At 38.1% G+C, this 42,198-nt stretch carries 36 protein-coding genes and 2 pseudogenes; 16 read left to right on the top strand and 22 right to left on the bottom strand.

Annotated elements, in window-relative coordinates:
• Positions 1 to 59 precede the first annotated feature (59 nt).
• Entirely contained in the window at positions 60 to 836 is a 777-nt protein-coding gene (locus tag I6F42_RS18495; RefSeq protein ID WP_231616400.1) for a hypothetical protein, read from the bottom strand.
• A gap of 574 nt (positions 837 to 1,410) precedes the next feature.
• On the opposite strand from I6F42_RS18495, the gene I6F42_RS18490 reads away from it, so the two are divergent.
• On the top strand, positions 1,411 to 1,842 hold the full coding sequence (locus I6F42_RS18490) for a universal stress protein (protein WP_008165663.1): 432 nt from the start codon (positions 1,411 to 1,413) through the stop codon (positions 1,840 to 1,842).
• A 435-nt stretch (positions 1,843 to 2,277) separates the two neighbouring features.
• On the opposite strand, the gene I6F42_RS18485 is transcribed toward I6F42_RS18490, so the two are convergent.
• Together I6F42_RS18485 and I6F42_RS18480 are read right to left on the bottom strand one after the other, a co-directional pair.
• Positions 2,278 to 3,861, bottom strand: coding sequence for a sulfotransferase (locus tag I6F42_RS18485; protein ID WP_197153015.1), 1,584 nt, complete (start codon positions 3,859 to 3,861; stop codon positions 2,278 to 2,280).
• Positions 3,862 to 3,965: 104 nt separating this feature from the next.
• Positions 3,966 to 6,380, bottom strand: coding sequence for a TonB-dependent receptor (locus I6F42_RS18480; RefSeq protein WP_197153014.1), 2,415 nt, complete (start codon positions 6,378 to 6,380; stop codon positions 3,966 to 3,968).
• A gap of 476 nt (positions 6,381 to 6,856) precedes the next feature.
• On the opposite strand from I6F42_RS18480, the gene I6F42_RS18475 reads away from it, so the two are divergent.
• Both I6F42_RS18475 and I6F42_RS18470 read left to right on the top strand, forming a co-directional pair.
• On the top strand, positions 6,857 to 7,951 hold the full coding sequence (locus tag I6F42_RS18475) for an NADH:flavin oxidoreductase/NADH oxidase (RefSeq protein WP_197153013.1): 1,095 nt from the start codon (positions 6,857 to 6,859) through the stop codon (positions 7,949 to 7,951).
• Positions 7,952 to 8,025: 74 nt separating this feature from the next.
• Positions 8,026 to 9,222: an MFS transporter gene (locus I6F42_RS18470; RefSeq protein WP_197153011.1), complete on the top strand. Its 1,197-nt coding sequence runs from the start codon at positions 8,026 to 8,028 to the stop codon at positions 9,220 to 9,222.
• An 82-nt stretch (positions 9,223 to 9,304) separates the two neighbouring features.
• Here I6F42_RS18470 and I6F42_RS18465 read toward each other — a convergent pair whose 3' ends face one another.
• The 4 genes from I6F42_RS18465 to I6F42_RS18450 form a co-directional block, all read right to left on the bottom strand.
• Complete coding sequence (locus I6F42_RS18465) at positions 9,305 to 10,168, bottom strand: DMT family transporter (protein WP_101216422.1); 864 nt, start codon at positions 10,166 to 10,168, stop codon at positions 9,305 to 9,307.
• 232 nt (positions 10,169 to 10,400) lie between these two features.
• Positions 10,401 to 11,144: a FadR/GntR family transcriptional regulator gene (locus I6F42_RS18460; RefSeq protein WP_002960591.1), complete on the bottom strand. Its 744-nt coding sequence runs from the start codon at positions 11,142 to 11,144 to the stop codon at positions 10,401 to 10,403.
• Between the two features lie 443 nt (positions 11,145 to 11,587).
• Positions 11,588 to 12,574 carry a Gfo/Idh/MocA family protein gene (locus tag I6F42_RS18455; protein ID WP_165725025.1) on the bottom strand — a complete coding sequence of 329 codons (987 nt, stop codon included), beginning with the start codon at positions 12,572 to 12,574 and terminating at the stop codon, positions 11,588 to 11,590.
• A gap of 37 nt (positions 12,575 to 12,611) precedes the next feature.
• Complete coding sequence (locus I6F42_RS18450; protein WP_197153008.1) at positions 12,612 to 13,622, bottom strand: AraC family transcriptional regulator; 1,011 nt, start codon at positions 13,620 to 13,622, stop codon at positions 12,612 to 12,614.
• Between the two features lie 102 nt (positions 13,623 to 13,724).
• On the opposite strand from I6F42_RS18450, the gene I6F42_RS18445 reads away from it, so the two are divergent.
• Positions 13,725 to 15,329, top strand: a complete 1,605-nt coding sequence (locus I6F42_RS18445) for a GMC family oxidoreductase (RefSeq protein ID WP_197153006.1) — start codon at positions 13,725 to 13,727, stop codon at positions 15,327 to 15,329.
• 27 nt (positions 15,330 to 15,356) lie between these two features.
• Here I6F42_RS18445 and I6F42_RS18440 read toward each other — a convergent pair whose 3' ends face one another.
• The 3 genes from I6F42_RS18440 to I6F42_RS18430 form a co-directional block, all read right to left on the bottom strand.
• Positions 15,357 to 16,172 carry a class I SAM-dependent methyltransferase gene (locus I6F42_RS18440; protein WP_197153005.1) on the bottom strand — a complete coding sequence of 272 codons (816 nt, stop codon included), beginning with the start codon at positions 16,170 to 16,172 and terminating at the stop codon, positions 15,357 to 15,359.
• Positions 16,173 to 16,175: 3 nt separating this feature from the next.
• Positions 16,176 to 16,577: a hypothetical protein gene (locus tag I6F42_RS18435; RefSeq protein ID WP_002960599.1), complete on the bottom strand. Its 402-nt coding sequence runs from the start codon at positions 16,575 to 16,577 to the stop codon at positions 16,176 to 16,178.
• A 67-nt stretch (positions 16,578 to 16,644) separates the two neighbouring features.
• The gene (locus I6F42_RS18430) at positions 16,645 to 17,064 is read right to left on the bottom strand and encodes a DUF3429 domain-containing protein (RefSeq protein ID WP_197153003.1); all 420 of its coding nucleotides are present in this window, start codon (positions 17,062 to 17,064) and stop codon (positions 16,645 to 16,647) included.
• A 282-nt stretch (positions 17,065 to 17,346) separates the two neighbouring features.
• Between I6F42_RS18430 and ahpC the strand changes: the two genes are divergently transcribed.
• Both ahpC and ahpF read left to right on the top strand, forming a co-directional pair.
• Positions 17,347 to 17,916 (top strand): alkyl hydroperoxide reductase subunit C, encoded by a 570-nt coding sequence (gene ahpC, locus I6F42_RS18425; RefSeq protein ID WP_197153001.1) that lies wholly within the window; start codon positions 17,347 to 17,349, stop codon positions 17,914 to 17,916.
• A 154-nt stretch (positions 17,917 to 18,070) separates the two neighbouring features.
• A complete protein-coding gene (gene ahpF, locus I6F42_RS18420) occupies positions 18,071 to 19,645 on the top strand; it encodes an alkyl hydroperoxide reductase subunit F (RefSeq protein ID WP_197113709.1) in 1,575 nt (524 codons plus the stop codon).
• Positions 19,646 to 19,762: 117 nt separating this feature from the next.
• Here the strand turns inward: ahpF and I6F42_RS18415 are convergent, their stop codons facing one another.
• The 4 genes from I6F42_RS18415 to I6F42_RS18400 form a co-directional block, all read right to left on the bottom strand.
• The gene (locus I6F42_RS18415) at positions 19,763 to 20,023 is read right to left on the bottom strand and encodes a hypothetical protein (protein ID WP_010555288.1); all 261 of its coding nucleotides are present in this window, start codon (positions 20,021 to 20,023) and stop codon (positions 19,763 to 19,765) included.
• A 40-nt stretch (positions 20,024 to 20,063) separates the two neighbouring features.
• Entirely contained in the window at positions 20,064 to 22,085 is a 2,022-nt protein-coding gene (locus tag I6F42_RS18410) for a GAF domain-containing hybrid sensor histidine kinase/response regulator (protein WP_197153000.1), read from the bottom strand.
• A 410-nt stretch (positions 22,086 to 22,495) separates the two neighbouring features.
• A complete protein-coding gene (locus I6F42_RS18405) occupies positions 22,496 to 22,717 on the bottom strand; it encodes a hypothetical protein (protein WP_007581825.1) in 222 nt (73 codons plus the stop codon).
• A 9-nt stretch (positions 22,718 to 22,726) separates the two neighbouring features.
• Entirely contained in the window at positions 22,727 to 23,497 is a 771-nt protein-coding gene (locus tag I6F42_RS18400; RefSeq protein WP_197152998.1) for an undecaprenyl-diphosphate phosphatase, read from the bottom strand.
• 236 nt (positions 23,498 to 23,733) lie between these two features.
• Between I6F42_RS18400 and I6F42_RS18395 the strand changes: the two genes are divergently transcribed.
• From I6F42_RS18395 to I6F42_RS18385, 3 genes are read left to right on the top strand one after another with little or no spacing between them, the layout of a single operon-like run.
• The gene (locus tag I6F42_RS18395; protein WP_033026460.1) at positions 23,734 to 24,021 is read left to right on the top strand and encodes a hypothetical protein; all 288 of its coding nucleotides are present in this window, start codon (positions 23,734 to 23,736) and stop codon (positions 24,019 to 24,021) included.
• Positions 24,018 to 25,613, top strand: coding sequence for a PepSY domain-containing protein (locus I6F42_RS18390; protein ID WP_197152996.1), 1,596 nt, complete (start codon positions 24,018 to 24,020; stop codon positions 25,611 to 25,613). The genes I6F42_RS18395 and I6F42_RS18390 overlap by 4 nt, the downstream gene beginning before the upstream one ends.
• Positions 25,610 to 25,855, top strand: a complete 246-nt coding sequence (locus I6F42_RS18385) for a hypothetical protein (protein WP_197152994.1) — start codon at positions 25,610 to 25,612, stop codon at positions 25,853 to 25,855. Before I6F42_RS18390 ends, I6F42_RS18385 begins: the two co-directional genes overlap by 4 nt.
• 9 nt (positions 25,856 to 25,864) lie before the next feature.
• On the opposite strand, the gene I6F42_RS20260 is transcribed toward I6F42_RS18385, so the two are convergent.
• Together I6F42_RS20260 and I6F42_RS18380 are read right to left on the bottom strand one after the other, a co-directional pair.
• Positions 25,865 to 26,053: a DUF6363 domain-containing protein gene (locus tag I6F42_RS20260; RefSeq protein WP_374939252.1), complete on the bottom strand. Its 189-nt coding sequence runs from the start codon at positions 26,051 to 26,053 to the stop codon at positions 25,865 to 25,867.
• Positions 26,054 to 26,253: 200 nt separating this feature from the next.
• Positions 26,254 to 26,967: pseudogene (locus I6F42_RS18380) on the bottom strand (patatin family protein); the annotation flags it as partial.
• 166 nt (positions 26,968 to 27,133) lie between these two features.
• On the opposite strand from I6F42_RS18380, the gene I6F42_RS18375 reads away from it, so the two are divergent.
• Positions 27,134 to 28,006, top strand: coding sequence for an SMP-30/gluconolactonase/LRE family protein (locus I6F42_RS18375; protein ID WP_197152993.1), 873 nt, complete (start codon positions 27,134 to 27,136; stop codon positions 28,004 to 28,006).
• A gap of 34 nt (positions 28,007 to 28,040) precedes the next feature.
• Here the strand turns inward: I6F42_RS18375 and I6F42_RS18370 are convergent, their stop codons facing one another.
• The 3 genes from I6F42_RS18370 to I6F42_RS18360 all read right to left on the bottom strand — a co-directional run bounded on the left by I6F42_RS18370 (position 28,041) and on the right by I6F42_RS18360 (position 31,041).
• On the bottom strand, positions 28,041 to 28,496 hold the full coding sequence (locus I6F42_RS18370; protein ID WP_024605673.1) for an NfeD family protein: 456 nt from the start codon (positions 28,494 to 28,496) through the stop codon (positions 28,041 to 28,043).
• A 21-nt stretch (positions 28,497 to 28,517) separates the two neighbouring features.
• Complete coding sequence (locus I6F42_RS18365; RefSeq protein WP_166377104.1) at positions 28,518 to 29,471, bottom strand: slipin family protein; 954 nt, start codon at positions 29,469 to 29,471, stop codon at positions 28,518 to 28,520.
• A 130-nt stretch (positions 29,472 to 29,601) separates the two neighbouring features.
• On the bottom strand, positions 29,602 to 31,041 hold the full coding sequence (locus I6F42_RS18360; protein ID WP_197152991.1) for a diguanylate cyclase domain-containing protein: 1,440 nt from the start codon (positions 31,039 to 31,041) through the stop codon (positions 29,602 to 29,604).
• 383 nt (positions 31,042 to 31,424) lie between these two features.
• Here I6F42_RS18360 and I6F42_RS18355 point away from each other — a divergent pair, with 383 nt between their 5' ends.
• Complete coding sequence (locus I6F42_RS18355) at positions 31,425 to 32,318, top strand: cation diffusion facilitator family transporter (RefSeq protein WP_007581834.1); 894 nt, start codon at positions 31,425 to 31,427, stop codon at positions 32,316 to 32,318.
• Between the two features lie 69 nt (positions 32,319 to 32,387).
• Here the strand turns inward: I6F42_RS18355 and I6F42_RS18350 are convergent, their stop codons facing one another.
• Positions 32,388 to 36,887, bottom strand: a complete 4,500-nt coding sequence (locus tag I6F42_RS18350; RefSeq protein ID WP_197152989.1) for an EAL domain-containing protein — start codon at positions 36,885 to 36,887, stop codon at positions 32,388 to 32,390.
• Positions 36,888 to 37,053: 166 nt separating this feature from the next.
• On the opposite strand from I6F42_RS18350, the gene I6F42_RS18345 reads away from it, so the two are divergent.
• The 3 genes from I6F42_RS18345 to I6F42_RS18335 all read left to right on the top strand — a co-directional run bounded on the left by I6F42_RS18345 (position 37,054) and on the right by I6F42_RS18335 (position 39,687).
• Complete coding sequence (locus I6F42_RS18345) at positions 37,054 to 37,605, top strand: hydrolase (RefSeq protein WP_165741307.1); 552 nt, start codon at positions 37,054 to 37,056, stop codon at positions 37,603 to 37,605.
• 107 nt (positions 37,606 to 37,712) lie between these two features.
• Positions 37,713 to 39,179, top strand: a complete 1,467-nt coding sequence (locus tag I6F42_RS18340; RefSeq protein WP_010555299.1) for a methyl-accepting chemotaxis protein — start codon at positions 37,713 to 37,715, stop codon at positions 39,177 to 39,179.
• Positions 39,163 to 39,687 (top strand): DUF6436 domain-containing protein, encoded by a 525-nt coding sequence (locus tag I6F42_RS18335; RefSeq protein WP_007581838.1) that lies wholly within the window; start codon positions 39,163 to 39,165, stop codon positions 39,685 to 39,687. Before I6F42_RS18340 ends, I6F42_RS18335 begins: the two co-directional genes overlap by 17 nt.
• A 60-nt stretch (positions 39,688 to 39,747) precedes the next feature.
• Here the strand turns inward: I6F42_RS18335 and I6F42_RS18330 are convergent, their stop codons facing one another.
• Positions 39,748 to 40,305, bottom strand: coding sequence for a TMEM165/GDT1 family protein (locus tag I6F42_RS18330; protein WP_024597356.1), 558 nt, complete (start codon positions 40,303 to 40,305; stop codon positions 39,748 to 39,750).
• A gap of 468 nt (positions 40,306 to 40,773) precedes the next feature.
• Here I6F42_RS18330 and I6F42_RS18325 point away from each other — a divergent pair, with 468 nt between their 5' ends.
• Both I6F42_RS18325 and I6F42_RS18320 read left to right on the top strand, forming a co-directional pair.
• Positions 40,774 to 41,496 carry a hypothetical protein gene (locus I6F42_RS18325; RefSeq protein WP_010552960.1) on the top strand — a complete coding sequence of 241 codons (723 nt, stop codon included), beginning with the start codon at positions 40,774 to 40,776 and terminating at the stop codon, positions 41,494 to 41,496.
• Positions 41,496 to 41,978 carry a hypothetical protein gene (locus I6F42_RS18320; protein WP_010552961.1) on the top strand — a complete coding sequence of 161 codons (483 nt, stop codon included), beginning with the start codon at positions 41,496 to 41,498 and terminating at the stop codon, positions 41,976 to 41,978. Before I6F42_RS18325 ends, I6F42_RS18320 begins: the two co-directional genes overlap by 1 nt.
• Positions 41,979 to 42,063: 85 nt before the next feature.
• Here the strand turns inward: I6F42_RS18320 and I6F42_RS18315 are convergent.
• Positions 42,064 to 42,198 (bottom strand): annotated as a pseudogene (locus tag I6F42_RS18315) (integrase); the annotation flags it as partial.

Below are 42,198 nucleotides of genomic sequence, written 5' to 3'. Positions count from 1 at the left end.
TTAAATCCAGAGAAAAAAGAAGCAATGCGGGCGGCATAAAATTTAATTTGATGCGACAACTAACTTGAAAAACTCCGAAACTCTTTGGAGAGGTCATCAACAACTGAAAGTACTCGTTCATCTTCGGGTATTCCTCTGGCAACAAACCCAGCCTTTTTCAGATCATTTAATAGTTGATTCGCTGTAATCTTGTTACGTAATTTATTGTATTCAACAGGATAATATTTAAGGAACTGAACTAACTTGGTACTGCTGCCACTGAACATAGAGGAAGCTCTGTCTTCTAACTCACTTTGGTTATGTTTATTCAAATCATAACGAACAATCTTAAAACGCTGTAAAAACAGCATTGCTTTGCGGATATCTTCTTCTAACTCAACAGACATACCAAGATATTCACATAATGAATTGAAGCACTTTTCTCTCTCTTGACTTTGTTTTACTTGATATTTAAGGAAGTCAAACGGCATTGCATTACTATTCAATGCACTTTCACATAAATCGCTGATTATTCTACTCGAAAGTGGTGAGACCAAATGAAACTCTGTAGCACCTCTACCGATTTGAAAACTTGCGTTTTTTAGAATGTTGGAACTATGGAGCTTAGATAAATGCCAATATTCGCTATTGCCAGAGCTTGCTTTACACTGATGGTGTTCGTATGAGTCATCATTATTGCCTATTACCAAGTCAACTCCGACCTCATCATCCCCAATAGGCTCTACAATCACATAACTTATTTTTTCTTGTAACAGCCGCAATAACTGATATGCAACCCAATTAGATTCATACCTGTTGCCAAGCTTTTCTGCATATCCACCTGCTTCTAACGCCATACTGTCTTTTCTCAACATAACCATACACATCAGTAAGATATGGCATATATCCTATTTTTACAATTATTCTTCTAGTATCTGTGACAATTTAGGGACAGGTGACGACTTAAGTATTCAGTTCATAAAGTTAGTAAGGCCTGAAGCATGTCGATATTTTGGTATTAGAAAAAGTAACTTAAATTACGAGCTTTTAATTTAGCGTTCAATCTTATTCTGGCACGTTTTGGGGCAGAAACGAGTTATACCCGAATGGCTGCTTTTGGCACTTTTGTGAAGTTCAACTGTGAGCGAAAAACTGACTGTCAGCCCCAATTATTCCAAATATTGATTATCTTATAAAAGAAACAACAACGACAACCAGAGTAATAAACCCCGCAATCACAGCCTAATCAATAAGCATAAATTGATGAGGTATTGTTACTTTTAGTGCCTTATTGTTATTTATTGATCGTAATCAATAGATAACCCTTTAATACTCACTACACTTAACTTGCTGAGATGGAGCCGAGTCTATTCTTATGGAGTTGGTAATATCATTGAAAAATATGATTTTTAAATTGTGAAGGAGAATAATATGCGAACAGGTAATATTTTATGGCCTACGGATTTTTCTGATACTGCATCACATGCTTTGCAATATGCCATTGAAATGGCGAATTTATATCAAGTAGGCATTCGTATTTTACATATTGTTGATCAGCCTTCAGATAATGAGAATTATATGATCCTTGCGATAACTCCCCAAGAGTTAGCTAAAAATATGGAAGACGCTGCGGCGAGTAAAATGCATGAGTTATTAGGTCAGTTGAATACTGATTTAAAGATTGAAACGGTTATTCGACATGGTGATGCCATTAATGAGATTTTAGATGAGACTAATAGCGGTGATATAGGCATGGTGGTAATTGCCAGTCATGGAAGAACCGGACTTTCTCATTTTTTGAATGTTAACGTTGCAGAAACGATCGCCAATAAAGCTGATTGCCCAGTGTTAATAGTCAAATAAAATTGGCGCGTATCTCTTGTCCCGCTGCGGTTTTAGACGGGACAAAGTGGCCAGCAGGTTTGGTAAAAATGTGAGTTGTGTAAACATCAATACACGGTTAAATTGCCCGAAAGTGAACTTTTCATACTGGGGCAGGGTCAACGTAAAACTTTTACAGCAGTGAGTGTTAATTTTTTTCACTCATTGCGTAGGCATTCATTGCAGACGTCTTTTAACTAAGACCTTCATTCTACCAGTATGTATAACCTGGTCTTTTCCTCTTGAATTGACTGAATAATGAAGGTCCGCTCATGGCCACTCTCCAACCACTCGACAACGTAAAATATTGATAATAATTGGCAAGGTATTTTACTGTGTCGGATGGCGCTTCGCTTATCCGACCTACACTTACACAAAACCGCTTATTTGGCGTCTCCCACTGGGAAAATAAAGCGTTTATTCAACCCTAATACCTTGTTTTAAAAGGTATTCCACTGCTTTATCAGTATGGGGCTTAAATGCCTTCCAACGGCCTATTGCTTTATTATTAAGTGGTTGGCGTACTTGCACTTTGCTAGCCGTAGAAACTGGTGCGGTGTTTAAGTGAAAATCTATACATTGCTCCTGCCACTCTAGGTTACAAAAGCTGACTAACTCTTTTATTTGCTGCTCGGGCTGTGCGACTAACTCTTCGTATTTTACTAATTTTATATTGCTGTGTTGCATGCAAAAGTGCTGCATTAGTTTGTAAAAACGGCTGTAAAATTTTGCAGTGTCGAGTAAATCGAGCGAGTAAGCATAGTAGGGGTTATTAATGGTAAATAATTGGCGATAGTTGCCAATACAGGTATCCATTGGATCGCGCAGCATACAAATAATTTTAGCGTTTGGCAGTGCTTTGGTTATTAAGTCGATATAAAAAAAGTTAAACGGGAGCTTATCAATAAAGTGTTTATGGCTGCCTGTTATTACGCGTGTTGCGTTTAAATAGGTTGACCCAAGCTGATTAAAATCAAGCTCGTAGGCTTTACTGAGCGTTTGAGTGTCGAGCATGTGAGGTGTTTGTGTTTGGCTTAGCTTTTTAACACTTAGGCCAAAGTCTTGTAATTCACCGGCTGTTTGCACGTCGCTGTGGCTCGATAAAATACGCTCAACTAATGTGGTGCCAGAGCGGGGCATGCCTAATACAAAAATAGGTTCGGCCGTTGGGTTACCTTGTGTTAGCGCTTGTGTGTGCTGCTCACTTAAGCGTTTAATATGTTCAAATAACTCAGTTGAGCTTTTATGATCAAACGGCTGCACAGCACGTTTTGCTACTTTACCTTGCTCTAACGCGTTAAAAGCCTCTGAATATTCACCAATATCTTGATACTCTTTTGCTAAAGCATGGCCAATATGCAGTTTTGCATCGGGGTGTGTTACTTGCTCAAACACGTTTTTTAAGCGCTCAATATGGTTGTTTTGCTTACTTACTTTAGTTAAATCACTTAATGCAAAATGACTTTGATGATGCTGCGGGTTAAGCGCTATGGCATTTTCAAAAGCGTGTTGGGCTTTATCAAATAGACCTAAAAACTTAGCGCTTACACCGTAGTTATAATAAAACGGTGGTTGAGCTTTGTTAGCTGCTGTAGCTAGTTTAATAGCGCGCTCAAAGTAGTTAAGTGCTTGCTCGTGAATGCCTGCTTGAGTAAGTGCAACGCCAAGTGTGTCGGCATCAAGGGCTTTAGTTATTTGTTTTAATGGCACCGATAGTGCGGTGTTTTTTGCTTTTTGTAATTCGCCAGTAAGTGCGTAACATTTAGCAAGTTGCGCGGTGTATTCAATACTTTGGCCAAGGGTGAGGGCTTTTTCGATGAGCTTTATTGCTTTGTGTATTTGCCCAACAGTTAAATTAACCATTGCCAGCAAAAAATACCCATCAGCAAAGTCTGGTTTGAGTGTAACTAACTCCACTAGGGCTTTGTGTGCTTGCTCTATTTTACCTTGGTTTAGGGAGTGTATTGCGCTTTGATGAAGTTGCTTTAAATTTGGCTGCATGGTTTTTGGTAATTATTATTTTGTAAAAGAAAATAAAAAGGCTCAAATAAATTTGAGCCTTAAAACAGTGTTTAAAAAGTGAGACTGTTTAAAAGTCGCTTAAATTATATTTCAAATTTGTAGTTAAATTTTACACCTACCGTAAGCGGGCGATTAATGTAATGGCCGTAGTTACGTTGTATGTCGGCGCCATTAGCGGATGTTATATCGGCATCTGAACGACGAACTGAGGTAACCGCGTATTTGTTGAATAGGTTATCAACATATAGCGTAGTTGACCATGCATCAGCCGTTAATTTAGCTGATATATTACTTAAGCTGTAACCTGGTAGTGTTTCGCCGTTGTCACGAAGCCCTACTCTTGAAAGCACGTCGCTTTGCGCAGTTAAACCGTAGTTAATATCAAGCGTTTTGTCGTTAAACACGTCTGTTTGATAGTTTACACCCATCGAAAATTGATTTTCAGGTGAGCCTGGTAAACGGTCGCCGTCTTCTGCGCCATCGGTACCATCGGCGTTAAACAAAAATGGTGCGTTTGATGTTAACTCTGCTTTTGTATAAGCGTAGGTTGCGTACAGTGAAAATGAGTCAGATAAGATCGCGCGAGTTGATACTTCAACCCCTTTTGCATTAGCGCTGCCGGCGTTTGAAAGGTACGGCAATTGTCCTACTTCGGTAGCACCTGAAATTTGTGCATCATCCCAATCTACGTTAAATAACGCAGCGTTAAAGTGTAGTTGGCTTCTAAACCATGTACTTTTGAATCCTAGCTCGTAGTTGGTTGTTGTATCTGCGTCATACAGCATTTCATCAGGGTTACCACAACCGGCTTGATTAGCTGGTAATGGATCAGGGCACGGAGCTAAACCATTTGAACCACCGATTCTAAAGCCTTCACTTACCGTTACATAACCCATAACTGAATCAGTAAATTGGTATTTAGCATTAAACTTAAATAAGTTGCCGTTATCGCTTGCTTCATTTTTTTCAAAATTTAGTGATATATCATTTGGTCCTGCACCATCAAATAATGTATTAAATAATGGAAAGTCCACTGCAGATTCTGATTCTACATCGTATTTATATAAGCGTAGCCCAAGAGTAACATCAAGCTTATCAGTTACTTTATAGCCAACTTCACCAAATAGTGCAGACTCAGTGACGGTACTTTTTGTAAGCTCTAAGTATTCTAATGAGTCAGGTCTTAGCTGCTCGCCACCAAAGTTATCGATAGCGAATTGGTCAAACCCAGGGGTAAACTCTCGGCTTGATGCTTCGGTTTCTGTTTTGTTGTAAAAGCCACCCACAATCCAGTTAAAGTCGCTGTCGCCTTGCGACACTAAGCGAATTTCTTGAGTAAAGGTATCTTCTTCGTCAATTTCACGGGTAAACGTTGAAAACGAAGGAAACTCTTCATAACCGTAATCAAGACGAATAAGTAAGTCTGTTTGATCGCGTTGACCGTCGGCATCAAAGCTCGAAAGACCGGTTGCCGATACTAGCTCTGCAAAACCTAGGTCGGCTTTTAGTTCGAGGCTTAGTAATTGATCTTTTTTCTCGCGAGGCTCTTCAAAGCGATAAGCTGATTCGTATTTACCTATTACGTCGCTTAAACCGTTGTTTGCATTAAGGCTGTTGTAATGAACAATCGAGCGGCCTTCGCTGTCTTGGTTTTGGTAAAAGTAGTTAAGTGTACCTTCAAACGATTCATTTGGTTTAAAGCGTACAGAAATACGACCTGTAGTGGTGGTTTCGCCGTTGGCGTCTTTTACATTTTTAAGGTTGTTATTAATTGCTGAGCTATCGCTCCAATCTGGATCTGGCAACGATACGCCAGGCTCGCGTACTACGTAGCCGTAATCGATAAAACCTGGGTCTTCATATACGTTTATGCTGGCGCGAACTGCAAGCTTGTCTTCAATAAGTGGAAGGTTAAATATAAAGCCGCCTTCGCCACCTAAAGAGTCACTTTCTTTTGTTTGAAATAGGTCGCCGTATACTTCAAGCGATGTAAAATCAAGCTCAGGCTGTTTAAGCATGTAACGAATTGCACCGCCCAATGTGCCTGCTCCATAAAGCGTGCCTTGTGGCCCAATTAATACTTCAACACGCTCAATATCTACTAGGCGCATATCTACCGAAACTGGAATTTCGTTAATGTAAGTAGATACCGTGCCACCATCTGACGATGGACCAGAAGAGTTTGTATTTAAACCACGAACAATAATAGGCGAGCCTGAGCGGCCACCTTGATCGGTAATTGTTAAACCAGGTACCCAGCGTGCTACATCCGCAAGCTCATTGATATTTTGATCTTTCATAATATCTGCATCAAGGGCTGTAATATTTAGCGGTGCATTTTGCACAGAGCCGCTGCGCCTTGTTGCTGTAACTTCGATTACTTCGAGTGATTTGTTTTTAGCTGCAACTTCTTCTTGAGCAAGTGCAGCATTAGGCAATAAAAATACGCTAGAAACAGCGCTCGAAATAGCCAAGGTTAACAAGCTTGGTTTAAACATAAAAAGTGATCCCCAGTTCAAATGTTTTACATTAGTAAATTAAGTTAAGCAGTTTATCAGGGAGTGAAGTAGCTGGGAATATTTAAATTGAATTTTAATTCACTTTTGTAGAATAAATATTGTTAGTGTGTAGGGTTTTTATTTAGTTAATAGGCAATACAAGCAATAGCTTAGTGCTATTAGGTACAGTTAGGTTAAAAATCACACCCTTGTTTAAAGGTAAATAGTCATTCATATTTTAAAGATGGTGTTATGACGTGCTCGTTAAACAAATTATTACATTAAAATTGATAGTTTATAATGTCATTAGTTATGCTTTTATCAGCACTATTAAAGTATGTTTTTATCCCCATTAAGAGTGGTAGTCGTATTTATAAGTAACTGTGTAAGTTATTGAGTGAGCGTGTTTGATTGCCACTTCGTATTATATTTTTTATTTGTCCGCACTTTTTTGTGCGTGTTTTTAAGGATTAACAATGAGCCAACTATTTTCGCCTTTATCACTTGGGCAAGTAACGTTAGATAACCGTATTATTATTGCACCCATGTGCCAGTACTCAGCAAACAATGGCGCTGCTAGCGATTGGCACACTATTCATTTGGGCCAATTGAGTTTAAGTGGTGCAGGATTGCTAATTTTAGAAGCAACAGCAGTAAACCCAGAAGGGCGTATTAGCTACGGCGATTTAGGGCTTTGGAATAACGAAACCCAGCAAGCCTTGGGCAAAAGCCTAAAAGCAGTAAGACAATATAGCCCTATGCCTATTGGTATTCAGTTGGCACATGCTGGGCGCAAAGCATCAACTGAAAAACCATGGGACGGTGGCGATGCTATTGCACCTGATGACGTTAATGGCTGGCAAACGCTCGCACCTTCGGCAGTTGCGTACGACGATAGCAGCCCAGTGCCAAAAGCAATGAGCCAAGACGACATTGACTCATTAATTAAAGACTTTGTCAGTGCAGCTAAACGCGCTGATGAACTCGGCCTTGATTTAATCGAGCTACATGGTGCGCACGGTTACCTGTTACACCAGTTTTTGTCGCCACTTTCAAACAAGCGCGATGACAACTACGGTGGTAGCCTAGAAAACAGAATGCGTTTATTGCTTGATGTGTTTAAAGCGGTAAGAGCGGTATTTCCTAGTGAAAAAGCGGTAGGTGTGCGTATTTCGGCAACCGATTGGGTTGAAGGCGGCTGGGATTTAGAGCAATCGATAGTGCTTAGTAAAGCGCTTGATGAACTCGGCTGTGACTTTATTCATGTAAGTACTGCGGGTTTAAGTCCTGAGCAACAAATACCAGTAAAACCTAATTTTCAGGTACCGTTTGCAACAGCCATAAAAGAAGCGGTTAAAATGCCTGTTATAGCGGTGGGTTTAATTACACAGCCGCAACAAGCCGAAGATATTATTAGTGAGCAGCAAGCCGATGGTGTAGCGCTGGCGCGTGGCATTTTATATAACCCGCATTGGCCGTGGCATGCAGCTGCAGAGCTTGGCGCTACAGTAACTGCACCTAAACAGTATTTACGCTCAAGCCCACATGGGCAGCCATCACCAATTAAGTAAAACGAAGTTTTTTGTAAAAACCCAACCCGCGTTTGCTGGTTGGGTTTTATTATTTTTATAAAGTAGAGACACACATGACCCAACCAGGCGTTTCAGCGCAACCACTTAGCAATACACTCGTTACTATTATTGCTTTGTGTTGCGGTCTTATTGTTGCCAATATTTACTACGCTCAACCTATTATTGAGTTACTTGCCCCAGAAGTTGGATTAAGTGCGCACAGTGCTAGCCTTATCGTATCGCTTACACAAATAGGCTACGCTTTGGGGTTGTTTTTTTTAGTGCCATTAGCTGACTTAATTGAAAATAAGCGTTTAATGCTTATTACTTTAGCTGTGTCGTTTTTGAGTTTAGTGGGTACTGCACTTGCTGATTCACCTAATGTAATGCTTATTTTATGTTTAATGATAGGCATGAGCTCGGTTTCTGTTCAGGTGCTTATTCCGCTTGCTGCGCATTTATCGTCTGACGAGAAGCGCGGGCAGGTTCTTGGCAATATTATGGCGGGTCTCTTGCTAGGTATTTTGCTGGCAAGACCTATATCGAGCTTAATAGCCGATCACTTTGGTTGGCGCGCTGTATTTTACTTTGCAGCAGGGTGTATGGTGTTTATTGCAGGCGTAATTTATTTTGCTATTCCAAGCAGGCAACCTACCCATAAAACAACGTATTTTAAGTTATTAAAATCGCTTAAACAGTTAATGATAAGCCAACCAGTGCTGCGCCAACGTTCACTTTTTCAAGCATTAATGTTTGCATCGTTCAGTTTATTTTGGACGAGCGTACCGGTTGTGCTTGCCCGTGAGTATGGTTTATCGCAATCAGAAATAGCATTGTTTGCATTAGTGGGTGCGGCAGGTGCTGTAGCTGCCCCCATTGTTGGTCGCTTAGCCGATAAAGGTTATACACATCAGTTATCGTTACTGGCCAAAGTAATTGCAGCAGTGTGCTTTTTACCAAGCTTATTTGAGCTACCTTACGGCATTATAGTATTGGCATTAACCGGAGTGTTTATTGATTTTGCTGTGCAGGCCAATATGGTATTGGGTCAACGTGCAGTGTACGCACTAGAGCCACAAAGCCGTGCGCGTTTAAACGCTATTTACATGACGAGTATATTTGTAGGTGGCGCAGTAGGCTCGCTTATTGCCAGCCCGTTATATGAAGCGGGCGGTTGGACTGGTATTGCACTGGTCGCTACCGGCATGCCGCTTATTTCGTTGATTGGTTATTTGCTTACAACTAAAAAGCAAAGTAAGGCTGTGAGTTAAAAAATTACCGGATACAACACAATAAAGTCACCATGTTGCGTGGTGACTTTATTTAGGTTGTTAAGGTTAGTTTGGTAGTTAATTAAGTAGCCTGTTTTTTTGCGTTTGAAAAAGAGCTACCAACAGATGCAATAATAACAAGTAAAATAGCGAGCCACTGCCATAAAGTAAGTAACTCACCCAGTATAATAAACCCTGCGAGCGAAGCTATTGCAGGCTCTAAACTCATCATTACGCTAAACCCTTGTGAAGGCATGTTACGCAGTGCAACCATTTCAAGTGTGTAAGGCAGTGCGCTTGATAAAATAGCAATACCAATACCCAGTGGGATAATTTCCCACGTAAACGCGGCGCTTTGCAGAATGCCGCCGTAAGGTACTAGCACTATAGCGGCAACGGTCATACCCAACGCAACAGTTGCTCCACCAGAGCTTTGTGTGCCCGTTTTTTTACCAAATAATATATAACCTGCCCAACATGCACCAGCACCAAGCGCAAGCGCTACACCCAATGGATCAAGGCTGTCTTGGCCGCTCATATCTGGAAGCAGAAGCAAAATACCGGCAATAGCACAGGCAACCCAAAATAAGTCACGTTTGCGGCGTGATGAAAATAAGGCAACAGCAAGCGGACCTGTAAATTCAAGCGCTACACCTATGCCTAGTGGAATGCGTTCAATGGCATAATAAAACAAAATGTTCATGCCGCCTAAACTTAAACCATACACAATTATAGGAATACGATTACCAGAAGTAGGTAAGTGTTTCCAAGGTTTAAACACTAAGCAAAGTATAAAGGCAGAAAACCCAAGCCTAAGGGCAGTTGTACCTTCAGGACCAACAATAGGAAAAAGCTGTTTTGCAAATGACGCGCCCGTTTGAATGGTCATCATTGCAAGCAGAACACACACGATAGCCAGTAAATAACTTTTTGAAGATGCTTGCATTTTTATCCTTGAGTTGAGTAACTCTATCAATTAGTTATGTAATGCAGGGAGTATAAAAGCTAAACCCGCCCGATATTAATGGCGGCATAGTATCTTTTTTTAAATTTATAGGTAAGTGTTTGCGACCAAAAATAGCGCAATTAAAAGTATATTTAATAGGGCAGGTAAATAAAGTAAGAGGTAAAGTTAGCAAACAGGCGTTTGCTAACTTTAATCAGTTGGTTAAAAGGCCTTAGTGGGCACTTTTATTAACTAAGCCATCAAGCGAGTAGAGGCCTCGTTTTTCATCATTTTTGCGTTTAATTTCTTCAAGTGCGCGCGATTCTACAGCGTCAAATAAAGCATTAATTAAGCGGTTAAAATGTTTGTGCATTGCACTGCGCGCTGCATTTGCATCATGCGACTTTAGAGCTGTATAAATAGCGGTGTGTTCGTCCATAACGCACTCGTTATTGTTTTTACACACACTGCCATAGTCAGCAACAATTTGTGGGTTTGTTAAACGTAAATCCCACAAGTTAGACACTGCAAATTCAAGTGCTTTATTGCGTGTTGCTCTAGCTATAATTTCGTGGAACTCACGGTCGGCTTGCTCAACATAAAGGCCTTTTTCCATGGCAATTAATGTTTTATTTAGTTGCTCTAGTTCTTCTTCTGTAATGCTTTGAGCAGCTAAAGCGGCAATTTCGCCTTCAATTAATGCGCGAGCTTGAGTAAGTTCAAATGCACTGATCTCTTTTGATTTTATAGATGCATTTTTTTGTTCTACTACGTAAACACCAGAGCCGGTTTTAACTTCAACTCGGCCACGTACTTCTAATGCGATAATAGCTTCTCTAATGGTAGGGCGACTTACATCAAACATTTCTGCAAGTTCACGTTCAGGTGGTAAACGACTCCCAGCAGAAAATTCGCCTTGATTTATTAAAGACTCAATTTTATCAACTATGCGCCAAAATAAGCGACGATTACCCATACTTTACCTTCATTACCTTAAGGAATAATGGCCTCTGGGGCCTAAAAGTCAAAACCAACTGTTAATACCAGAGGTTACCTCAAAATTCACTATTATGTCAAAATTCTAACGCGATGTTATGGTTAAAAACCACTATACACCAATGGTTGTATTCTTGTATTACCAATTTAGTTTAAAATAATGCAATTGGCTAGCTTGATTGGTAATGTTTTTATGTGTTAGGTTAGTTTTAAGGTTATTGAATAATAAATATTGGTAATAAACCGAATTTGGGTTGTTAGTGTTAAGTTTGCTGTAGAAGTATTTGATTGCCCATGGATGGGGATCGCTATTTTTAAATGTGTTTGTAAAGTGTGTTTTGTAAAATGTGTAGTTGTACGAGAGCTATTTAAGCTTTCTTCTGGGCGTTAACTGTCGTTGGTTAACGCCCATATTTTATTTAATTAGTCGTTAGGGTACACAACGCCAAGCTGTTTGCGCGCTTCATCAAGTACGCTCATTACGTTACTGGCTAAAATATGTGTATTAACGGGTGACTCAAGAATATTTTGCTTCACTAACGCCATAAAATGTTCAACTTCGTATTTCATAAAGTGCTCATCAAACGGCTGGGATATAACCTCTACCTCACCATTATTAGCAATAAACTCCACCTTTTTGAGTTGCGATACGGCTTCTATACGTATGCGTCCAAGCTCGCCTTGTATTTCGGTTATGTTGTCGCCTTGCGATATTTTAGAGTAGCTAATAACGGCTTGTTTATCTGCGTAGTTTAGTAATACATCGCCCGCACCATCTACACCTGTATCAAGTAATACGCCACTGGCACTTACGCTTTGCGGCGCTCCCCAAAGTGCAATTAATAAATACAGTGGGTAAATCCCTAAATCAACTAAAGCACCATTAGCAAACTCGGGTAAAAACGTATTTGGACGCTCGCCATTTTTATATTTATCGTAACGCGATGAATATTGACTGTATTGCCCAATATATTTACGTGGTGTGCCAATTTTTACCATTGCCTGTTGCAGCCGTGCAAAGTTAGGCAAGTGAGTGGTCATCATGGCTTCCATGTAAAGGCGCTGATGCTTTTTTGCTGTAGCTATAATGCTTGCAAGCTCTTTAGAATTGGCTGCTGATGGTTTTTCGCCAAGGACATGTTTACCCGCTTCTAGGCACATAACGGCATATTGTTTGTGTAAGCTGTTAGGGGCGGCTATGTAGACAGCATCAACATTTTGATCTTGGCATACTTGCTCGATTGAGGTGAAAATTTTTGCTTGTGCATTTTGTGGGTGTTTGGCTAAAAATGCTTCGCCGCTTGATACTGCGCGCGAGCACACACCATATAAATTAAAATCGTTTAACGTATTTGCAGCGGCTAACAGTGTGTCGCTAATAAAATTGGTGCCAACAATAACAAAGTTCATGCTCACTCCTTAGCTTAAATAAAAATAATAAGAGTGTTTAGTTTAACATTTTTTTAGTCCTATATGCTCGAGGAGAACATCCAAACCAGCGTTTAACATTAACACTTAGCGTTGCTTGCTCTTGATACCCTAAAAGCTCAGATATGGTTGATATTGTAAATTGGCTTTGTGCTAAGTAGTGTGCAGCTAAAGCGCGACGAGTGGCATCTTTAAGTTTTACAAAGCTCGTATTATGCTTGGTAAGTTCTCGATGCAGAGTACGCGGGTGCATACCCAGCGCAGCTGAAATAGTTTGGTTACTACATTGATAAATAGGAAGCATAGGCCTAATTAGTGCACTAACTTGGTTGGGTAATGGTTGTGTGTGTTCTTTGTTTTTTGCCAAGAAGCTTAGCGCTGCTTGTACTTTATTTAGTTCAGGGTGATCAAGCTCAAGAGTTAAATCACTTTTTGAGATTACAATACCAGCGCTGTTGCGATGCTCTATAACGTTACAACCAAAGTAAGTGTTATAGGCACGAGTATTAGTACTTAATTTTTTTGGCAAAAATATATTAATTGGTTTGCAGCGGTTATTACTCAGCTTTTTAATAACAGCCAATGCTAAACCAATAGTTAGCTCAATCACTTGGTTGATGTTCGGTAATGGTTTTAAATTAATTTCGAATGATAAAAACAAGCTTTTATCATTCTCTAAAGGGTGCGAGTTTAAGCTAAGTGCAGGGCTGTGCAAGTGAAGGTATTTAATAACCCAATTAAGTGCATCACCTAAATTAGTACTACTTTTAGCTGCTATTGCAATATGCCCTAAAATATCAAAATTCTGTCTACTTGCGAGCTTAAGGCCAAAACTAGAACAATTGAACTTACAAGCACAGTACTCTAATAGCTCAGCGTAATCTCGATAAGGTAAATATTGGTTATCGAGATTTTTAAAGTCAACGTTATTAACATTACAGTTTTGCATTATTTCATGCGGATCGCCGCCAAATTCGCTAATTAGGGTATCTATACCTTGTAATGACGTGGCTCTGATTAGGCTGCTCATGGTTAACCTCAAATAAATGATGTCTAAAAATATCAAGTTTTGTTGAGTTTTTCTATGCACTATTACTGTTAAAGCCGTTTAAAACTTTTATTAAGGTACACCATGAACAATACAACATTTGATTACATTGTGATTGGCGCAGGTAGTGGCGGCTGCGTTATGGCATCGCGATTGTCTGAGGGTAAAAATGTAAGTGTGTGCTTAATTGAAGCTGGCGGCAGTGATAACAGTGTATTTGTGCAAATGCCAGCAGGCATAGCAGCGAGTGTCCCTTATGGCATAAATAGCTGGCATTACAATACCGTGCCACAAAAAGAGTTTAATAACCGGTGTGGTTTTGTGCCGCGAGGCAAAGTATTGGGTGGGTCAAGCTCGACAAATGCAATGGTTTACATAAGAGGTAATAAGTACGATTACGATAATTGGGCACAGCTTGGTAATGAAGGTTGGGATTTTGATAGTTTACTCCCGTACTTTATTAAAGCTGAGAACAATAAAGCGTTTATAAATAATGAGCTGCACGGGACAAAAGGCCCGCTACATGTACAAGAGCTAAATAACCCCAGCGATATAAATCAATATTTTTTAAATGCCTGTGCTGAGCAGGGCGTTAATTTAAGCGACGATATAAATGGCAAAGAGCAAAGCGGCGCACGTCTATCGCAGGTAACCCAGCACAATGGCGAGCGTTGTAGTGCAGCAAAAGCGTATTTAACACCGTATTTAAACCGCCCAAATTTAACGGTATTAACCTATAGCCACGTTAATAAAATAAATATAACCAATAAGATAGCGCAAGGCGTGCAAATAGAGCGTAATAAAGAGGTTATTAATTTACGTGCTAAAAAAGAGGTAATACTTAGTGCTGGCGCTATTAATTCGCCGCAAATATTAATGCTTTCAGGTATTGGCCCAAAAGAGCAGTTAAGTGCACATAACATTAAGGTTCAGCACGTACTTGAAGGTGTTGGCGCTAATTTACAAGATCATTTAACGGTAGTACCACTTTATAAATCAAAAACAAGTAAGGGTACATTTGGTATAAGTCCGTTAGGCATTGCCAGCATTATAAAAGGCTGTGCTAACTGGTTTAGTAAACGACAAGGGCGATTAACCAGTAACTTTGCAGAGTCGCACGCGTTTATTAAATTATTTGAAGGCTCGCCAGCGCCCGATGTGCAACTAGAGTTTGTAATTGGGCTGGTGGACGATCATAGTCGTAAATTACACACTGGGCATGGTTACAGTATACACAGCAGTATTATGCGCCCCAAAAGCCGAGGTACTATTACATTAGCTGATAACAACCCGCGTAGTGCACCGCTTATAGACCCTAATTACTTAAGCCATCCAGATGATTTAACTGTAATGCTTGCAGGCCTTAGAAAAACACTCGCTATTATGCAAAGCAAAGCTTTTGATAACATACGCGGTAAAATGCTCTATCCGCTTGATATAAATAATGATGATCAGCTAATTGAGTTTATACGCCAAACTGCAGATACCGAATATCACCCAGTAGGGACATGTAAAATGGGGCAGGATCCAATGGCAGTGGTGGATACTAATTTGCGAGTGCACGGGGTAAGTAACTTACGCGTAGTCGATGCGTCGATTATGCCTACCATTATTACCGGCAACACAAATGCACCGGTAATTGCGATTGCTGAAAAAGCGGCTGATTTAATTAAACACGAAAAGGTGTAATTAAATAAACTGTAGTAGGGCTATTAATTAGCTATAAAACTCATTTAGCCATTGTTGCCAATCGCTTTCAAGGTGCAGCATTTGCTGATGCTTTTTAGCGTTTAGATGCTTGATTTCGTCCTCGCTTGCCATATAAGGTCCAACGCGACAAAGCGGGCAATGGTTTGGTGTTAAATATGCAGGTTTGGTAAGACGTAAGCTTAATTCGCTAGTATGTGTATCAATACTTTTTGGGCTGAAAACGTAAGTTATGCCGCTGGTGTCTTTTACGTGTTTATCGCGGTCAACATTACGAATTTTGTAACCTTCAAAATGGCTAATATTAAATGGGATTTGGCCTAAATAATCAGCGTTTAAACCGTTATTTAAACTCCCTTCTATATTCCATTCTCGATAAGGTTTTACATCTTTTGAAGTGATATAACACAGCATTGGACCATTTTTATCAAGCGCGTATTCGTTAGCGTATTTAATAAATTGATGCAGTAAAGCGCGGTTTAATACGTTCATACTGGTTTGGCGCGTGTTGTTTTCAAATGCTTCACGACCAACAAACGCAGGTATAAGCGGAAACTGAAAAATAACCACGTCAAAGCTGTGCTGGTTTTCACTTAGAGTTTGCCAACACGCGGGATTTGTTACATCAAAACTATTAAGTACCTCAACGTTATGCGCTTTTAGGTTACCAAGTGCATTGTGCTGATACTTTTGCTCAATAGTAGTTTGGTCATCGTAAGTGGATGCAACCAAAGCTTTTGGCGATAGATGAGTGTAAATAGCGTTCGAAAACGATAAATCGCCATCGCCTACGGTGAGTATTCGCCATTGAGGATTTAAATACATATTTTATTTAGCGTTTATGTTTGTAGCAGTATTATTTATATCGCTATTTGTTTGTGAGTCTTTTGCTAGTAAACGATGAAACGCAAGTCTGGTTTTTAACCCTTCAATTGCGATTTGTTTAATAATAAGATTAAAGGTAATTAAAATGGCAAAGGCAATATGAATAGGGCCGTGAGTAAATCCTGCATCTGTATCGTATAGTGTTAAACCAAATAGCAAAAATAAGACGACTAAGAAAATTTCGAGTAATTGACTTGAATAAAAGCTTAAACGACCTTCGCTTTTATGATCTTTTTTAATGCGAATAGCACAAAAAAATGGGATCACTTTGATTTTAAATGCAGCGTTTTTTTCTACGTAGTTTTCGCCAAGTTCGTCGAGTTGTTGGCGTAGTTGGTCAATCATGGTGTGTCCTCAAATAGCAGTGCGCGGATATTACCTTATTACCACGCAATATTTAAGTTTACAGCTGCTATTTAGGGTAAATACTCATACCAATAATCAGAATGTGACAAACAAACACAACAGAGGTAAGTACTACACGCATTTTTTGATAATCTTTATGATAGGTTTTCCATTGCGGCGTGGCTTTTTCAAATATAAGTACTAACCAAAAACTAGCACCTAGCCAAGCCAGTGCCCACTCTACAGGTAAAAATGATAAAAATGGAACTGGGATAACAGGTAATACCGCTTTAATTGCATTGCTATAGCTTTGCTCTCCGGCGCGCCACAAGCTACCTGCCATAAATGCTAAAATGGCGATACTGTAAAAAGTAAAAAACTCTAAGTTAAGGCTATTACTGCCAAACATAAGCGGCCAACCCACACACCCTAAAAACGGGATTAAGCCTAAGTAACCTAGTTGTATGTGGTTAAAAAATTTTTCCATTACGGCGTGCCTTATATTTAATGACTTATTTGAAGCGCGGCTATTGTAGCAGTATTGCGATTAGCGATCTTAATAATTCGCCAGCGTTTACAATCCAAATAATGCTTACGATAACAGGGATTATATAGTTCAACCCAAAAAACCGATTGTTTTAATCTAAACAATCAATTTTATTTAATTGTCCATTAGCCTTATTGTATTAACCAAGCCAACGCAGAAGGTCGTTTTAAACGAGAGCGTTGATTACTTTTTAAATACATTAAATATAGATGAGGAAATACCATGAGCACTTCATTAATCAATACTAAATTACAACCATTCAATGCAACCGCTTACCACAACGGTGACTTTGTAGAATTGTCTGAAAAAGATGTTCTAGGTAAATGGTCAATCTTCTTCTTTTACCCAGCAGACTTTACATTTGTATGTCCTACTGAACTTGGTGATGTTGCAGATTATTACGCACAACTTCAAGATATGGGCGTAGAAGTTTACTCAGTATCTACTGACACTCACTTCACTCACAAAGCATGGCACGATACGTCAGACACAATTGGTAAAATTACTTACCCAATGATTGGCGACCCAACAGGACGTATTACTCGTAGCTTTGGCGTAATGATTGAAGAAGAAGGCTTAGCACTTCGCGGTACATTTGTAATGAACCCAGAAGGCGAAATTAAAATTATCGAAACTCACGATTTAGGTATTGGCCGTAGCGCTAAAGAACTTGTTCGTAAAGTACAAGCTGCACAATACATTGCAACTCACGACGGTGAAGTTTGTCCTGCATCTTGGCAGCCAGGTGAAGACACACTTGCACCTTCACTAGACCTAGTTGGTAAAATCTAAGTATAGATTTATTCCTACTATAAGGGCAGGTAACTGCCCTTAAATCAACGAACATCCGTTTGTTGGTGCCTCCTATATCAATATACTTGTTTAAGCACATGCATTATTTGGCATGGGAGGCTTGCTGTTTAAATTTTCCTAAAAGGGTTAAGCCATGTTAGATAACAACATAAAAAATCAATTAAAAAGCCATTTTGAATCGCTTACTCAACCTGTTGAGCTGCTTATTGCCTTGGATGACAGCAAAAAATCAGCAGAAGTAGAAAGCTTAGCGAACGATTTAGCTTCACTGAGCGATAAATTTACGGTAATAAACAATCCTGATACAAGCGCGCGTCGCCCGTCAATGGTTGTACATTCACCTATTAAAAACACTCATATTACGTTTGCAGGCGTACCTATGGGCCACGAATTCACAAGTTTAGTGTTAGCTCTTTTACATACTGGCGGACACGCAAGTAAAGCTAAAAGCGAAGACATTGAACAAATACAATCGCTTACTCAAGAACTTAACTTTGAAGTATATATAAGTTTAAGTTGCCAAACGTGCCCGCAAGTAGTCCAAGCACTTAATACTATGGCAGCGACAAACAGCAATATTAAAGCGACCATGATTGATGGCGCATTATTTCAAGATGAAGTAGAAGAGCGAAATATTTTAGCTGTACCGGCTGTATATTTAAATGGCGAACCATTTAGCCAAGGTGCACTAAGCCTTACCGACATACTCAATAAAGTAGATAGCAAAGGGGCACAGCGCCAAGCTGAATCGCTAAGTAAAAAAGATAAATTTGATGTACTTGTAATTGGTGGCGGGCCTGCGGGCGCATCGGCTGCGATTTACTCAGCACGAAAAGGGTTAAATACAGGTATTGTTGCCGACAGATTTGGTGGACAAGTTGCAGATACATTAGCAATAGAAAACTTTATTTCGATTAAGGCGACTGAAGGGCCAAAATTGGTTGCCCAGCTTGAAGAGCACGTTAAAGAATACGATGTAGATGTAATGCATAATCAGCGTGCAGCGGCACTTGGTTATAACAATGGCTACGAAATTACACTAGAGAATGGCGCAGTACTCAAAGCTAAGTCGCTCGTACTTGCCACTGGTGCACGCTGGCGCGAAATGAACGTACCAGGGGAGCAAGAATATCGCGGCCATGGTGTGGCATATTGCCCACATTGTGATGGCCCTTTATTTAAAGGTAAACCTGTTGCCGTAATTGGCGGTGGTAATTCAGGTATAGAAGCGGCAATCGATTTAGCTAATATTGTGCAAAGCGTTACGGTACTTGAATTTGCAGACACACTACGTGCTGATGAAGTGCTTATTCGTAAAGCTAAAAGCATGGCTAATATTACTATTATCAAAAGTGCACAAACAACCGAAGTACTTGGTGATGGTAAAAAAGTAACTGGCTTAATGTACACAGATAGAGTGTCGGGAGAGAGCAAAGAGCTTGAACTTGCCGGTATATTTGTACAAATAGGCTTAATACCAAATACCGAATGGTTAAAAGACAGCGACCTTGAATTAAGCAAATTTGGTGAAATACTGATTGATGCTAAAGGCGCAACTTCACTACCAGGAATTTACGGCGCGGGGGATGCAACCAATACTCCGTTTAAACAAATTATTATTGCAATGGGCAGCGGTGCAACAGCAAGTTTAGGTGCATTTGATTATTTAATTCGTCACTCTGAAGAAGCTGATCAAAGCGCTGCTTAATGTAATTAGTAAAAACTCTCTTGATATAACAGCAAGGCTACACCCATAGCTGTTTGTTAACCCAAGCCGCCCTTCTCCAAAGGCGGCTTTTTTAATGCTTAAGAATTAGCACACGATTTAATCGCACCCACCACCAGAATCACCGCCGCTACAATTTGTGTGAGAGTGCGATGAGTTACTGCTAGAGGAAACTGATGAGTCACTGCCAGTATAAGCTGATGATCCACGTGATGACTTAGCACTGATAAATGTAACTAACAACAATACGCCTGATACGATAACAATTGTTATTGATGAGCTCCATTGCCCAGTGGAAACGCCTTTAAATACTGCAACAATAAGTACTGTTAATAATATAGTTCTAATTATGTTTTTCATTTTATGTTCTTATTTTTTACCAGTGCCAGTGCAGTAAAAATTAGCTGATTTTTACGGTATGCTCAAGCGCATTAATAACCGCTTTTTCAAGTATGGGTAGTTTAAACGGTTTTGATATAAACATATCCATACCGGCTTGTTTGCAGGCAAGTTTGTCTTGTGATGAAGTATTAGCAGTTATAGCCACTATGTAGGTTTCTTCATGCGAGCAGATGTTTTCTGATCTAAGCTGCTTTGTTGCCTCAAATCCATCGAGTATGGGCATAATGCAGTCCATAAAAATCAGGTCATAATGCTTTTGGCGACATTTTAATACAGCATCTTGGCCATCAACTGCAGAATCGGCTTTTATATTAAGTTTGCCTAAAGAAGCATGAAGTACCAACCGATTAATGTCGTTATCATCGACTACAAGCACTGATAGTTCACTGCCGTTGATATCTAACGTTGATTTAAGGCTTTCTTGTTTTTGTTCTGTCCCTTTCTCAATAGGAATATTTACTAAAAACGTAGTGCCTTTATTAGGTGTACTTTTTACCTTTATTTTGCCGCCCATATATTCAACAAGTTCTTTTACTATTGCAAGGCCAAGGCCTGTTCCACCTTTTGAATTTTTAGCATCTACTTCTTGAGAAAAAGGAGAAAACAGTGATTCTAAAAAGCCTTTACTCATTCCTCGGCCTGTATCAGACACTTCAATATTTAAACTTAGCTTATTTTTTATTTTAGAAAGGCTGGTGTTTAATGTAACTGAACCATTTTCAGTAAATTTAAGTGCATTACTCAGTAAGTTAGAAGCAATCTGGCTAAGGCGTGTGTTGTCGCTAAACGCCCAGCAGTTGTCATCAATTGTATTATTTACTTGTAGCGTTACATGCGTGTTTTTAAATAGAGGTGTATATAAAGAAGTTAAATCGGTAAAAATTGTTTTTAGTAAAAAGTCAGTAGGTTCAAGCTTTAGCTCACCATGATTAATTTTAGAAAAATCGAGCACTTCGTTAATAATACTAAGTAAAATATCGGCGCTTCTAAGTCCTATTTTAATTTTTTCAGCGCGAACTTCTTCACTGTGTTCATCAACTAATGTGGTTAGCATACCTGTAATGCCATTCAGTGGGGTTCTTAATTCGTGGCTGATTTTAGCAAATAGCATGCTTCTGTCTTCAAGTAGGCGCTCTGCTTGAGCTTGCTTTTGTTTAAGCTCTTCTCGGAGCATTACTGACTCGGTTACATCTTGGCAGGTGCCAAATAATCGGACACATCGGCCTTCATCAAATTCGGCCTCACCAAAGGTAGCCACCCATAAATGTTTATTTTTAGCGGTTACTATTTCTAGTTCTAAATTCCATTTTTTGCCTTTTTCTATGGCTAATTCTACCGCGCGAGTAATGCCTTCACGACTTGGACCTTCTTTATAAAACTCGACTGCAGAATTCATTTGCGGTTGAAATTGTTCATCCACCTCATGTATGAGGTATGTTTGCTCGCTCCAGGTAATTTTATCGGAGATTAGATCAACCTCCCACGTACCTATATTTGCAACGTGTTCTAACTTTAATAAAGTATTACTATTTTTTATGAGTTGTTCTTTAGCTTGGGTGCGAGCAAATTCCGAACCAAGCCATTGTGCAAATAACTCAATATAATCATAGGCTGCATCATTAAAAGCTGGAGAGCTGTTTATGGATGAAAAGTTAACGGTACCAAATATTTTTTCACCAATTTTTATTGGCGCGCCAATATAAGACTCTAACTGAAAGTTTATATAACAGGGGTGGTTTGCAATTGCGCTTTGAGATGCTTTATGAAAGGCAAGTGCAGAGCCTGCAGCGAGCGTATGTACGCAATAGGTGCCTTGTAATTCAAACACGGTACCGGGTAAAAGTGAGTTGTCAGGGGTTTTGGCATATAAAACGGTGTAGCTGTTTTCATCTACTTTACTAATAATACCTAGTTCAAGGTCAAATACTTCTAACCCAAACACTAAGAGCTTATTAATTTTACTTTCAAAATCAAGAGATTGATTAGAAACTATATCGTGAAAACATCGTAAAAAATTCAAAAGAAAACACCCCGTAAGCTTTTGTTCAATTTATATAATACATAGGCCAATTAGGGCATTGGTATTAGTTTAAAATCCAGTTTAGCAGTTTTAATTACTAATAACTAAAATTGATACGTATTAAATTTTATAACCTTATGTTTTTATGAACTAAGTTAGTGGTTTATTAATAGTAGTAGGGCCTGTTGACCTTTCAGTATTAAAATTTGTCCCTAGGCAGAACCCAAAGGGCAGCGCATGTTTGGCATTTATGCTGCGTTATCGCCTATTTATGGGGAATAACCACACTACATAGGCTCTGCCTTGCCTAAATACCAAACAGCCTGCTGCAAATTTAACCTCGAAAGATAAGCAGGCCCTTGTATATAGCGCAGCATGCCGCCGAGCATATAATACTCAGCGGTATACTTTTAATACGTTGAATTTGGGGTATATTGCGGGTTGATATCGCCGCCTACTTCCTCTGGGTCAACATCGTTAATAAGCAGTGTTTCACGTACAGCTTCAATGTGATCAAGCACGCTTTGGTAGCGCTCGCCATATTCATACTTTGTCACCTCAATCGCTTTAGGCATGTAAGTAAAAGCTATTTTTAGGGCGTGGAGTGCTTCTTCGTTTATTTTTTCGCTCATAATATTCTCTTATGTGTAGGCTATAGCTAATAAAATAACACCAAATACGATTCGGTAAAGACCAAAACTAACAAAAGTGAAATTTTCTAGAAAGCGTATGAATAGTTTAATAGTAAAGTAAGCGACTATAAAAGACGTTAAAAAACCCACAGTAAGGGCAGTTAGGTCATCTAAGCTAAACAGTTGGTAATGTTTAAGTAAGTCGTACCCTGAGGCTGCTGCAAGTACAGGTAAACCAAGTAAAAATGAGAATTCAGCGCTGGCTTTTCGGTTTAAACCACACAACATGGCACCAACAATAGAACTTCCAGCACGACTAGTCCCTGGAACTAACGCAAATACTTGTGCTACGCCAATCCAGAGAGCTTGTTTATAAGTAACTTGGGTTACATCGGTAGTTGTGCAGTGAGTCTCTTTATAACTGCGCTCTAATAGTAAAAAAATCACACCGCCTACAATAAACATAACACCTACTACCTGTACGCTAAACAGTGTTTTTATTACATCACTAAATATAAAACCAATAATACCCAAAGGAATAAATGCAATGGCAACTTTCACCCATAAATTGAAATGTTTAGGGCTGAACTTGTCTTTATAGTTGGCTAGTACCGCTAAAATGGCGGCAAGCTGGATAATTACTTCGAAGGCGAGGTTAGCATCTGTTGGTTCAATGCCTAACCACTTTGACGCTACAATTAAGTGCCCAGTTGATGATATGGGTAAAAATTCTGTTATACCTTCAATAATACCTAAAATAATCGCGTTAATTATATCCACGGTTTACTGCTTCCTGAAAAATTAAAAAGCCCGAACTCGGCTTAACTGAAATGACGCATTACTGCGTACCTAAATTGCGAGGCGTAGCATAAAAGCTCTAAAGGCAAACCAACAGCGTTTTTAGACTTAATTTGTTTAATAAATTGCATTAAGTATTAAATGCACAATATAATGACAATTGTTATCATTTGCATGTGCTGTTTTGTATATGTTTGGGCAAATTTATTGAGCGAATAATGAATAATAAAAAAACGTTTACAGCTACACGGCGAAGGCACTTAATTGCGTGTGTATTAGCGCTAGTTACAGCGGTAATAATGATTCCGGGTATGACAACCTATTTACCGTTTCAAATGAATGAACAAATATTACTGCCTATTTTACTCTTTCCTATTATTTGGACTGCGTTGTTTATTTATGCGTATTTGGCGCAAAAAGCATGGCAACCTTTTGTAGTAATGATTGCATTGTGTGTATTACATGGTTTATTGAGTTTTTGGGCGTTAACGCAGGGGCAGGGATGAAGTCGATTACTTTAAAAAAGCTATTTTTATTACATAGCTGGGTAGGAATTATTACTGCGGTACTGCTATTTATTGTTGCATTTAGTGGAGCGTTAGCGGTGCTGTCTCGCCCAGAGTTAAAAATATGGGCAAATCCAGAGCTACAATCTAGCCAATATGTTGCCAGCGCGCAAATTAATCGACTAGTAAACGAATACCATAAAAAAGTACCTAGTGAATTTGGCGAAAACATTCATGTGTTTTTACCAAGTGGGCATAACTTTCATTTATTAACGTTGGTATTTGAATCTCACCATGGCGATGAAAATTACGACCAAGAGGTGGCCAGAGTATTTCAATTTCATCCCGATACGTTGACGCTGGAAAATACTTACTATGGGCCTAGTAAAGAGTTTTACGCCAATAAAAAAACGGATGCGCCAACTTATATAGGTGAATTTCATGCAGATTTGCATTTAGGGCGACCAATTGGGTTAATACTCACTGGGTTTTTAGGTTTAACGCTTTTAGTAAGTGCAGTGACAGGCTTGTTTATTCATCGAAAATTGATAAAAGAGCTCTTTACGTTTAGGCGAGATAAAGGGTTAGATATTGCAGTAAGCGATGCTCATAAGGTTATAGGTATTTGGGGCAGCGTATTTAATATTGTGATTGGTTTTACAGGATCATTTTTAGGGCTCGCAACCATTATTTTACTACCAGCAGCTGCGTTTGTGAGCTTTGGTGGCGATCAAGATAAGTTAATAGAAACGTTTACCGCTATTCCTGAGCCTGTAGTTAGCCACATTAAGCAACCTACAAAAATAGACACTATTTTAGAGCATGCTCATAGTCGTTACCCTGAAGCAATAATTAGGGATGTCACAATAATGGCGCATAACGATGCGAATGCGCAGGTATATTTGCGTTTGTTAGGTGGCGAGGCTGTTGCTTCTCAGTTACTGCATTATCAGGGCAATGGTGAGTTTGTGCAGTCGATGAGTAGTTTTGGTGATATTTCAGGTATTTCGATAAAAGTAATTGAGTTGATGTTTCCGCTGCACTTTGGGAACTTTGCAGGAGTGTTTGTAAAATTACTTTGGGTATTGCTTGGCTTAAGTACTGCGCTTTTACCTATTTCGGGCATGATGATGTGGCTAACAAAGCGCACACGTGGCAGTAGCCCTTCACTGAGTATGCAGGCATATGCACGCTGGAATCGTTTTATTATTGGCAGTTGTGGCGGTTTGGTATTAGCAAGCTTTGTGCTATTTCCTGTGCAAGTTTTACTTAATTATAGCGTTGTTGGTGTGGCGCAAAATAGCTTTTTTGGACCCGTGTTCTTTTATACGTGGTTGGCATGGTTACTATTAAGTGTATTGCCCATAGGTTATAAAAACTATTTTAAGCTGACACTTTTACTATGCGGCGCTTCGCTTGCTTTGGTGCTGCCACTTAATATTTTACTTGGCGTTAGCAATGTTATTAACCTTAATAGCTCGCTTGTCGCGGTAGTAGATATAAGCTTTATGGTGGTGGGTACCGTGTGTATGTTTGGTGCTTTAAAAATAAAAAGCACACAAAAATTACAAGTTGAGGTACAACTCGCATGAACGAGCTACTAATTACAATTGCGATGGTGAGTTTATTATTAATGATGCTCAACATACGAAAAAACACACTTACATTAGCGACTAAAACATTTTTAAGCACACTGCTATTTGGTTTAGCGCTGATATGTTTTATGAGTGTTTACGGTATTTTAGGCGGTGCAATATGCACCGTTGTGGGAGCTATGTTAGCTGGTTTACTAACAGCAGTTATTGCGGGTAAAGCACCGCAATTATTAGGTTAAATAATGCAGTTATTTAGCTAAAAAGGCCTTAGCAGTATCAACTCCCATGTTGTAACCACTATTAAGTATTTCAAACTTTTTAGTGGTACGCCCAACTTTAAAATTAGCCGGTGGTGCAATGATATTGATTTTGCAGTCATTAGGGCGTGTTGATCTTTGGTGGGTGAATTTGCAGCAGTATGTTTGGCTTTTAGGCAAGGCGGAGCCTATGTAGTGTGGTTATTCCCCATGAATAGGCGATAACGCAGCATAAATACCAAACATGCGCTGCCCAAAGGGTTCTTTCTAGGGACTATTAACTCTTTGTTGCTCGGTTTTTACTTAGCCCACTAGGTTACAAACCTCGCGCCGCGATTTAATCGCCCCTAGATTGAACAAATTTCAATCCACAAAGATCAACACGCCCTAGGTGGATTCATAATAAAATCGATAGACTTATTATAAAAATCAGCCCTGTTTAAGGTCGTTTGAATTAATGCGGGATAGTTTTTATACATTTTTTTAGTAAGCCAAGGTGCCTTACTTGGTTTTTTACGATAGCCTAAACATTGAGACAAAATAACGGTGATTTCGCGTGCACCCATTTCGTAAGCTTTTATTACCGGAATTGAATCAGCAACACCGCCATCGGTCATCGCTATGTCATTAATAATAGGGTAGTCACGATATGCAATGGGTATAGCGCATGATGCTTTTAATTGATGCACCATATCGGCGCTGGTGGCTTTTAAATAGTGTGCTTTGCCTGATTCGATTGCCGTAGATACAATATAAAACTCGTGTGGAGTTTGCTCAAAGACCTCCGTATGAAGGCGTATTTCGCGAATTGTTTCTTGCCATAACCAATCTAAATCGAATAAATGACCACCTTTTATAAAGCGCGCTAACTTAATGAATTCAGGGCGGCATGAATAGTCGGTAATTACTTTGTAATTTCGCATTGGTTGTTTGCATAAAAATGCAGCTATATTAGTTGCCCCAGCTGAAACACCAAAGTAGCGTTCAAACGGCTGGTATTGCTGTTTTAAAAACTCATCAAGCACACCTGCGGCAAATATACCGCGCATTGCACCGCCTTCAACGACGAGTGTGTTTTTATTATTGTTGTTCATGGCCAATCCTTTTTATGAAATTTGATGTTATCAACTCAGTCTAAGAAATGCGATAGAGATTACTAAATGGGTTGATAAATTAAAGCCAGGTACACATCGCGAAATCAACTGTTTTCTGGTAAGGTTTGGGTTACAAGGCTTTGTTAATAATAAAGAATAAGTATTTATGTTTGACCCTAGCGTAACCATTTTTGAAAGCACACAGAATCAGCTTGCAGAAAGTCCTCTTTGGCACCCTATGCTGAATACTTTTTTTTGGGTCGACATAAATAAAAAATTACTTTTAAGCAAAAAAATACACAGCGAAAGCCAACTAAAAACAATTAATATGCCTGATACGCTCAGTGCAATAGCGTGGATTGATGAGCAGCACTTGTTGCTAGGTACAAGTACTGGTTTATACAAGTACCATATTAATTCGAGTACTCGCCACCTTATTCTTAATATTGAAAATACACAACTAAATAGGCGTTCAAACGACGGCCGCGCTGATCCATGGGGTGGTTTTTGGTTAAGTACAATGGACGTAAATGCTAAAAAAGGTGACGGTAAAATATACCGTTATTATAAACACCAGCTTAAAGTCGTTGTAAGTAACTTGAGTATCCCAAATGGATTGTGCTTTGATAAGCCACGTTTACGCGGTTATTACTGCGACTCTTTAACGAGTTGTATTTATGTATTAGATTTGGATGAGCAAACTGGCGAACCTTGCTCTGAGCCACGTGTTTTTTATCAATTTAATAATACTGATGTTGACCCCGATGGCTGCGTAACCGACCAATTAGGTAATTTGTGGCTAGCTGTGTGGGGAATGGGGTCTGTTATGTGTTTATCCCCAGGCGGTGAGCTAATTAAAACAATAAAGCTTTGTGCAATAAAACCGACGTGCACTGCATTTGGTGGTGAAAATGCTGAATTGTTACTTGTGACATCGGCATTTGATGAATCGATTAATAATACTGTTACTGAACAAGGCGCTGTATTTCAAATCTCAGGCATAAAAAACGGGCAGTTTGAGCCGCCCGTTTTACTGTAATTTATTATACACAGTGCTTGTTTTAAAGTGATGGTTAGCTTTTAGGCTTAACCCACATAACACCCACTTCTTTTTTGGTTACTAAAACCTCAGTACCGGCGCTAATTGGTTGCTCACTTTTGAGTTTCCAGCTAATACCTGAATATTGATGTGTAGTTAAACCTTGTTCTGTTACATCGCTAGTAAGTACAAAAGTAAGTTCAGCAAAATCACTATTCACTTGCTTCTTATCTACGCGATTTTGCATTTGTTTTAATGGTTTCCAAAGTGCAACGGCTAAGCCAGCTGTTACAACTGCATTACTCCAAAGGGCTGTTGCTAATGAGTCAGGTAAAATACCAAAACTCATTAATAATCCTGTAAGGAATAACGATAATCCAAAAAACAACAAAATAAATGTAGAAAGGCCAAGTACTGCTACTTCTATTATTAAAGCAACAATACCAAGTACCATAAGTGTTTGCGGTAAATTTTGCGTAATAAAATCCATACAAACCTCTTTATTTAGTTATTAACCCAAATTCTTTTTATTTAAACTATTAATAATTGCCATACCTTGGGCAACCATTGAGCTTGCATCTGTCGCGTTGTCTGGCAATAATACAATTGATGATTCACGAGCAATCGCTTCTTTAGCCGCGATTGCTTTAGTTGCTAAATCTAACTGAATTGCTTTTTGACCTTGCTCTGTATCTGCAGCTTCACCTATTTTAATAAGTGCATTTGCTTGTGCTTCTGCAACCGTAGTAATAGCTGTTGCTTCACCTTCAGCGCGTAAAATTTGCTCGGCTTTGTCGGCTTCAGCAGCAAGTACTTGTGCTTGTTTTTTACCTTCAGCAACGTTGATATTTGCTTGGCGATCACCTTCTGACTCTAAAATTTGAGCTCGTTTAACACGCTCAGCTTTCATTTGTGCTTCCATCGCTTCCATAATAGAGTTAGGCGGCACAATATCTTTAATTTCGTAGCGAAGTACTTGAATACCCCAAGGCTCAGATGCCTGGTTTATAGCTGCAACAATGTTGGTATTAAGTAAATCACGCTCTTCAAATGTTTTATCAAGCTCCATTTTACCTAATTCTGAACGCATTGTTGTTTGCGAAAGTTGTACAACTGCAAATGTATAGTCGTCAACGCCATACGTTGCTTTGTACGGGTCTAGTACCCTAAAGTACAGTACGCCATCAACTATAAGTGAGATGTTATCTTTAGTGATAGCTGACTGCGATGGTACATCTTGAGCTTGTTCTTTTAAGCTACGATCAGCCGAGATTCTATCAATAAATGGAATAATAAAGTTAAGGCCGGCTTCTTTAGTTGATTGGTATTTACCAAAACGTTCGATTAACCAGGCGCGGTTTTGTGGTACAAATTTAACGCTACTTTTTAAAAGCACGATAACAAAAACAAGTAAAAAAGCCTCAACAGTAAAAACCATATCGAGAATTTGTGTGACTGGATCCATTTAAACATTCCTTATAATAATTAAACGCTGAGTGGTTGTATTGTTTATAATTTCAGCGTGTATAGATTATCACTACAGCGAACTTTTAACCACTAAAACTCACTGTAGCGCGCCGACTTAGTCGGTTTTTTTAAAAGCTGGCTATTTTATTTCTGCCTGTTTCTTTTGCGTTATAAAGGGCTATGTCGGCGTTAGTTATAACTTCTTTAGGTGTTGTTTTTTGATTGGGTATAAGGCTATAAAATCCGATACTCAAAGTGAGGTATTTACTGGCACTTGAAAAGTTATGTTCAATTGCAAGTTCTGCAATTTTTTCCTGAATAAGAACAGCATATCTTTGACAATGATCTGTGTCGACTGCAGGTAAAATTATCGCAAATTCTTCACCACCGAAACGAGCGGCTAAATCACCTTCACGTTTACAAAGATCATGCAGCGCTTTGGCAACTTTTTTTAACACTTCGTCACCTAGCTGATGCCCATAGTTATCGTTATAACGCTTAAAAAAATCAATATCACACATTATTAAACTAATGGGTTCTTTATTACGTGCGCCGCGCTTAATTTCGCATTTTAAAGTTTGATCAAAACAGCGTCGGTTAGCAATGTTTGTAAGGCCATCAGTATTAACTTGTTTGTTAAGTTTATGATTGGCATTAATGAGTTGCTGCTGAGCTTGTTGTAGCTCTTGCTTGTAATTTAAATTTTTGAAAGCATTAGCAAGCATTTCACCTACTAACCTTAAGCGAATAAGGTCTAAATCAGTCCAGTTTCGCTTTTGAACAACGCAATCACAGCCTATAAAGCCAACGAGCTCTTTGTCATAACGTAGACCAATGCAAAGTACTGATTTTATTTTTTGTCGCTGGAAAATTGTTTTTTCGCTCATTGCTTGAATGGGTAACGACGTTACATCGTTAACTCTAAATAAGTGAGTACGTGCCATCAAACTAAAAAAGTAGGGGAGATCGCTTTTCGGAAGGTTTTGTAAGTCCTCTTTAAATGCTTGTATATCATTATTGACCCATTCGTGGGTGTTATTTATGGTTTTACCATCCTCGGCAAACTTAAAAAGATAACTTCTATCTGCGTGGCAAACGGTACCAATAGCTTTTAATGCGTAGTTGATATGCTTATCAACGTCGTTGTTTTGAATATCAATTAAGTCAGTTGATATGTTCGAAATAATATTATCAAAATCATATTGTTCATCTACATTATTATTCAATATATCAATTATAATAATGGAGCTTGAGTTAGGTAATTTTGCAAATTTTACATTGAGTAGCAATTTAGATACCTGTTTTGATAAAACAAACTGGCATTGGTTATTTGCAGTGAAATAATCAAAGAATAGCTCCTCGACTAATAGTTCTTTTTTACTGTGATGATTGGTCAAAGTGATGTGTGAAAAATCAATTTTATTAAAATTTGATTTGTTTCTTAAGCCAAACAAGTCCTGTGCTTGGCTGTTAACTTTAAATATATTTTCATTGGCATCATAAAGTAATACACAAAACGGCAGTAACTCCAAGTTTCGCCATATTTCATCTGATAGGTTATTACTCACTCAACTCTCCATGTGTTTAAGCCACAATTAAATTGTTATCTATTGTATTTTTATTGTTTTTACTTGGGCATGTTAATCGTCCTTAGATCGAGCTCAAAGGGCAGCGCATGTTTGGTATTTATGCTGCGTTATCGCCTATTTATGGGGAATAGCCACACTACATAGACTCTGCCTTGCCTAAAAAACAAAAATACTGGTGTAAATTCAACCACCGAAGTTCAACAAGCCCTACTAATTATTAGCTCATTTTTTTTGATTTACTAAGTTTTTAGTGCGTTTGAGGGCAGTACGTATTATAATTGATACTGTATATCATTACCCTTTTCTACTCTAAGCCATCTTTGGTTTATTTGCACTTTAAGTATAGGTTATTCAAGCATTTCATGACAGAAATCACTACACACCAAGCTTCTCGTCGTCGGTTACTTATTGCGCTAGCAATTACGTGTTCGTTTATGGTAATTCAGGTTATAGGTGCTTATTATTCTAATTCGCTTGCTGTACTTGCCGATGCGGGGCATTTGTTTGTTCACAATAGCTCGTTATTCATCGCACTGATTGCATCAAGTCTCGCTATTCATTTTGCTAAAACCTATAACGATGGTCATCAAAGAGCCGAGCTTTTGGGCGGTCTGGTGAACGGATTTTTATACCTAGCAATCAGTTTAATTATTTTGTATGAAGGTGGTGAGCGCTATATACACCAGCATGAAGGAAACGAGCTGGCTATTAATAGTTATTTAATGTCGGTTATTGCTGCTATTGGTTTTCTGTTCCATGGTGCTGCTGCATGGGTTTTATATAAAGGCCGCAAAGCGAGTATTAATGTTTACGCGGTATTTTTACATTCATTCTTTGATTTGATTTCTACCGTATCGACATTTGTGGCTGGTATTCTTATATATTTTACGGGCTGGGTTGTTATCGATATTTTATCGAGCATGTTAATCGCCTCTTTCGTGTTGTTTACCGGTGTTAAGGTCATTATTAGTTGTATAAAAGGTTTACGCTTAAATAAGGCCAAACTTCCTAAAGTTGCAGATATTGAAAGTGAGATTACAGATATGGAGCATGTTCACAATGTCCATAACGTCACTGTAACGCGTAAATATAAGGGTGTAGTAGTCGGGGCGCACGTTGTACTTAAAGAGCATTGTACTATTGAAAAACACGATGAAGCATGTCGTATGAAGGTAGAACAACTGTTAGCTGAAAAATTTAATGTACGCAATAGTGTATTACAAATAGAAAGCCACGAATGCCATCACATTCATTAGTAGCATTTAATTAATATAAAAGCGTGTAATAATGATTAGCACGCTTTTAATGTTTTAAATCAAATCAAATCAAATCAAATCAATGATATTGCTAAAACAATCGCTTTTACGTAAGTCTTTAGCATCCATTGGCCTTGCAAAGTAATAACCTTGCAGTACAGTACATCCAACCTCAGCTAAAAAGATCATCTGTTCGCGCGTTTCTACTCCTTCTGCAATACAGTAAAGATCTAGGTTTTCGGCCAATAAAAGAATGGTCTTAATAATCGATTCATCCCCTTTATCTATACCAATACTGTCTACAAAGCTTTGATCTATTTTAATAACATTAATAGGAAATTGGCTCAAGTAGGTGAGTGACGAGTAACCAGTACCAAAATCGTCAAGTAGTAATTTAAACCCAGCAGCTTTTAAGTTTTGTAGCTGCTTGGCTGCTTTGAGTTTATCTTCTAGTAAAATACTCTCTGTTATTTCAAGTCTTAATTGTCTTGGATGAACTTGAGAGTCCGCTAATATGGACATTAACCGTTGGGTTATGTTTGTTTTTAAAATGTGTTTAGGAGATAAGTTTAAAGATATATAAAACAATGGGTTTGCGCTGAGTATAGGTGCAATTTCAATAAGAGCTCGTTGCAATGCTTGCTCAGTAAGGAGTTCTATTAAACCGGTTTCTTCTGCTACCGGTATAAAAAGTGCTGGCGATACCAACTGTCCTTGATTTTTCCAGCGCATGAGTAACTCCACGCCATTTATTGTTTTTTCTTGTATGTCGATAATGGGCTGATAGTGATTAAAAAATCGGTTGTCTTTTACTGCATCTTTTAAATCATTTTCGAGCAGTAACTTTTGTTTTATCAGCTCATTCATTTCATCGCTAAAAAACTTAAAGTCGTTTCTCCCGCCTTGTTTAGCGTGCATCATCGCAACATCGGCATTACGAATGAGTATATCGGTGGTTACAGCATCGAATGGGTATAAAGCGACGCCAATACTGGCTGAAATATTAATAGAGAAGTCTTCAATAATTACTTTATTAGCTAACTCATTACTAATTTTTCTTACTGTATCGCGAAGAGACTGAAGCGATTTTATATTTTGAATCAGCACTAAAAATTCATCACCACTTTGACGGCCAAGTTTTGCGTTTACGCCAAGCATACCGTTCACTCTTTGTGTAATATTACATAAGAGCTTATCGCCAACTGCGTGGCCAAAAGAGTCGTTAACAGGTTTAAACTTATCTAAATCAATAAATAATAATGCGCATTGTGTATTACTTTCATTGGCATGTTTAATCGCTTTTTCAATGTTTTGATACATTAAACTACGATTTGGGAGATGTGTTAGAGGATCAAAATTAGCCAAATAGCGCAGTTCGTTTTCTGCACGTTTTTGCTCAGTTAAATCTGTAATAACAACCACGTAGTAGCTTGCAGTATCTTTTGTTACGGCTGTGGCGCTTATATGTACTGGATGTTCGTTACTCTTTGCTGTTTTTATATAAGCATCACTTTGCCAGTTTTCTGTAGCTTTTAATTTTTTTAAAATATTTGCAAACTCTCTACACTTATCTTTACCAATGGCCCTAATAAATAATTTTGGGCTAATTTTAGTGGCCGCTTGTTCATTTGAAAACGTTTCAATAAAACTGTTGTTCGCAGAAAATGGCATTAAATGCTTATCGAGTATAAGTAACCAGTCGTTTATTTGGCTAAACGCTTCACCTAGAATTTTTGCTTGTTGCTCATTAGCCCGTTGCTCAGTGATATTGGTATATATGCCAGAAACATATAGCGGCTCATTTGTTTGAGGATCGTATATAACTTGTCCTGTATCTTGATACCATAACCAATGCCCATTTTTATGCTGTAGACGATAAGTTGCTTGCCAGTTTTGTTGTTTTTTGTACTTGAAGTAGTTTTCCCATTGGTTTTCAAAACGACGTCGGTCATCTGGGTGTATTAGCGCTAAAAATTGTTCTATGTGTACGCGTACAGGCAAGCCTGTATAGCCTAATTCACTTCCTCTGAGCGTACTTACGGAAGCATCTTTAAAATTATAATCCCACACGCCACTTTTGTTATTTTTAAGCGCGAGTTCTGTTTGCTTTTGCGAATGAATAGTCGCTCTATGGGCTTGTTCAATTGCAACTTGGCGGCTGCGGTATTGCCAAAAAATGAAAAACAACACGGCAATTATTAAAACTACATAGGCGACAATAGCAAAGGGCGACTTCCATGGTGCGTAGGCCACGTTGATATTAAGTGTTGCAGGTTCGCTTGTAACAATACCATCGCGATTATGTGCTGATATTTTTAGCGAATAACTACCGGGTTGAAGTTTTGTGAAAAACACTTGGTTAGATTGTAAGTCTTCATATGTAAGGGACGTTGGCCCTGAAAGAATTACCTTATAATACGCTTTGTCTATATTGGGGTAAGAAAAGTTAGAAAAACTAACTGTAAGGCCCATGTCTTCATAACTGAGATCAAGTGGTTGGCTAAGGTATTTATGAGGGTAATAATCGAGCTCTTTCGTAAAAAGATTTATATCGGTAATCGCTACATTATTTTTTTTAAATAATTCTTTTTCATCAAAGTCTAAGGGGTCAAAAAGTAGGGCGCCCGCATTACTACCAAATATAAGCCTGCCATCGTTTAATGTTGTTGCTGCTATAGGAGTAAATTGGTTTATATTCAATCCGTCTTTTACTGAATAACTCACCACATTGAGTGTATCTAGGTTTATTTGATATAAACCATTGTCGGTACTTGCCCATAAAAAACCATTTTCATCAGGAAGTAACGAATAGATAGAGTCAGTATTAAATGAATTTTTTAATCCTATGTAGTGTTTTCTCTCATAAGTAACTGGGTCAACACCAAGCAAGCCTTCGTGGGTGGTTGCCAACCATAAAATATTTCGTTTTGAGTCTAAGTAAAAGTTTTCTACAGTGTAAAAAATATCTTCTTTAGGATTAAAAGACTGGAATATAGTCGTTAAAGTTTTCGTTTTTTCGTTGTACCTAAAAAAACTTTTTGATGTGCCAAGTACAAACTCTTCAGGATGTGTGTCGAGGGGTTTATAAAAAGCATAAGAAAATAAAGGGTCAACTTGCTCTTTGAGTCCTTTAATAATTCTTGTTTTTCCGGTTGTTTCATTAAAAACATAAAAGTTATCATCAGACATAAATGCATATTTATTTGCATCAACTTGGGCAAAACCAAATAAGTTGAGCTGGTTAATTACATTATTGTCTGTGTCTTTATTTTCAATAACTTTACCCGTTTGCTTATCGAAAAGTTTAAAACCATCATAAGTAACAAGCCAAAGAAATTGATCGTTTCCAATTGAAGACGCAAAAATATCAAATACCGCAGATGCTCCGTATATTGCTTTTGAGTCGGTCGAGCTTAAATATACTTCACTTTTATTTGTTGCTTTGTCGTAGCGCGCAATTCCATCTTCTGTTCCTAGCCATATAATATTATTTTTATCTTGGTAGGTGGCATGAACAGTATTGTTACCGGGTAAAAAAATGTGTTTAAACCGTCGGGTTTTAATTGGCCAGGTAAACACGCCTTGGGTTCTAGATGCGAGCCAAAGCATGCCGGACTTATCAATCATTAGATCGTTGATTGAGTTTTCATTAATATTAAACTTACTTTTTTCATAATTTAATATGAACTCTAACTCTTCGGTTTCGCGGTGATAACTAAATAATCCACTTTCGGTTGCTACAAATTCGCCGTAAACAGTATTGGCATAATCCCATATATTATAATCAGGAATTAATGTTGTAACATTTGCTGCAGATATATTTTTGTTATTATCAAATGCTAATTGATACATACCTTCGACAGTACCAACAAGTAATCCTAATTCATTATCAACACTTAAAAATTTGACGTTTATATTATCTATCGTATTTTTTTCAGGGGGATGAAGAGGGATTTTTACAAGTTCTGAATTATCTATATTTGCAGTGTATAAACCATCATTTGTACCAATATATAAAGTGTTTTTATATATCGTTAGTGACCTAATGTAGTCTCTTTTATTTGGGAGTGCTAGCTTAAGTGTAAAGTGTTTACTCGCCTCATCAAATTTATATATTTGACCATCTATGGCGAAGTAAAAAATATCTTGTTGCTGAGTCATTGCGGAGATTGGAGAAAACATCTTTTTTTCTTTATCTATTTGACCAGAATAGATTTTTTCGGTTTTTAAAGTGAGGGGATCTATTATATACGCACCAGAAAGATCAGTTGAGACAATGATTTTTCCGTCTTCGGCTTTAAATAATGCATAAATATAGTGTTTATCTAAGCCAAAGCCACCATTAAAAGTTTTTACATTATAACCATCAAAACGGTTTAAACCCTGTTGGGTTGCTATCCAAATATAACCAATATCATCCTCTTGAGTCTGCAAAACGTAACTTTGCGAGAGACCTTCGTCAGTAGAAATTCGTTGTAATTGTTGAGCATAGTTTTGTGATGCAAAAGTGCTTTGGATGCATAGTAAAAAAACAATGGTGATATGAAAAAAAAGTTTGCTCAAACGCACTTATAAACACTCTCAGTGGAGGATAGGATGATACTTAGCTAGATAATAAATATAGCATAAGTTTTTATTTTTTAATTACAAATAATATACGTAAAGTTAAAAGCTCTATTTTCAAATAGTGAGCTAATCTATATAGATAACAGTTAATGTTCATAAGGAGAGTATAGTGGTTTTATCTAATATTGATGCAAAAAATAGCGTGTTATTAATAATAGACTTACAAGAGTTGCTTGCTCCTGCAATTAAAGACTTTCCGAATATTTTAAAAAGTACATTGCAGTTAGCGCAGGCGGGTATTATTCACGGTGTCCCAGTCTTAATAACCGAGCAATATGTCAAGGGGTTGGGCGAGACTAATCAGCAAATTAAAAATACGTTACCTAATGCTACGTATTTTCATAAAACGTACTTTAGTGCGTGTGCAGAGCCTGGCTTTGTTGATAAGTTAAAAAGCTATGGTAAAAAGCAAGTTGTTGTTGTTGGCACTGAAGCGCATGTGTGTGTTTTACAAACATGCTTAGATTTAATAGAAAATGGTTTTGAAGTTATTATCGTACACGACGGAGTTGGCTCGAGAAATCCGCAACATAAAAATTTGGCGATTGAACAGCTACGCCAAGCTGGTTCGGTAATTTCATGCGCTGAAATAGTTATTTTTCAATGGACAAAAAAAGCAGCAACACCGACGTTTAAAAAAATATTACCTATAATAAAATAAGCTTATTCAAAGTCTGGCTTAAATTTTATTAAAATCGGTGCTCTAATTTAAGTTTTACTACGTATAATGCTGTGTGTTTAGTAAGCTTCAATATATTAAAGGGTTTTATGTCTAGTGTCGCTCGGTTATTTACCATCATTTTTAGTCTTCTATTTATTGAGTCTATTGGGGTTGGTCTGTATTTTGGTACGTTAACTCAAGCTTTTATTATTGGCTTGCCACTTTGCTTACTCCCAATTTGGTTACTCAGAACGTATCCTGACAACGTTGTAACGGCACACGTAGTTGCAGCCGCTATCATGATGTTCTCCTTTTTGCACATCCAACAAACATTCGGGCTAATAGAAGTTCACTTTGAGATATTCATTTTAATGGCTGTACTTATAATGTTTGTACAGTGGCGTGTTTTTATAACGGCAATTATATTTGTTGCTGTTCATCATTTATCTTTTTATTATCTTCAAACTCAAAATGCAGGTTTCTACGTATTTGATCCGGATAGACTCGCTTTTACTACAGTACTTATACATGCAGGGTATGCGATTGTTGAAGTGCTAGTTGCAGGTTATATAGCTAAAACATTGCAACGTGAGCGCCGTGCAGGCTTGTCATTAAGTTATGCGACAGAGCAAATAATGAAAGATCCCGAAAATATTAAACTTTCCCTACGTGCTGATGATACTAAAAGCGATGCTGTGGTTGGATTTAATACACTGCTAGACTATATATCTGATGTTATTAAGCAAGTTCAAGCGCAATCAGAATCACTGCAAAAAAACTCGCGAGAGCTTATACATGTTCATGAACAGCTGGCCGGTGGTGCAGTGCAGCGTACACAGCAAACGGATGATATAGCGAATTCAGGCTCACAAGTTGCACATGGCTTTAAGCTTGTTGAAGAAGAAAGTGAAGCGCTTAAGAGTCAAGTCGACCATATTACTAAAACTGTAAGTAATGCGTTAGAGGATGTTCATCAAACAGATTCGAAAAGTAGAGAGTTATTAACGTTACTTAATCATACAGAAGAGCAAATAAGTCATTTAGTTGCAGCTGGGGGGGTTATTTCTGGTCTTCTTAATGAAATATCGGGTATCGCTGAGCAAACAAATTTGCTTGCTTTAAATGCAGCTATTGAAGCCGCCCGTGCAGGTGAACATGGACGAGGTTTTGCTGTTGTTGCTGATGAGGTAAGATCTTTGGCTAACCATAGTAAAGCAACAACAGATAAAATTAGTCTAACATTAAAAGATCTTGTTAATAATAGCAAAACGTCAACACAATCAATGAGTCAGTGTGTGAATTTTGTAGTTGATTTAACAAGTATTAGTGCTGCAATGAAAGAGAATATTTCAGCAATGAGCGAGCAAATAGCCGCAGTATCCTCAAGCTCTGATTCAGTTGCACAAGTTGTAGCTGAGCAGGCAGGTAATACTGAATTAATAGCAAGCAGTACTGATACTATGCGCCAAAATCAGTACCAAGATACGCAAATAGTGCAGCAGTTAACCGCTAAGGTGCAGTTAATCGATGTAAGTATTGATGTGTTAGAGCAAAGCATTGCCAAGTTTAAATAAATCTAACACTTTCGTATTTTCGCTTATAGCTACATGGCTTATTTGTGTTGTTGCAGGGTTAGTTTATTTTCAATTAGAGCAGCTTAAACCGTTTGATAGCTCAAAAGTTTTATTGCAAAAACACTGGTTTAATAACTTTAAAAAGCAATTGGATTGGGTTGATACTGGTGAGCCGTCTTTAGTGCTTATAACAGAAAAAAAATGCGGGTGTACTATACAAGCTAAGCCGCATATTTCATCGTTAACCTCTTTTGCTGCCAATAAAGCTATGAAGGTTGTACAAGTTGAATTAACACCAAAGCTTAAACACGTTATTCCGGCAACGCCTGCCGCCGTTATTATTAATAAAAACGGTGAGTTTGTTTATGCTGGGCCGCTCTCTGAAGGATTAGCTTGTGCCCAAGGAAGTGGTTTTGTTGAAACTGCGGTCACTAATTTAGCTGCAGGTTTTAATTCAAATCTCTTAATTACACAAACCAAGGGATGTTACTGTGTAAATAATGCATAAATAACGTATCGATAAACTAAAGCTCGCACTTAAATCAACAGTTGCGAGCTTTAATATTGATTAAATTGTAACTAAGCCATAAATACCTAATGACACAAACACACAAGCAGCAATAGCACGTACGGTGTTTAGAGATATTCTTTTTAGTAATGCATTACCAGCGTATATAACAGGCACGTTAGCAATTAGCATACCTAACGTGGTTCCTACCGTTACCCAAAACACAGACTGATATTGTGCGCCTAACAACACCGTCGCTATTTGTGTTTTATCACCAATTTCTGCAATAAAAAATAATACAAAAGCGACTAAAAAAGCCCCGTAGCTATCGTATTTACTACTTACATCTTCGTCTTTGTCTGGAACTAATAGCCAAAGGCCAACAACAATAAAGCTGATGTTTACAAGCCAAGGTAAATATTCAGAAGAAAAACTATTACTTAACCACTGCCCAAACCACGCTGATAAACCATGATTGAGTAAGGTTGCGGCTAAAATACCAAGAATAAGCGCGCCTTTATTACGAAAACGGGCGGCTAACAGGAGCGATAAAAGCTGGGTTTTATCGCCTATTTCGGCAAGTGTGACAGTGACGGTTGAGGTTAAAAAAACTTCCATTATTGATTCTTACAGGCGGGAATACTAAACCAAGGCAAACAACTATCTCCCGCCATGAGGATAGTGTCTACCTAGGTCTCGCCGATAACGCTTGCTACAACATTACAAACTTACCATGCACATGAGGTGCAATTATGTTGATAAGTTTACTCATTACTGAGCGGGCTACTCCCCTAAGAGGCGGGCATTATTCCACAAAACTTTTGCGTGGTAAATATTAAGAATCGAATATAGTTAATTTATTCGGGAGTAATAAAGTTAGCTTTTGGCAATTAGTTGATAGTCAGGAAAGAGCGATAACCGGACGGTCATCTTTTTATATCAAATGCATTTAAGATTTCCCTGACTTGATGTAAATAGTAATTTGACTCTTATATAAGGAATGATATGAGTATCGTGAGATAAGGTTTACTTAGCTACTTTATGTTAATGTAAATAAGGTAATAATTAATTTTTAAGGTTGAAGTAATGGAATATAACAATCTATCCAAGCTTGTAAAAAAAGTTCTCAAAACAGATCAAAGTGGTAATACAACAATGCCCTCAAGACGCGAAATGACAAGCAAAATTTTTGCGTTTATTATGCTTATTCCTGGAATTACTAGCATTGTGATGACTGTCACAAGCGAAGGAGGGGAAAGTATTTTCTTCGCGATTTCGGCAAGCTTCTTTTTAGGTATATCTATATTGCTTTTTGGTCAAAAGAGCCGTTTAGAGTTTAACGGGACAGAAAAACAGCTTAATTTAAAAACCGCATTATGGGGTTGCTTTCAAAGAAGTAAAGTTGTTACATCGTTTGATACACTATCATTTGAATTAAGTAGTATAGGCGCGCAAGGCCCTTATCAAATTAAGTTTGTTGATCAGTTATATGAATTTAAACAGTATACAGATGCTAAGATGTTCATTTCGTTTTTATATACGAAATATAATACTACTGCTGTTGAAACCATATCGGATTGGCCTAATAAAACACCGATAAGGTTTGCTCAAAGTGAATTATATAGCTCACCTCAAATTACTCATGATACTAAAAAAGCTAATTCAAACTCTCATCTGGAAGATGTAGATTTTAATAGTGAAGATCTTGTTTTCATTGAAATATGGGATCGCAAATCGCTAATAAAACTATCCTTGCCATTTTTTGTTTTTACAGCCATTGCTGGCTTAGTTAAATACGGAGTGCTGTAATGTATTTTAAAGAACTATCTAGTGAGCTAGCTATTTATCGACAACCAAGGTTAACTAGATTATTGCTAGTTTTGTTGTGTGGTTTCTTTTTATTTATCGGACTAATTAATGTGTTCAATTCTGATGAAGCAAAATCATTACCGATATGGGTATCTGGGTTTATATGCTGGCTAGGGTGGAGTGGTCTGTTTGGTGGCTATGTATGTCGTTTTGATCTCGCAAAGCAAACCTTGGAATTAAAGTCGAGTAGTTTATATACTATTTTTAAACGTGTGTATAAACTATCAGATATTAAAGGCTTTAAAGCTATACCTAGAAAAGGCTACACACATGACTATAGATTATATGCAGTGTTAACTGATAATACTCATATTGCTTTCGCAAACTACAAAGGACGAGGATTTGCAGTTAAGGAGTGTATAAAAATGGCTGAGTTTGTCAGTAAGCCTTATCAAATCAATATTGATACAGCTCCATTATAATTTTCTTAGAACAAAGTAGCGTGGATTAACATTTTTTTAGAAACCAATGCCAGACGCTTACTTCAGGTCTGGCATTGGTTCAAACTTAAGCATCGATCTGTTCTGATACTTCTAACGCATCATCAACTTCTATTCCCAAGTGTCTGACAGTGCTCTCTAGTTTTCTATGGCCAAGTAGAAGCTGACAGGCTCTTAAATTTTTAGTTTTTTTGTAAATTAG

The sequence above is a fragment of the Pseudoalteromonas sp. SWYJZ12 genome (assembly GCF_015864395.1).
GTDB lineage: Bacteria > Pseudomonadota > Gammaproteobacteria > Enterobacterales > Alteromonadaceae > Pseudoalteromonas > Pseudoalteromonas arctica.
This window is presented reverse-complemented; position numbering and strand designations above follow the sequence as displayed.

Bases quoted from the DNA above. Each gene is read 5' to 3' on its own strand.
- I6F42_RS18495 (WP_231616400.1), bottom strand. From the start codon at position 836: ATGGCGTTAGAAGCAGGTGGATATGCAGAAAAGCTTGGCAACAGGTAT.
- I6F42_RS18490 (WP_008165663.1), top strand. From the start codon at position 1,411: ATGCGAACAGGTAATATTTTATGGCCTACGGATTTTTCTGATACTGCA.
- I6F42_RS18485 (WP_197153015.1), bottom strand. From the start codon at position 3,861: ATGCAGCCAAATTTAAAGCAACTTCATCAAAGCGCAATACACTCCCTA.
- I6F42_RS18480 (WP_197153014.1), bottom strand. From the start codon at position 6,380: ATGTTTAAACCAAGCTTGTTAACCTTGGCTATTTCGAGCGCTGTTTCT.
- I6F42_RS18475 (WP_197153013.1), top strand. From the start codon at position 6,857: ATGAGCCAACTATTTTCGCCTTTATCACTTGGGCAAGTAACGTTAGAT.
- I6F42_RS18470 (WP_197153011.1), top strand. From the start codon at position 8,026: ATGACCCAACCAGGCGTTTCAGCGCAACCACTTAGCAATACACTCGTT.
- I6F42_RS18465 (WP_101216422.1), bottom strand. From the start codon at position 10,168: ATGCAAGCATCTTCAAAAAGTTATTTACTGGCTATCGTGTGTGTTCTG.
- I6F42_RS18460 (WP_002960591.1), bottom strand. From the start codon at position 11,144: ATGGGTAATCGTCGCTTATTTTGGCGCATAGTTGATAAAATTGAGTCT.
- I6F42_RS18455 (WP_165725025.1), bottom strand. From the start codon at position 12,574: ATGAACTTTGTTATTGTTGGCACCAATTTTATTAGCGACACACTGTTA.
- I6F42_RS18450 (WP_197153008.1), bottom strand. From the start codon at position 13,622: ATGAGCAGCCTAATCAGAGCCACGTCATTACAAGGTATAGATACCCTA.
- I6F42_RS18445 (WP_197153006.1), top strand. From the start codon at position 13,725: ATGAACAATACAACATTTGATTACATTGTGATTGGCGCAGGTAGTGGC.
- I6F42_RS18440 (WP_197153005.1), bottom strand. From the start codon at position 16,172: ATGTATTTAAATCCTCAATGGCGAATACTCACCGTAGGCGATGGCGAT.
- I6F42_RS18435 (WP_002960599.1), bottom strand. From the start codon at position 16,577: ATGATTGACCAACTACGCCAACAACTCGACGAACTTGGCGAAAACTAC.
- I6F42_RS18430 (WP_197153003.1), bottom strand. From the start codon at position 17,064: ATGGAAAAATTTTTTAACCACATACAACTAGGTTACTTAGGCTTAATC.
- ahpC (WP_197153001.1), top strand. From the start codon at position 17,347: ATGAGCACTTCATTAATCAATACTAAATTACAACCATTCAATGCAACC.
- ahpF (WP_197113709.1), top strand. From the start codon at position 18,071: ATGTTAGATAACAACATAAAAAATCAATTAAAAAGCCATTTTGAATCG.
- I6F42_RS18415 (WP_010555288.1), bottom strand. From the start codon at position 20,023: ATGAAAAACATAATTAGAACTATATTATTAACAGTACTTATTGTTGCA.
- I6F42_RS18405 (WP_007581825.1), bottom strand. From the start codon at position 22,717: ATGAGCGAAAAAATAAACGAAGAAGCACTCCACGCCCTAAAAATAGCT.
- I6F42_RS18395 (WP_033026460.1), top strand. From the start codon at position 23,734: ATGAATAATAAAAAAACGTTTACAGCTACACGGCGAAGGCACTTAATT.
- I6F42_RS18390 (WP_197152996.1), top strand. From the start codon at position 24,018: ATGAAGTCGATTACTTTAAAAAAGCTATTTTTATTACATAGCTGGGTA.
- I6F42_RS18385 (WP_197152994.1), top strand. From the start codon at position 25,610: ATGAACGAGCTACTAATTACAATTGCGATGGTGAGTTTATTATTAATG.
- I6F42_RS18375 (WP_197152993.1), top strand. From the start codon at position 27,134: ATGTTTGACCCTAGCGTAACCATTTTTGAAAGCACACAGAATCAGCTT.
- I6F42_RS18370 (WP_024605673.1), bottom strand. From the start codon at position 28,496: ATGGATTTTATTACGCAAAATTTACCGCAAACACTTATGGTACTTGGT.
- I6F42_RS18365 (WP_166377104.1), bottom strand. From the start codon at position 29,471: ATGGATCCAGTCACACAAATTCTCGATATGGTTTTTACTGTTGAGGCT.
- I6F42_RS18355 (WP_007581834.1), top strand. From the start codon at position 31,425: ATGACAGAAATCACTACACACCAAGCTTCTCGTCGTCGGTTACTTATT.
- I6F42_RS18340 (WP_010555299.1), top strand. From the start codon at position 37,713: ATGTCTAGTGTCGCTCGGTTATTTACCATCATTTTTAGTCTTCTATTT.
- I6F42_RS18330 (WP_024597356.1), bottom strand. From the start codon at position 40,305: ATGGAAGTTTTTTTAACCTCAACCGTCACTGTCACACTTGCCGAAATA.
- I6F42_RS18325 (WP_010552960.1), top strand. From the start codon at position 40,774: ATGGAATATAACAATCTATCCAAGCTTGTAAAAAAAGTTCTCAAAACA.
- I6F42_RS18320 (WP_010552961.1), top strand. From the start codon at position 41,496: ATGTATTTTAAAGAACTATCTAGTGAGCTAGCTATTTATCGACAACCA.